The organism is Flavobacterium sp., from assembly GCF_027484705.1.
Classification (GTDB): Bacteria; Bacteroidota; Bacteroidia; order Flavobacteriales; family Flavobacteriaceae; genus Flavobacterium.
The window spans coordinates 1-57,671 of the sequence record NZ_JAIXSL010000011.1; the positions used below are offsets into that span (position 1 = coordinate 1).

General features: G+C 42.3%; 46 protein-coding genes (1 of these 46 running past the window's edge). 16 read left to right on the forward strand and 30 right to left on the reverse strand.

Annotation, left to right across the window (positions count from 1 at the left end; translation table 11 throughout):
* Window positions 1–326, forward strand: a 326-nt coding sequence (locus Q0058_RS05910) for a hypothetical protein (protein ID WP_298221870.1), incomplete at its 5' end; no start/stop codon positions are given.
* Window positions 327–387: 61 nt separating this feature from the next.
* Here the strand turns inward: Q0058_RS05910 and Q0058_RS05915 are convergent.
* Window positions 388–1,386: a GntR family transcriptional regulator gene (locus Q0058_RS05915; RefSeq protein WP_298221872.1), complete on the reverse strand. Its 999-nt coding sequence runs from the start codon at window positions 1,384–1,386 to the stop codon at window positions 388–390.
* A 97-nt stretch (window positions 1,387–1,483) separates the two neighbouring features.
* Between Q0058_RS05915 and Q0058_RS05920 the strand changes: the two genes are divergently transcribed.
* Genes Q0058_RS05920 through Q0058_RS05950 form a run of 7 tightly spaced genes read left to right on the forward strand, consistent with a single transcriptional unit; the run spans window position 1,484 to window position 10,883 of the window.
* Window positions 1,484–2,536 carry an aldose epimerase family protein gene (locus tag Q0058_RS05920; RefSeq protein ID WP_298221874.1) on the forward strand — a complete coding sequence of 351 codons (1,053 nt, stop codon included), beginning with the start codon at window positions 1,484–1,486 and terminating at the stop codon, window positions 2,534–2,536.
* Window positions 2,533–3,627, forward strand: coding sequence for a glycosyl hydrolase 53 family protein (locus Q0058_RS05925; RefSeq protein WP_298221876.1), 1,095 nt, complete (start codon window positions 2,533–2,535; stop codon window positions 3,625–3,627). The genes Q0058_RS05920 and Q0058_RS05925 overlap by 4 nt, the downstream gene beginning before the upstream one ends.
* Before the next feature lie 8 nt (window positions 3,628–3,635).
* Complete coding sequence (locus Q0058_RS05930; protein WP_298221878.1) at window positions 3,636–4,649, forward strand: glycosyl hydrolase 53 family protein; 1,014 nt, start codon at window positions 3,636–3,638, stop codon at window positions 4,647–4,649.
* A 7-nt stretch (window positions 4,650–4,656) separates the two neighbouring features.
* A complete protein-coding gene (locus tag Q0058_RS05935) occupies window positions 4,657–6,990 on the forward strand; it encodes a glycoside hydrolase family 2 TIM barrel-domain containing protein (RefSeq protein WP_298221880.1) in 2,334 nt (777 codons plus the stop codon).
* On the forward strand, window positions 6,987–8,156 hold the full coding sequence (galK, locus tag Q0058_RS05940) for a galactokinase (protein ID WP_298221882.1): 1,170 nt from the start codon (window positions 6,987–6,989) through the stop codon (window positions 8,154–8,156). Before Q0058_RS05935 ends, galK begins: the two co-directional genes overlap by 4 nt.
* Before the next feature lie 2 nt (window positions 8,157–8,158).
* Window positions 8,159–9,211 carry a UDP-glucose--hexose-1-phosphate uridylyltransferase gene (locus tag Q0058_RS05945; RefSeq protein ID WP_298221884.1) on the forward strand — a complete coding sequence of 351 codons (1,053 nt, stop codon included), beginning with the start codon at window positions 8,159–8,161 and terminating at the stop codon, window positions 9,209–9,211.
* 1 nt (window position 9,212) lies between these two features.
* Complete coding sequence (locus Q0058_RS05950) at window positions 9,213–10,883, forward strand: sodium/sugar symporter (RefSeq protein ID WP_298221886.1); 1,671 nt, start codon at window positions 9,213–9,215, stop codon at window positions 10,881–10,883.
* Window positions 10,884–10,886: 3 nt separating this feature from the next.
* Here Q0058_RS05950 and umuD read toward each other — a convergent pair whose 3' ends face one another.
* Window positions 10,887–11,318, reverse strand: coding sequence for a translesion error-prone DNA polymerase V autoproteolytic subunit (gene umuD / locus Q0058_RS05955; RefSeq protein ID WP_298221888.1), 432 nt, complete (start codon window positions 11,316–11,318; stop codon window positions 10,887–10,889).
* Window positions 11,309–12,577 carry a Y-family DNA polymerase gene (locus Q0058_RS05960; RefSeq protein ID WP_298221890.1) on the reverse strand — a complete coding sequence of 423 codons (1,269 nt, stop codon included), beginning with the start codon at window positions 12,575–12,577 and terminating at the stop codon, window positions 11,309–11,311. The genes umuD and Q0058_RS05960 overlap by 10 nt, the downstream gene beginning before the upstream one ends.
* A 130-nt stretch (window positions 12,578–12,707) precedes the next feature.
* On the opposite strand from Q0058_RS05960, the gene Q0058_RS05965 reads away from it, so the two are divergent.
* Window positions 12,708–13,943 (forward strand): T9SS type A sorting domain-containing protein, encoded by a 1,236-nt coding sequence (locus tag Q0058_RS05965; protein WP_298221892.1) that lies wholly within the window; start codon window positions 12,708–12,710, stop codon window positions 13,941–13,943.
* Window positions 13,944–14,013: 70 nt separating this feature from the next.
* On the opposite strand, the gene Q0058_RS05970 is transcribed toward Q0058_RS05965, so the two are convergent.
* The 19 genes from Q0058_RS05970 to aspS form a co-directional block, all read right to left on the reverse strand.
* Window positions 14,014–14,976: a lipid A deacylase LpxR family protein gene (locus Q0058_RS05970; protein ID WP_298221894.1), complete on the reverse strand. Its 963-nt coding sequence runs from the start codon at window positions 14,974–14,976 to the stop codon at window positions 14,014–14,016.
* Window positions 14,977–15,069: 93 nt separating this feature from the next.
* Window positions 15,070–16,440, reverse strand: a complete 1,371-nt coding sequence (locus tag Q0058_RS05975; RefSeq protein ID WP_298221896.1) for an NADH-quinone oxidoreductase subunit N — start codon at window positions 16,438–16,440, stop codon at window positions 15,070–15,072.
* Between the two features lie 14 nt (window positions 16,441–16,454).
* Window positions 16,455–17,891, reverse strand: a complete 1,437-nt coding sequence (locus tag Q0058_RS05980; protein ID WP_298221898.1) for an NADH-quinone oxidoreductase subunit M — start codon at window positions 17,889–17,891, stop codon at window positions 16,455–16,457.
* A gap of 10 nt (window positions 17,892–17,901) precedes the next feature.
* Entirely contained in the window at window positions 17,902–19,782 is a 1,881-nt protein-coding gene (nuoL, locus tag Q0058_RS05985; protein ID WP_298221900.1) for an NADH-quinone oxidoreductase subunit L, read from the reverse strand.
* A 6-nt stretch (window positions 19,783–19,788) separates the two neighbouring features.
* Window positions 19,789–20,109, reverse strand: a complete 321-nt coding sequence (gene nuoK, locus Q0058_RS05990) for an NADH-quinone oxidoreductase subunit NuoK (RefSeq protein WP_298221902.1) — start codon at window positions 20,107–20,109, stop codon at window positions 19,789–19,791.
* A 1-nt stretch (window position 20,110) separates the two neighbouring features.
* Window positions 20,111–20,623, reverse strand: coding sequence for an NADH-quinone oxidoreductase subunit J (locus Q0058_RS05995; protein WP_298221904.1), 513 nt, complete (start codon window positions 20,621–20,623; stop codon window positions 20,111–20,113).
* On the reverse strand, window positions 20,623–21,168 hold the full coding sequence (locus Q0058_RS06000; RefSeq protein WP_298221906.1) for an NADH-quinone oxidoreductase subunit I: 546 nt from the start codon (window positions 21,166–21,168) through the stop codon (window positions 20,623–20,625). Before Q0058_RS06000 ends, Q0058_RS05995 begins: the two co-directional genes overlap by 1 nt.
* Before the next feature lie 120 nt (window positions 21,169–21,288).
* Window positions 21,289–21,807, reverse strand: a complete 519-nt coding sequence (locus Q0058_RS06005; protein WP_298221908.1) for an ORF6N domain-containing protein — start codon at window positions 21,805–21,807, stop codon at window positions 21,289–21,291.
* A 70-nt stretch (window positions 21,808–21,877) separates the two neighbouring features.
* Window positions 21,878–22,930 carry an NADH-quinone oxidoreductase subunit NuoH gene (nuoH, locus tag Q0058_RS06010; protein WP_298221910.1) on the reverse strand — a complete coding sequence of 351 codons (1,053 nt, stop codon included), beginning with the start codon at window positions 22,928–22,930 and terminating at the stop codon, window positions 21,878–21,880.
* Complete coding sequence (locus Q0058_RS06015; RefSeq protein WP_298221912.1) at window positions 22,923–23,972, reverse strand: 2Fe-2S iron-sulfur cluster-binding protein; 1,050 nt, start codon at window positions 23,970–23,972, stop codon at window positions 22,923–22,925. Before Q0058_RS06015 ends, nuoH begins: the two co-directional genes overlap by 8 nt.
* Window positions 23,973–23,985: 13 nt before the next feature.
* The gene (gene nuoF / locus Q0058_RS06020; RefSeq protein ID WP_298221914.1) at window positions 23,986–25,353 is read right to left on the reverse strand and encodes an NADH-quinone oxidoreductase subunit NuoF; all 1,368 of its coding nucleotides are present in this window, start codon (window positions 25,351–25,353) and stop codon (window positions 23,986–23,988) included.
* Window position 25,354: 1 nt separating this feature from the next.
* Window positions 25,355–25,885 (reverse strand): NAD(P)H-dependent oxidoreductase subunit E, encoded by a 531-nt coding sequence (locus tag Q0058_RS06025; RefSeq protein WP_298221916.1) that lies wholly within the window; start codon window positions 25,883–25,885, stop codon window positions 25,355–25,357.
* 85 nt (window positions 25,886–25,970) lie between these two features.
* Window positions 25,971–27,206 (reverse strand): NADH-quinone oxidoreductase subunit D, encoded by a 1,236-nt coding sequence (locus Q0058_RS06030; RefSeq protein WP_298221918.1) that lies wholly within the window; start codon window positions 27,204–27,206, stop codon window positions 25,971–25,973.
* A 15-nt stretch (window positions 27,207–27,221) separates the two neighbouring features.
* A complete protein-coding gene (locus Q0058_RS06035) occupies window positions 27,222–27,746 on the reverse strand; it encodes an NADH-quinone oxidoreductase subunit C (RefSeq protein WP_298221920.1) in 525 nt (174 codons plus the stop codon).
* 4 nt (window positions 27,747–27,750) lie between these two features.
* Window positions 27,751–28,299, reverse strand: coding sequence for an NADH-quinone oxidoreductase subunit B (locus Q0058_RS06040; protein ID WP_298221922.1), 549 nt, complete (start codon window positions 28,297–28,299; stop codon window positions 27,751–27,753).
* 88 nt (window positions 28,300–28,387) lie between these two features.
* The gene (locus Q0058_RS06045; RefSeq protein WP_298221924.1) at window positions 28,388–28,753 is read right to left on the reverse strand and encodes an NADH-quinone oxidoreductase subunit A; all 366 of its coding nucleotides are present in this window, start codon (window positions 28,751–28,753) and stop codon (window positions 28,388–28,390) included.
* A gap of 248 nt (window positions 28,754–29,001) precedes the next feature.
* Window positions 29,002–29,202 (reverse strand): cold-shock protein, encoded by a 201-nt coding sequence (locus tag Q0058_RS06050; protein ID WP_298221926.1) that lies wholly within the window; start codon window positions 29,200–29,202, stop codon window positions 29,002–29,004.
* A gap of 158 nt (window positions 29,203–29,360) precedes the next feature.
* A complete protein-coding gene (locus tag Q0058_RS06055; protein ID WP_298221929.1) occupies window positions 29,361–31,055 on the reverse strand; it encodes an SBBP repeat-containing protein in 1,695 nt (564 codons plus the stop codon).
* Between the two features lies 1 nt (window position 31,056).
* Window positions 31,057–32,808 carry an aspartate--tRNA ligase gene (gene aspS / locus Q0058_RS06060; RefSeq protein ID WP_298221930.1) on the reverse strand — a complete coding sequence of 584 codons (1,752 nt, stop codon included), beginning with the start codon at window positions 32,806–32,808 and terminating at the stop codon, window positions 31,057–31,059.
* Window positions 32,809–33,118: 310 nt separating this feature from the next.
* On the opposite strand from aspS, the gene Q0058_RS06065 reads away from it, so the two are divergent.
* Window positions 33,119–33,436 (forward strand): membrane-binding protein, encoded by a 318-nt coding sequence (locus tag Q0058_RS06065; protein ID WP_298221932.1) that lies wholly within the window; start codon window positions 33,119–33,121, stop codon window positions 33,434–33,436.
* A gap of 104 nt (window positions 33,437–33,540) precedes the next feature.
* On the opposite strand, the gene Q0058_RS06070 is transcribed toward Q0058_RS06065, so the two are convergent.
* The 4 genes from Q0058_RS06070 to Q0058_RS06085 are packed head-to-tail and all read right to left on the reverse strand — an operon-like array spanning window position 33,541 to window position 40,141.
* Window positions 33,541–37,011 carry an efflux RND transporter permease subunit gene (locus Q0058_RS06070; protein WP_298221934.1) on the reverse strand — a complete coding sequence of 1,157 codons (3,471 nt, stop codon included), beginning with the start codon at window positions 37,009–37,011 and terminating at the stop codon, window positions 33,541–33,543.
* Between the two features lie 48 nt (window positions 37,012–37,059).
* Window positions 37,060–38,199 carry an efflux RND transporter periplasmic adaptor subunit gene (locus tag Q0058_RS06075; RefSeq protein ID WP_298221936.1) on the reverse strand — a complete coding sequence of 380 codons (1,140 nt, stop codon included), beginning with the start codon at window positions 38,197–38,199 and terminating at the stop codon, window positions 37,060–37,062.
* Between the two features lie 24 nt (window positions 38,200–38,223).
* The gene (locus Q0058_RS06080; protein WP_298221937.1) at window positions 38,224–39,534 is read right to left on the reverse strand and encodes a TolC family protein; all 1,311 of its coding nucleotides are present in this window, start codon (window positions 39,532–39,534) and stop codon (window positions 38,224–38,226) included.
* A 10-nt stretch (window positions 39,535–39,544) separates the two neighbouring features.
* The gene (locus Q0058_RS06085) at window positions 39,545–40,141 is read right to left on the reverse strand and encodes a TetR/AcrR family transcriptional regulator (protein WP_298221939.1); all 597 of its coding nucleotides are present in this window, start codon (window positions 40,139–40,141) and stop codon (window positions 39,545–39,547) included.
* Window positions 40,142–40,322: 181 nt separating this feature from the next.
* Between Q0058_RS06085 and Q0058_RS06090 the strand changes: the two genes are divergently transcribed.
* From Q0058_RS06090 to Q0058_RS06100, 3 genes are read left to right on the forward strand one after another with little or no spacing between them, the layout of a single operon-like run.
* Window positions 40,323–41,297 carry a polyprenyl synthetase family protein gene (locus tag Q0058_RS06090; RefSeq protein ID WP_298221941.1) on the forward strand — a complete coding sequence of 325 codons (975 nt, stop codon included), beginning with the start codon at window positions 40,323–40,325 and terminating at the stop codon, window positions 41,295–41,297.
* A 10-nt stretch (window positions 41,298–41,307) separates the two neighbouring features.
* Complete coding sequence (locus tag Q0058_RS06095) at window positions 41,308–42,042, forward strand: hypothetical protein (protein ID WP_298221944.1); 735 nt, start codon at window positions 41,308–41,310, stop codon at window positions 42,040–42,042.
* Window positions 42,043–42,046: 4 nt separating this feature from the next.
* Window positions 42,047–42,400: a hypothetical protein gene (locus tag Q0058_RS06100; protein WP_298221946.1), complete on the forward strand. Its 354-nt coding sequence runs from the start codon at window positions 42,047–42,049 to the stop codon at window positions 42,398–42,400.
* Here the strand turns inward: Q0058_RS06100 and Q0058_RS06105 are convergent.
* The gene (locus tag Q0058_RS06105; protein ID WP_298221948.1) at window positions 42,384–42,935 is read right to left on the reverse strand and encodes a hypothetical protein; all 552 of its coding nucleotides are present in this window, start codon (window positions 42,933–42,935) and stop codon (window positions 42,384–42,386) included. The two genes, Q0058_RS06100 and Q0058_RS06105, sit on opposite strands and share 17 nt — an antisense overlap.
* A gap of 112 nt (window positions 42,936–43,047) precedes the next feature.
* On the opposite strand from Q0058_RS06105, the gene Q0058_RS06110 reads away from it, so the two are divergent.
* The 3 genes from Q0058_RS06110 (at window position 43,048) to Q0058_RS06120 (ending at window position 48,744) form a co-directional block, all read left to right on the forward strand.
* The gene (locus Q0058_RS06110) at window positions 43,048–45,819 is read left to right on the forward strand and encodes a 2-oxoglutarate dehydrogenase E1 component (RefSeq protein ID WP_298221950.1); all 2,772 of its coding nucleotides are present in this window, start codon (window positions 43,048–43,050) and stop codon (window positions 45,817–45,819) included.
* Between the two features lie 281 nt (window positions 45,820–46,100).
* Entirely contained in the window at window positions 46,101–47,339 is a 1,239-nt protein-coding gene (gene odhB, locus Q0058_RS06115) for a 2-oxoglutarate dehydrogenase complex dihydrolipoyllysine-residue succinyltransferase (RefSeq protein WP_298221952.1), read from the forward strand.
* A 196-nt stretch (window positions 47,340–47,535) separates the two neighbouring features.
* A complete protein-coding gene (locus Q0058_RS06120) occupies window positions 47,536–48,744 on the forward strand; it encodes a TCR/Tet family MFS transporter (RefSeq protein ID WP_298221954.1) in 1,209 nt (402 codons plus the stop codon).
* Between the two features lie 60 nt (window positions 48,745–48,804).
* Here Q0058_RS06120 and Q0058_RS06125 read toward each other — a convergent pair whose 3' ends face one another.
* The 3 genes in view from Q0058_RS06125 to Q0058_RS06135 are tightly spaced (at most 17 nt apart) and all read right to left on the reverse strand, a layout consistent with a single transcriptional unit that may run on beyond the window.
* Window positions 48,805–51,414 carry a T9SS type A sorting domain-containing protein gene (locus tag Q0058_RS06125; protein ID WP_298221956.1) on the reverse strand — a complete coding sequence of 870 codons (2,610 nt, stop codon included), beginning with the start codon at window positions 51,412–51,414 and terminating at the stop codon, window positions 48,805–48,807.
* 17 nt (window positions 51,415–51,431) lie between these two features.
* Window positions 51,432–54,824, reverse strand: a complete 3,393-nt coding sequence (locus tag Q0058_RS06130) for a Calx-beta domain-containing protein (protein ID WP_298221958.1) — start codon at window positions 54,822–54,824, stop codon at window positions 51,432–51,434.
* Window positions 54,825–54,839: 15 nt separating this feature from the next.
* Window positions 54,840–57,671, reverse strand: the 3' portion of a protein-coding gene (locus tag Q0058_RS06135; RefSeq protein WP_298221960.1) for a Calx-beta domain-containing protein. Its footprint extends 579 nt past the window's final position; the window shows 2,832 of its 3,411 coding nt (coding positions 580–3,411); its start codon lies off the right edge, out of view; the stop codon is at window positions 54,840–54,842.

Here is a 57,671-nt window from a genome sequence, read left to right on the forward strand (position 1 = left end):
ATATGAACACAACAGCAAACACTACTACTTCAAACAACTTCAAAATGATGGTTGTGTTGGTAATGATGTTGGTTTCATGTGTTGGGTTTGCACAAAACACGATTGAAGTTCCTGCTTCAATAGCTACAACAACTACTACTGTTGAATCAAACGCTTCGATCAACATGGTTTCTTGGTTTATGGGAACAAAACAAACTACCAACGAAAACATCACTAAAGAAACATCTTCAAAAAAACAAATGATGACTTCTGGGATTGCTCCAAACAGATTGTTGATCAAAACGTTTTTGAAAAAAGCGTCACAATACGCTTCTAACATCGCATAGTTTTATTTTACATAGTTAGGTTAACTCAAGAAAGAAACCTCCTTCGTCAAGGGAGGTTTTTTTATAGGGAGTTTCTAAGAATCAGCGAGCATTCGTTTTCAATCTGTTCATTTTTTCCCTGAAGAATCATCTTGGCCATGATTTCGCCCATGCTTTCAAATTGTGTCGATATGGTCGTGATGCCGTTTTCAACTACTTTTTTCAGCGGTGTATCGTTGTAAGATATGATTCCGAAATCGGTTCCTAAGGTTAGTTTTTGCAATTTCGATTGCTCAATCACACTCACCAAATCCCGGTCATTTGGAATAATATAGACTTCTTGGGCGGCAATCTCACGCTGGTCGAATTCGGTAATGATTTCATGTTTAAAATTAAAATCTTCACAAAAACGCAAAAAACCTTCTTTCATGCCTACTGGTTCGCGAAATCCGGGAAAAATCAACACTAATTTTTTGTAATGTTGGAGTCTGAATGTAGCTTGCGTTAGCGCATCATACATATCTTTGACAAAATTCTGGAACACAGCCGGGTAAGATTTTAACTCAGCATTGGTTTGGTCAAGAATAAAAACTTCATGAACTGGTAGGGTTTTGACGATGGCGGGCGCTTCAACAAGATTCGTTGGCATAATGATGTAGCGCGTATAATTCCCATGGCTTTCTTCAATCAGTTTTTTGAACATTGTTGCGTTGAAATGATGGAAGAAAATATCCACCTGAACGTTGCTTCCCAAATGTTTAAGAATCGAATTATACAGATCTTCTTTAAAAATATTAAGTTCGTCAAACAATAAAAACACGCGATGTTTCTGCGTAACTTCAAGGCTTTTTACATAATAGCCTTTACCCAGAATCGCATAAATAATCCCTCTTTTTTTGAGTTCTTCATAAGCTAAAAGTACCGTGTCGCGCGACAATGAAAACTCCAGACAGACTTTGTTTATCGAAGGCAACTTCTCATCTTTACTTAATTGATCTTCAGCAATGGCCTTTTCAACCGACTGAATAATCTGCTTATATTTAGGAATTCCGAGATTGTTTTGAATTGAAATGATCTTCACGAAAAGTTTTTTTACAAAGATATACAAACTGGTAGGTACCGGTATGTTTTAGCAGATATAAATTTTACATTTGAATTTCTGATTTGATAAAAAACCCATGGAAATAAAACAGATTGCTCAATATAAAGGCGACATTATTAAGAAATTATTTGGTGTCATTCCCAACAAGGCAGAAATTTTTTCGCATCAATTGAAGAATAAAAACGGGATGGAATTGCACATCATCGATTATGGCGCCACTATAACAGCTATAAAAGTGCCTTCCAAAAACGGAAAACGCATCGATGTGGTTTTAGGATTTGATTCCCTCGACCATTACATCCGTTCTTTCAGTTTGCCTGCTGCACCTTATTTTGGGGCTATTGTGGGAAGGTATGCAGGAAGGATTCATCGCGGTATTTTTACACTCAACGAAACGACTTACCTGCTTAATAAAAACAGTAACGGACATTCGCTGCATGGCGGAGCAAAAGGTTTTAGCCGTGCGATTTGGAAAGCGGAAGAAAACATCATTGCCGAAGGCGCATCGGTTACCTTCAGTTATAAAAGCCCTGAAAACGAAGAGTTTTTCCCCGGAAATCTTGAAGTCAAGGTTACTTATACTTTAACGGAATCGAATGAGATTAAAATAAAGTACCAAGCCGTTTCCGATCAGGATACGCCGATTAACCTGACACATCATAGTTATTTTAATCTTGACGGACACGAGTCGGATATCAAAAATCAGGAATTGTTCGTCAATGCCAAACGTATATTGGAAACGACTGAGAACATCCCAACCGGTAGGTTTCTGGATTTAAAAAACCACCCGTTCGATTTTCAAGCGCCAAAAAAATGCCCGCAGGCTATTGATGCCACTTTCGTTTTACCGCAGGATGTGCAGCCGGTAGCCTCTTTATTTAGTGAGAAGAACCAGATCAAGATGAAGGTTTTTACCGATCAGCCCGCGGTTCATATTTATGTTGGCGGCAATTGCTTTAATATTTTGGAAGGCAAAGAAAAAGCGAATTACCATCTGTGGAGCGGCATCTGTTTCGAAACCCAGAATTTTCCCGACGCACCAAACCATGCCCATTTTCCCTCCGCGATTTTAAAAAAAGGGGAAACTTACACCCAGCGTACTATTTATAAATTTGAAATGATGTCATGATGAAAAATGTATTGAAAACAGTCCTTTTTTTAGTGGCAGTATTGCTGGTTTCATGCTCTGAAAGCGTTGATTCAACCCCAACTGCAATGTCAAGAGCCACCAAACCGTTGACGGCAAAAAGTTTGATAAAGGCCGCGGATGTATCGTATCTTCCATTGATTGAAAGCGAAGGGACAATTTACAAACACAACAACCAACCCGAAGATGCCCTACTCACGCTCAAAAACGCGGGCTGCAATACCGTCAGAATCCGTCTTTGGAAAAATCCGTCCGATGGCCATTGCGGATTGACAGAAGTCAGCAATTTAGCTAATAGGGCACGACAAATGGGGATGAAAGTCTGGCTGTCGGTGCATTATTCCGATATCTGGGCCGATCCGGCAAGCCAAACCAAACCTGCGGAATGGTCTAATTTGAACTTTACGGATTTAAAATTGGCTGTTGCCGCTTATACATCGACGGTCGTGAATGAAATCCATCCGGATATCTACCAAGTTGGCAATGAAACCAACGATGGATTTTTATTCCCTCAAGGAAAACTATCTGCGAGTGAATCCCAGTATCTGCAATTGGTGCAGGCCGCTACTACAGTAATCAGAGCCCAATCGCCAAGTACTAAAATCATGTTACATTATGCGGGTATTTCTGGCGCCGAATGGTTTTACAATAAAGTGCACAACCTTGATTACGATTATATAGGTTTGTCGTATTATCCGGTTTGGCACGGACAGAATATGAGTTTACTCAAAACCACCATGAATACCTTGAGCCAAGTTCACCATAAAAAAGTGCTGATTGCAGAAACGGCCTATCCGTTTACTTTAGGTTGGAACGACTGGACTAATAATATTGTGGGACTCAGCAATCAATTGATTCCGACCTATCCTGCAACGAATGCCGGGCAGAAAAGCTTTTTATTGGCGATCAGAGCAATGATAGAAAATTCACCTCACGGGATTGGATTTTCGTATTGGGGCGGTGAATGGGTGGCTTTCCGAGGCACGCAATCTCCCAATGGTTCTTCGTTCGAAAATCAGGCTTTATGGGATTTTAACCTCAATGCCTTACCCGTAATGGACGCTTTTAATTAGAATTGATTATGAAAAAAATAATATACTTTTCACTGTTATTGCTCTTTTCAATATGTAACCACGCACAAAATCCAAAACCTGACTTTGCCAAAGGCGCCGACGTTGGTTGGTTGCCCCAAATGGAAGCTACGGGTTACAAATTCTTCGACACCGATGGCAGTCAGAAAGATTGTCTGCAATTGCTCAAAGACCGGGGCATGAATACCATTCGTTTGCGGGTTTTTGTGAATCCATCCGAGGATAAAGCCAGCGGACATTGCAGCAAAGACGAAACTGTTGTGATGGCAGTCCGCGCTCAGAAAATGGGCATGCGTATGATGATCGATTTACACTACAGCGATTCATGGGCCGATCCGGCCAAACAATTCAAACCCGCAGCTTGGGCAAAACACACTTTTCCGGAATTGCTAAATGATGTTTACGCCCATACTTTTGATGTTTTAAATGCGTTGAAAAAAGCAGGTGTAACTCCCGAATGGGTGCAAATCGGCAATGAAATTCCCGGTGGCATGTTATGGCCTGACGGAAGCACCGACAACTGGAAACAACTTGGTCAGCTTTTAAACAAAGGCTACGAAGCCACCAAAGCAGTTAACCCGAAAATCAAAGTCATCGTGCATGTTGATGAAGGCAACAACAACGCCAAATTCAGAACGTTCTTCGATAATGCCACGGCGCAAAAAGTAAAGTACGACGTCATCGGCTTGTCGTATTATCCTTTCTGGATCAAGAAAGATTATAAAGAAACCATTGCCGATTTACAGTTCAATCTCAACGACATGGTAAAACGCTATCACAAAGAAGTTATGGTCGTCGAAGTCGGCGGCGAAGATGATAAAATTCAAAACACTTACAAGCTTTTGACGGAAACGATCAAGGCCGTGAAAGCCGTTCCCAACCAAAAAGGCTTAGGCGTGATTTACTGGGAACCTGAAGGCGCAAGAAGCTGGAGCCAATACAACCTGAGCGCATGGCAAGCGGACGGCAAACCTTCACCGGCTTTGGATGCGTTTAAAAACTAACCTCAAAATGAAACAGCTTTACACCTTTTTATTAATAATTATTTCGCTTTTTTCTTTTGAAAACGGTAGTGCGCAATCGCGGACGAAAATCAACTTCGGCGCCGATTGGGAATTCCACAAAGAAGGTGATTCCAACTGGGAAAAAGTCACGATCCCGCACACGGCCAATATTGAAAACCTCGTCGTGGTCAAGCAATTTCAGGGCGTTTCGTATTATCAGAAGAAGTTCAAAGCCAGCATTTCCAAAGACCAAAAGATGTTCCTTTATTTTGAAGGCGTGATGTCGGAAGCTGAAGTGTTCATCAACAATAAAAAAGCGGCAACCCACAAAGGCGGTTATTTGCCTTTTACCGTCGATGTTTCACCTTATCTCAACAAAGATGCAGACAATCTGGTGATACTCAAAGTCACGAATGTGGACAATCCTGAAATCCCGCCGGGCAAAGCGATCAAGGATTTGGATTTCAATTATTATGGCGGAATCTATAGGAATGTTTATCTGATCACGACCAATAAATTATTCATCACCGATGCCGTTCATGTCAATAAAAAAGCGAGCGGCGGTGTTTTTGTGAATTTCGAATCGGTTTCGAAAAATAAGGCAGAAGGCATGATTAAAGTTCATCTGAAAAATGAATACTCAAGCGGACAAAGGGTTTATTTAAAATATACGCTGACTTCAAAATCAGGAAAAAAGTTTGCTTTGGAATCTAAAAAATTTCCCATCGAAGCCAACGCTTACATCGAAATCACGCAACACACAAGCATCGGAAATCCGCAATTGTGGTCCATCGATGAACCTAATTTATACCAACTCGACATCGAAGTCATTTCAAAAGACAAAACCATCGACGCTTATTCCCAAAAAATCGGCATCCGGAAATCGGAAATCAGGGTCAACGGTTATTTCCTCAATGATGAAAGAATCTACATCAACGGCACCAACCGCCATCAGGAGTATCCTTATTTGGGTTACGCGATTTCGGACGAAGCGCAATACCGCGACGCCGTAAAGATCAAAAACGCCGGTTTCGATTTCGTGCGTTTGTCGCATTATCCGCAGGCTGAAGCGTTTTTGAATGCCTGTGACGAACTCGGGATTTTGGTCATGAATAGTCTTCCGGGCTGGCAATTTTTCGGCAACGCGGCTTTTGAGGAAAATTCGTTGCAGAACCTGCGTGATATGATCCGCCGCGACCGCAACCATCCGAGCATCATCTTTTGGGAGAATTCGCTCAATGAAACGGCGATGTCCGAAAGTTTCATGAAGCAGGCCAATGTGATTTTGAACGAAGAAATTCCATTTTCGAATAAAATCAGCGCGAGCTGGATCGACAATGACAGTTACGATATCTACATTCCCGCAAGGCAACATGCCAAAGCGCCCGATTATTGGACGAACTATGAACGCAACCACCGCAAAATTTTCATTGCTGAATATGGCGATTGGGAATATTATGCGCAAAATGCCGGTTTCAATCAAAAGGATTTTGCGAATCTCAAAGAAGAAGAAAGAACTTCGCGCCAGCTTCGCGCTTTTGGTGAAAAAAGGTTGTTGCAGCAGGCGTTCAATTTTCAGGAAGCCTCAAATTCGAACCGCAAAGGAAGCAATACTTTGGGCGAAGCCAATTGGCTGATGTTCGATTACAACCGCGGCTACAGCCCAGATATCGAAAGCTCAGGCATCAGCGACATTTTCAGAATTCCGAAATTTGCACATTATTTTTACCAAAGCCAACGCAATCCGAATGTCGTTTTAGACCGCAGATTATTCTCAGGTCCGATGGTGCATATCGCCAACAACTGGACCGAGAATTCGCCGCTTGAAGTGCGCGTCTACAGCAATTGTGAGGAAGTCGCTTTATACCTGAACGATATTTTAGTGGCCAAACAAGCGCCAACAATGAATCAAAACAGCAACCGGTTGAAACACGCGCCGTTTTTATTCAACATCGGAAAATATCAGGCGGGAACTTTGCGTGCCGAAGGTTTTATCGATGGGAAAAAAGTAACAGAGAATATTGTGAAATCGCCACTCAAAGCCACTCAAATAAAACTTTCCTATGATTTGTCCGGCATTTCAATCAATCCCGAAACTTCAGATGTGGTTTTTGTTTATGCCTCGATTACAGATGAAAACGGAACGATTATTCCCGATGCGGCCGATGAAGTGACGTTCACGTTAGAAGGCGAAAACGCAATATTGATAGGGCAAAATCCAATGAAAGCCGAAGCAGGAATTGCGACTATTTTATTGAAAACCGAGTCTTTCAAAAAGCCAATAATCCTTAAAGCGAACGCCGGAAATTTACAAACCGCCACACTCGAAATCAAGCCATGAAGAAAAAACTGATACAGATGACCAAGCAAAGTTTCGTGCAATCGTTTGACAACGAGCCTGAATACATTTTCCTTGCTCCGGGCAGGATCAACATCATTGGCGAGCACGTCGATTATAATGATGGGTTTGTATTGCCGGCCGCGATCAACAAATACATCTGTTTCGCCATTTCCAAAAATGAGGGTTCTGACTGTACGGTTGTAGCGCATGATTTGAATGAATTTTACAAATTCGATTTGAATGACGCGCTAAAACCCATCGATAAAATGTGGGCGAATTACATTCTCGGCGTGTTGCATCAATTGAAAGAAAAAGGTTTTCAAATGCAGGGATTCAATATGGTGTTCAGCAGTACCATTCCAATGGGTGCGGGGCTTTCGTCGTCAGCAGCGCTCGAATGTGGCATTGGCTATGCGATGAATTCAATGTTCGGTTTAGGATTGAACAAAGAAGAAATTGCGCTCATCGGACAAAAATCTGAACATACTTTTGCAGGCGTCAATTGCGGTATCATGGATCAGTTTGCTTCTGTTTTCGGAAAGAAAAACCACGTAATCAAACTCGATTGCAATACTTTGGAATATGAATACCACAAAGCAGATTTCAAAAAATACTCGCTACTTTTATTAGACAGCAAGGTCAAACACACGCATTTAACTTCTGGTTACAACACAAGAAGAGAAGAAGTGGAACAAGGGTTGTCAATCATTCAACAGCATTTCCCAGAAGTCAAAACCTTTCGGAATTGTACGGAAAATATGGTTTTGGAATTGAAGGAACGACTCGGCGAAACGATTTTCAAACGCTGTCATTTCGTAGTCAAAGAAATTCAGCGCGTTCAGGATGCCGTCGATGCTTTGGAGCGATCCGATTTTAAAACTTTAGGAAGATTGATGTCGGAAACGCATCAAGGTTTGTCTCAAGAATACGAAGTGAGTTGTGATGAAATTGATTTCTTAGTCGATACCGCACAAAAACTGCCTTCGGTTCTGGGAACGCGAATGATGGGCGGCGGTTTCGGCGGCTGTTCGATCAATCTCGTAGAAAAAGGAAAAGAAGACGAGATTATCGACCAGGTTTCAAAAGCGTATCAAAACCATTTCGGGATTGCGCTCCAACCCTACAAAGTAAAGATTTCAAAAGGATCCACCTTATATCAAAATTAATCATGCAGAGCTTTCACGCCAACGAACATCCACACCGACGCTACAATCCGCTCTTAGACGAATGGATTCTGGTTTCGCCGCACCGTTCGCAAAGACCGTGGCAAGGGCAAAACGAAACCGTAGTGGAAGACACGCGTCCTGAGCATGATCCGTCGTGTTATTTGTGTGCCGGAAACGTTCGGGCGAATGGCATTCAGAACGATAATTACACCGATTGCTTTGTGTTTGAAAATGACTTTTCAGCGTTGTTGAAAGAGGAAGTTTCGTATCAGAATGACAAAACCGAATTGTTCCAACTCAAACCCGAACGCGGTATCAATAAAGTGGTTTGTTTTTCTCCAAAGCACAACCTCACGTTACCCGAAATGGAAATTTCCGCGATAGAGAAAGTCGTCAAAACCTGGCAGGAACAATACATCGAGCTCGGCAGCCACGACTACATCAATTACGTGCAGATTTTCGAAAACAAAGGCAGCATCATGGGTTGCAGCAATCCGCATCCGCACGGGCAAATCTGGGCCCAATCGTCGTTGCCGACACAAGTAGCGAAAACGCAACAAAGCCTCGAAGACTATTACAAAAAACACAAAACGAGCTTGCTTCACGATTATCTCAAAGAAGAATTGAAACTCCAGCAGCGCATCGTTATCGAGAACCAACATTTCGTGGTGCTCGTTCCTTTTTGGGCGATTTGGCCCTACGAAACGATGATTGTCAGCAAAAGACATTTCGGCAATATCATCGCGATGACCAATGAAGAAAGTACTGCCTTCGCGGAAATCCTAAAAGCGATTACGGTCAAATATGACAATCTTTTTGAGACATCTTTTCCTTATTCTTCAGGAATCCATCAGGCGCCGACCGACAGGACCGCGCATCCCGAATGGCATTTTCACATGCACTTTTATCCGCCTTTATTGCGAAGCGCGAATGTCAAGAAATTCATGGTAGGCTACGAAATGCTCGGCGAAGCCCAACGCGACTTATCGCCCGAACAAAGCGCTGCCATTTTACGCGACTTACCGACCACTCATTATAAAACCAAAACCATTTAATATGCAATCACTCGCTACTCCGGATTATATAGTTTTTCTACTTTATTTCGTCATTATCGTAGGCTACGCGCTTTGGATTTACAAACGGAAAAAGAAAGCGCAGACCACGAGCAACGATTATTTTCTCGCTGAAGGTTCGCTGACTTGGTGGGCGATTGGAGCGTCGTTGATTGCGAGTAACATCAGCGCTGAACAATTCATCGGGATGAGCGGCAGCGGTTTCAAGATGGGATTGGCGATTGCTACTTACGAATGGATGGCGGCTGCAACGCTGATTATTGTTGCCGTTTTCTTCATGCCCGTTTATCTGAAGAACAAGATTTTCACGATGCCGCAATACCTGAACAAACGTTACAACAGCAATGTCGCGATGATTATGGCGGTATTTTGGTTGCTGCTTTATTTGTTGGTGAATCTGACTTCGATTCTGTATTTGGGTGCGTTGGCGATTAGCAGTATTTCAGGTTTGAATATTACGTTATGTATGGTTTTCCTCGCTTTTTTCGCTGTGATGATTACGCTTGGCGGCATGAAAGTAATCGGATATACCGATGTCATTCAAGTGTTCTTTTTGATTTTGGGCGGATTGGTCACGACGTATCTCGCGCTGAATTTAGTGGCTACGGAATTTGGTTCAACGGGCGTCATGAATGGCTTTCATCTGATGACCCAACATGCCGGCGACCATTTCCATATGATTTTTGAAAAGTCGAATCCGAATTACATGGATTTGCCGGGACTTTCCGTGCTCATCGGTGGAATGCTAATTATCAATTTAAATTATTGGGGCTGCAACCAATACATCACGCAACGTGCGCTTGGAGCCGATTTAAAAACAGCACGTGGTGGTATTCTATTCGCCGCTTTCCTAAAACTATTAATGCCCGCAATTGTAGTATTGCCAGGAATCGCGGCTTATGTGTTATACCAAAACGGCCATTTCCAAACAGAAATGCTTCAAGATGGAAGCGTCAATCCCGACCGTGCCTATCCGATTTTATTGAACTTACTTCCTGTAGGTTTGAAAGGACTTTCGTTTGCGGCGTTGACTGCGGCGATTGTGGCGTCACTAGCTGGGAAAGCGAATAGCATTGCGACGATTTTCACGTTGGATATTTACAAAACCAAACTCAACATCGAAGCCGATGAGAAAAAATTAGTCAACATCGGAAAGCTTACGATTGTCTGTGCGATGCTCGTAGCCGTTATGGTCGCACCCTTTTTAGGCATCGATAAAAAAGGCGGCTTCCAATACATTCAGGAATATACCGGTTTTGTAAGTCCGGGCGTTTTCGCGATGTTCATCTTAGGATTCTTCTGGAAGAAAACCACTTCAAATGCGGCTTTGTTTGCGACGATTGGCGGGTTCTTGTTTTCGATTATTTTCAAATTCATGCCAGCTTTTGTCGACTTGGCCTTTTTAAATCCTTACGGTTTTTCAGTGCCGAACGCGAGTGGCATCTACGAAATTCCGTTCATCGACAGAATGGGATTTGTATTCCTGATTTGCGTCATCGGCATGTATTTCATCAGCATGTATGAAAACAGAAACGGCGTCAAAACACACGGTTTGGAAATCGACAAAACAATGTTCAAAATGTCGCCTTCGTTCACGGTCGGCATGTTGATTATCCTATCGATTTTGGCCGCTTTGTATACGATTTTCTGGTAGGAATCAGACTTTCTTAATGACATAGGTTACGATGCCCCAAACAACGAACTGGTTTTCGTCGGTTACTTTTATGGGTTCGTATTTCGGATTCTCGGGCATCAGCCAAAGACCGGTTTTATCAAGTTTAAGGCGTTTCACGGTAAAACTGCCGTCGATAAAACAGATCGCAATTTTGTTGTTTTGCGGTTCGATGCTGCGATCCACTACAAGCACATCTTTGTCATCGATTCCTGCATTCACCATCGAATTGCCTTCAACCTTAATATAAAAAGTAGCCACCTGATTGTCGGACAACGCTTTGTTGAGGTCGATTGCCGTTTCCATAAAATCCAAAGCCGGTGAAGGGAAACCCGCCGAAACACCATAATCGATGTACGGGATTTTAAGCTCGCTATCAAAATCAGGTTTTAGAAAAGTAAGTTTGCTTATTGGCATTTTATGGTCAATATTTGGTCGAAGCGCGTTGTGTATTTCGGAGAAAGTCTTTCTTGTTTCATGTTCCAGGTTTTGGTTCCTTGCGTGCCGATCTTCACTTTGCGGTCGCCGATTTTTTGGTTGATCGCGTCCATCGCTTTCATCAGTTGCAAATGTTTTGGATTTTCATCGACGAACAGATCGATTTGTTTTTCATTTTCGTTGACGAGTTGCGTGACAATCACACCGGCATTTTTGAAAAGCAACCCTTTGTTCTGATCGTATAATTGTTCCAAGATTTTGATTGCGGTATTCACAATCGTTAAAGTCGAATGCGTCGAAAAAGGCAAAGTAACAGCTTGACTGTAATGTTTTCTAGAGCGTGCATTTCCCACATCCATCGTGCCGAGCATGACGATGATCGTCTGACAACACGAATGCTGCGCCCGCAACTTCTCCGCGCAAACCGAAGCAAACGTAGAAATCCGTTCGCGCAATGCGTCGTAATCCGTCAGTTTTTTAGGGAAACTTCTTGTGATCGCAATACTGCGTTTGTTCGCAATGTCTTCGAGCTTTAAAACCGATTCGCCTTCGAGTTCTTTTTTAAGCCGCAAACCCACGACACCCATTTGGCTTTTGATCCAAGCAGTGTGCATCGGATCGGTAAAATCGTAGGCGGTTTTGATGTTTCGGGCTACCATTTTTTTCTTCATGCGGTGGCCGATGCCCCAAACGTCTTCCACCTTCGTCCATTTGAGGGCTTTGATGCGCTTCTCTTCGGTATCGATTACATAAACGCCTTTGGTTTTGTTAGGAAATTTTCGTGCAATCTTATTGGCTACTTTCGATAAGGCTTTGGTCGGAGCGATGCCCACACAAACCGGAATGCTGAGCCATTTGCGGATGCGGTTTTTCATCTGCAACCCGTAATCGTGATAATCTGAAATGGTCATGCCGTCAAAATTCACAAAAGCTTCGTCGATGCTGTATTCCTCAACATTCGGCGTAAACTGTCGCAGGATCGCGAAAACACGTTGGCTCAGATCGCCATACAAAGCATAATTCGAAGAAAAAACCTGAACGTTGTGCTCGCGCAATTGATCCCGAACCTGAAATTCCGGAGCGCCCATCGGAACCCCTAACGCCCGCGCTTCGTCACTTCTCGAGATGATGCAGCCGTCATTGTTCGACAAAATAGCCACGGGCTTCCCGACCAAATGAGGTTGGAAAAGGCGTTCACACGAAGCGTAGAAATTGTTACAATCGACTAATGCGTACATCTTGTAAAGTTATAACTTCAGAGCTGATGAAATGAATTATGCAATTACAATTTTTAAACAACAATAAATTTTTAACAGATGTTCAGTTTCTAATTTGCTATAAATTAATAACTTAGTAAAAAAAACTACTATGAAAGCAAAAATTATATTGGTAATGACTTTAATCACAAGTCTCTTTACCGTGATGACGTCAAAAGCTCAAGAAGATCAAATTAATTTAATTGCCTTTAAATACAATCAACAATCGCAGACCAGTGACATTATCAAATGGAATGTTGATGCACCAGAATTGTTTACCGCAACTTCCAGCAACGTAACGGGCATTCTTGTCGGGACTTCAATTTTTAATGCTTCAACAGGCGACTATGTTTCGAGAGTAACTCAAAACGATAATACCTCGGGCGTTTTTAAGTACAACGCCAATACGCAACAGATAAATTTTAACGAAGCAACAAGTTTTTTCAACGGTTCTGCGGAATGTGATATGCAAACCGGATTCATTTATACCTATGATGGGAACAATCTGAATGAAGTGCAGTTAAACAAATACAATCCTCAAACCAACGAACTTGTGGTTGTTGGCACTTTCGATTTTTTACCCAACACCTCTTTTTTCCCCGATGGTTCATGCTTTGATTCCAACACCGGAACTTACTATTTCGTAATGCAAGACGCCGAAGGAAAGAAATTAGTAACGGTTCCCGTAAATGCGACTGCATTTACTTATACCGAAACGTTACTCACAGGTTTGCCAATAACAGGCAATATAGGATTAGAATATAGCAACGAAACCAATAGTATTTATTGTATCTATTCCTCTTTCAATGCCCAAACCGAGTCAAATACTTTTGTCGTAGGAAATCTTGATGCCAACAGTGGTGCAATTTCTGTTTTGAATACACTTGAAACTATTGGAGGTTATCAATTCTATAATAGAACTTTTGATCAGAATACGAAGAAACTACTTTTCGTCGCTTATAATTTAGATTTTACACAGCAGCGCTTATATCTGTATGATATTGATTCGAATACTTATGAAACCAGATTGCTGCCAGCAGAACTCGTAGTGGAAATTGAATGTAATAATTTTGCGTACTCAGAACGAAAATACGGACAATTGAGTACGCCAACATTCGATGGGAATGATCTGGTAATCTACCAAGATATTGCCGCAAAATCTATCCTGTTTTCAAAAAATATAGCGAAGTCGAAATTCCAAGTAGTCAACATGCAAGGTGCAATCGTAATCTCTGGTCAAGTAAGCAGCACAAATGCTATTGACGCGTCGACATTGCAAAGTGGGATTTATATTGTTTCTGTGGAAGTGAATTCGAAAAAAGTCGATAAGAAATTAATTTTGAAATAGTTTTTTAGGAGCTGTTTCCCGCTATACGCAGTGCACGGCACTTTGCTACTATCGGGGCTAGGGCTTTCGTTTAAAATTGAAAACCGACTTTAATGCCGCCCGATTTACTGCTGCTACCCGATTCGAATTCTCGTGTAATCATGACGCGGGAGCATTCTAAAAACAAAGTGCGCGTTTGCAGCACCATACCATAATTGACTTGCCCGGTCAAACGTTCGATCTCACGGTCAGCAATCGTGTATGGGCTTTTGGTATTCAACAATCCGCCTTGCAAAGTTGCAACATAACCAATAATATTGAGCAGCGGTTGCGTATAGCCATACAACGCAAATTTCTTTTTCGTTTTTAAGGAAGTAAAAGGCGCGTTGATGATCCCAAAAGTAGTATTGAATCCGATGGATGCATTCGTGAATAAAGTTCCCAATCGTAAAGTTGTATTGGTCTGTAACGATAACAAATTACGGTAGCGAAACACCTGTTTTTCATAGCTGACTTCATAATTCAAAACCAAATCATTCCGAATTTGATGCTGCCAGCCTTGCGGAATGGTGTTTCCCGTAGCTTTGTGAATTCCTACTTGCATTTCTTTTCCAAAAGCGCCGGGGCCAATTAATCCAAGATTCAATGACGAAACCAACCTCGATTGATGAACTGTATCAGTTGCTATTGCAAAACTTTTGAGCATAATCGCAGCGGCAAAAGGGCGATCACCATACTGGATTTGTGCGCTGCCAATATTGAAAGGCGTAAACCCTATGTGTTCGATCGAAATCCCATATTGCGTTTCGCTGTGTTTGGGTTGAAGTAATAATCGGTTGATTGGATTGAGGCGCATTGCAGGCGAAACCAATTCAAAATTATAACCTTGCGTATAATCCTGATCGCGCGATGCGAAATAGTCATTGTCGTAATTAAATCTGAAATAACGTTCCGTTTTTAAATCCCGAAACGAAGCCGTATTATCGATTTTCTGGGCGATTAGATAAATCGGGGTTGTGATTAAAATCAAAAGGTACCATGCGTGTTTTTTCATACTTCCATCTACGGAAATACAGGAGCGCAGGTTTCATGAAACAAAAAAACCACCGGAATTCCGATGGCTTGTTCTATAAATTTTTTGATTTGTTTATCCGAGTAAATCCATGACTAACGATGGAAACAATCCGATAGCGATATTCAAAAGAATGGCTACGATTGCGACACCATAAATCAATACTGGAGTTCCGGTTCTGTTTTCGTTAGGTTCTTTGGTATACATCGCCAAAATCAGTTTGAAATAATAACCGACACTGATGATTGAATTGATTACCGCTACAATCACTAACACTAAATAACCCGCCTGAATCGTCTGGCTGAATAATGTCAACTTAGCGAAGAATCCCGCAAAGATTGGAATTCCGGCCATCGACAACAACGAACCTGTAAGAATCGCTGCCAACAACGGATTGGTTTTCCCAAGCCCGTGGAAGTTGACAATGTCTTCGTTGTCGAGGTTTTTACATACATATAAAATCACCGCAAACGCTGCAATTCCAGAAAGCGCGTAAGCCGAAGCATAATACAACAAACTCCCAGCAGAAGTGCTCACGCTTAATAAAGTCATCAACATGAATCCTGCGTGGGAAATACCAGAGAACGCAAGCATACGCTTCACATTCGCCTGTTTCAACGCCATGATATTTCCAACGGTCATCGAAGCCATCGAAATGACCACAACGATAATCTGATATTGATACGATATTTCAGCATTCATAGCCGTGAGCAATTTAAACAAAGTGGCCATTGCGGTTACTTTTGCAAGCGTGCTCATCGTTGCCGTAGTCAATGCCGGTGAACCTTCATAAACATCAGGCGCCCAAAAATGGAACGGCACGGCTGCAATCTTGAACAACATCCCAATAGTTACCAATGCAATCCCAATCGGAAACCAGATTGGCAATTCAGCAGAGCGTGACAATTCGCTGATTTCAACGGTGTCGAAAGTGCCCATTGCGCCGTAGATCATACAGATTCCGAACAAAATAATTCCTGAAGCAAACGAACCCATAAGGAAATATTTCATTCCGGCCTCGTTGCTTTTGAGGCTCAATCGGCTGCTTGCCGCAAGAATGTATAACGAAATCGACAAGACTTCAATGCCTAAAAAGAACATCGCTAAATTCCCAAATGAAACCATTGCTACTGCTCCTGACAACAGGAATACTTTGATGGCGATGAAATCGGAAAGTTTGGTCGGGTGGCTTTCATAGAAATTATGGCTCAACGCGACTAAGAAAATCGTGAGGACAATAAACAGGCTTGAAAAACAAACCGAGAAATTGTTTACCGCAATCATGTTGCCGTAGAAACTTGCCGGTGTGTTGTATTCGGAAACCGTCAAGGCTAAAACGCCGATCAATCCCAAAATGGTGACCGGAACGAGCAATTTCCTAAGATTGATAATCTCAAATAAAAGGCATAAAACACCTAATCCTACTATAGCTATTAATGTATTCATTTTTTATTTGACAGTTATCGGTTGATGTGAATTAATATATTTTCGATACTTGGCGTGATCAGATCGGTAATCGGTTTGGAGTACAATCCGAAGAAGAACAAAACCGCAATGATGATGACCAATAGTAAGCCTTCATTGAAAGAAACATCGGCAAATGGTTTGGCATTGGTTTCACCGAGCATCGCATGCTGGAACATTTTGAGCATGTAATATGCGCCAAGGATAATCGTCGTTCCACCTAAAATGGCAAACCCTAAATTAACTTGGAACAAACTGTATAACACCGTGAATTCCCCAACAAAGTTGAACGTTGAAGGCAAAGCCACAGAAGCCAAAACCAACAAGATAAACATCGAAGTGAATTTAGGCGTTTGGGAACGTATGCCGCCCATTTCTGCGATGAGTCTCGTTTCATAACGTCTGAAAATGATTTCTGCGATGAAGAACAAACCAACTACCGTGAAACCGTGCGCAATCATTTGTAAAACAGCACCGCGTAATCCGTCTAGCGTTAAAGTGTATGCTCCAGCAGCAATTAAACCAACGTGAGCCAGTGAAGAATAAGCCAATAATTTTTTAAGGTCTTTTTGGCGCAACGCTACAATAGAACCGTAAATCACACCGGCAATGCTCAATCCGATGAGCACGTACTGATGCCCTTTCGCTGCTAAAGGTGCAATCGGCAATTGCCAACGCAAGACGCTGTACAATCCCATTTTGAGCATGATTCCAGACAATAACATTGTTCCAACGGTTGGTGCTTTTTGATAGACTTTCGCCTGCCAGGTGTGGAATGGAATCAACGGGATTTTAATCGCATACGCTAAAAAGAATGCCATGAATATCCAGAATTGTTGTCCGCACGATAACCGTAATTGGTATAAATCAGTCAGTAGAAAACTTCCGGCTTGCAAGTATAAATACACAAAGCCGGTCAGCATAAATAACGAACCGCCTAAAGTGTAGATGAAGAATTTCACCACGGCTTTCTTGCGCTCATCGGCATCACCATTACCCCAAAGCAGTGCGATGAAGTATATCGGGATCAACGACAATTCCCAGAAAATGTAGTATAACAATCCGTCTGCAGCGAGGAATGTCCCGACCATCGCAAACGACATAAATAGTATTAATGAATAGATGGCTTTCGCGTTTTTGAAATCATTCCCAAAACCTGAGAAGATGATCAGCGGCGTTAGTGCTGTCGTCAATAAAACCATCGCTAGGGCCAGTCCGTCTGCTTTCAATGCGAAAGCGATGTTGGGTTTGGTAATCCAGACGGTGGTGAAATCGAGGTCGATTCCCGCATAGAACAGATTCAACAAATACATCGAATAACCGAAAGCGCCCAATCCGAACAGCAAAGCTACTTTTGAAGCCAGCTTGTCGCCTGAAAGATACGTGGCCAATGCGCCAGCTAAGAGTAGAACTAATAAGTAAATTACATCCATTAGGTATAAATTATTGAGCTAAGAATAAATAGGAAATGATCGCGATGACGCCCAAAACAAATGAAAACAGATACAAACCGATATTTCCGTTCTGCACTTTTCTTCCTTGTGCGCCTAAAACCATGGCTGCTTTCCCCAATCCGAAAATGAATCCTGAAACCGCAGTTTCTATATAATCTCTGAAGAAACGCGACAAGGCATTGATCGGTTTTACAAAGAGGGCTTCGTAAATTTCATCGACATAATATTTGTTGTATAGTACTTTTGAAAACCCGGTAATCGCGTTGTCTTCTTCAGGCAGTTGGCCTTGTTTGTTGTATTTCATGTAAGCAATTCCGATTCCGATAACCGCACCGGCTAAAGCGATTCCCATCAGCATGTATTCCTGGCTTCCCAAAGCGTGTTCTTCGTGAGCGACTGAGAATAACGGCGCTAAATAATGGTTGAGCCAAGTACTTCCAGGAAAATTAATGGCGCCTCCGAAAAACGCTAATACCGCAAGAATAATCAATGGAATCGTAATCAAGCTTGGGCTTTCATGCAAATGGTGTTTTTGCTCTTCGGTGCCTCTGAAATCTTTCAAGAAAGTCAGATACATCAAGCGGAACATATAAAAAGCAGTCATGATAGATGCGATGGAACCTACAATCCAAAGGAATTTATTGTGCTCAAAAGCGACCATCAAGATTTCGTCTTTCGACCAGAATCCGGCCAATGGGAAAATTCCTGAAATGGCCAGACTTGAAATCAACATTGTGATAAACGTGATTGGCATGACTTTTTTGAGCCCGCCCATGCGTCTCATATCTTGCTCGCCATGCAACGCGTGAATCACCGAACCTGAGCCTAAGAACAGACAAGCTTTAAAGAACGCGTGTGTGATTACATGGAAAACCGCGACTTGATATGCCCCACAGCCTAAAGCCAAAAACATCAAACCTAATTGTGAAACAGTCGAATAAGCCAATACTTTTTTAATGTCATTCTGAACCAAAGCAATCGTGGCAGCCACCAAAGCAGTCGCCGCGCCAATCACCGCAATAATCATTTGAACTTGCGGTGTCAATGAAAATAAGAAATTCATTCTCGTCACCATGAAAATACCCGCTGTTACCATCGTCGCCGCGTGGATCAAAGCCGAAACCGGAGTCGGTCCCGCCATCGCATCAGGCAACCAAGTATATAATGGAATTTGTGCGGATTTTCCACAAGCGCCAATAAACAAAGCCAAAGCGGCTAGCACAATCCAGTTTGGATTGACGTTGGAAGAAGTTTCCAAAGCGGTTTTCAATGTCGCGAAATCCAAAGTTGAGAAAGCCGCGCCAAGGATGAAGATTCCGACGAGTAAACCCAAATCTCCAATTCTGTTCATGATAAAAGCTTTCTTTGCCGCGTCATTGTATTCCTGATTTTTATACCAGAATCCGATGAGTAAGTAGGAGCAGAGCCCGACGCCTTCCCATCCGATGAACATGATTAGTAAGTTGCTTCCGACTACGAGCGTGATCATGAAGAACACAAACAGATTCAGATACGCAAAAAACGTATGCATTTTCTCATCGTCGTGCATGTAGCTGATCGAATACAGGTGAATCAGCGAACCGATTCCCGTAACGAACATCAACCATAATAACGACAACTGATCGAGTAAAAATCCGAAATCGACTTTGAAATTTCCTAATTGGATCCAATCAAATAAAGCGATTTGTATCGGTTGTTTCGTTTCGTTGATTTGGATGAAAAACATCAAGGTCACCACGAAAGAAACCACAACGGATAATGTTCCGATAGTTCCTGAGAGGGTTTTGCCCAAAGCTTTCCCGAAGAAAACGTTGATCAAAAATCCCGCAAAAGGAGCCAACACTAAGACTAAAGCTAAAGTAGTATCCATAGAATATTATCCTTTTAATTTTTTGAGGTTATCAATATCAATCGAACCTAAATTTCTGAAAATCGAAACCAGAATCGCAAGCCCGACCGCCACTTCCGCAGCCGCTACGGCCATCGAGAAAAACACGAACACTTGTCCTTGCGCATCCTGATGGTAAGTCGAAAAGGCCACGAACAACAAATTGACCGCGTTGAGCATGATCTCAATCGACATGAATACGATGATCGCATTTCTTCTGTACAAAACCCCAAACACGCCAATGCAGAACAAAATGACGCTCAGGAAAATGTAGTTTTCGATACCAATATGGTTTAAAACGTTATTCATTTTATTTCTCTGATTTTTCTTTTTTAGACAATAACACGGTTCCGATCATCGCAACCAAAAGCAGGATCGACGCATATTCAAACGGCACCATATATTCGTTGAGCAATACTTTTCCGAGTACTTTGATCGATTGGTAATCTTCGCCAGTTGATATGTATTCGCCGACAATCGGTTTCGAATTCACGAAAATGGCAAGCAACACCAAACACATCAAGCAGAAGAAAATCACTGCGGCCCATCGCGTGACGCGCGGTTTGTGTACTTCGTCTTCTTTATTGAGGTTCATCAACATGATTGTAAACAGGAACAGGATCATAATCGCGCCCGAATACACAATGATATGAACAATCGCTAAAAACTGTGAATTTAATAATAGATAATGACCTGCAATCGAGAAGAAACAAATCACGAGATAAATCGCCGAATGGATCGGGTTTTTAGTAAAAATAGTCAGAAACGCCGTGGCCAAAGTAACCGCAGACAAGACACAAAAAAGAATAGTTACTACAGACATTAGTTTGCGTTTTTAAGTTGGGCATTCTTCATCGCCATTTCGAGCGGCATCACCAGTTTGTCTTTTCCGAAAATGAAATCCTCGCGTTTGTAGCTCGAAGGCACGAGCACTTTCGATTCCGTAAGGTAAATGGCATCTTTCGGACACGCTTCCTCACACAAACCACAGAAAATACAACGCAACATATTAATCTCATAGATCGAAGCATATTTCTCTTCGCGGTACAAATGTTTTTCGTCCGCTTTTCTTTCCGAAGCGACCATCGTAATGGCTTCCGCCGGGCAAGACAACGCGCACAATCCGCAGGCGGTACAGTTTTCACGGCCTTGCTCGTCGCGTTTCAACATATGTTGTCCACGATACACAGGGCTCATGCTGCGAACCTGTTCCGGATACTGAATCGTCACTTTGCGCGTGAATAAGTGCTTGATCGTGATGATCAGACCTTTGATAATCGCCACAAGATATAATCGTTCGAGAAAAGTCATTTCCTTATTGGAAACCTGTTTTTTTCTGCCCGATAATGATATAGATGCTATACTCATTTTTTTGTTTTTATTTTATCAGAAGCCAATCCCGCTATCATTCCAATCTTTTATGCCGAACACCGGCACAAAAGGATTTTCCCTTCTATCGGGGCTAGGGCCCACAGTATCTAATTTACTTTATCGTTTATAACCAATTTTTGTTTGTTCTTTATTGACTTGTTGCTTGTCCATCAGTTCATCGAGATAGGAAAACACCAACTCAATGTTCTTGTCATGATTGACGAGTTTCTTTTTTATGGCTTCGAGCTCCAGTCTTAAATTCAGGTTCGTCAGCAGATAATCTCTAAGGCTGACAAAAACTTCAATAATCTTAATGCTCATTTGGGTTGCCCTATCGCTTTTTAAAACATTCGCCAATTGCAAAATACCATGTTCGGTAAACGCGTAAGGCAATCTTCTTGAGCCGCCCCAACTTGAAGTCACAATTTGTGATGTCAAGATTTCATACTCCTTTTCATCAAGCTGAAACATGAAGTTTTCAGGAAACCTATTAATATTTCTTTTAACTTGTTGATTGATTGCTCTTGTTTCAACTCCATAAAGCAATGCTAAATCGCGATCCAACATTACTTTCTGATTTCTGATAAAATAAATCTTATCAGAAATCACCTCATTCGGGATGATTACTTCTTGCATAAAAAAAATCTGTTTGGCTTATATAGTGGAAACTTTTTTATGGTGCTGTTTCCATTCGCACCATTATATCTTACATGCCCAAATAAGCAGCGATGTCATGTCTCAAAATCACAATTCCCGTCACGATAATATTCGCAATCGACAATGGAATCAGAATTCTCCAACCCAAATGCATTAACTGGTCATAACGGAATCTCGGAATCGTCCAGCGCACCCACATATAGAAAAATATGAATCCGCAAATCTTGATAAACAACACAAAAATTCCAAGCACATTCGCAAGGTTGACGCCCCAATGTTCTACCGCCCAAGCCATTCCCGGATAATTGTATCCGCCGAAAAACAACACCGCCAAAATCGTTGAGGAGATAAACATGTTCGCATATTCCGCAAACAGATAGAATCCCATTTTCATCGAAGAGAATTCGGTGTGGTAACCACCAATCAGCTCCGATTCACATTCCGCCAAATCGAAAGGTGTTCGGTTGGTTTCCGCAAAGGCGCAGATTAAAAAGATTAAAAAGGATAATGGTTGGTAAAATACATTCCAGTGCATTCCGTATTGTTGCGCTGAGATTTCTCTCAAACTCAAAGTTCCGGTCATCATCAATAATGCGATTACCGACAATCCCATCGCGACTTCATACGAAACCATTTGCGAGGCTGCACGAACCGCGCCCATCAAGGAGAACTTGTTGTTCGAAGCCCAGCCTCCGATCATGATGCCATAAACACCTACTGAAATCACAGCAAAAACATACAACAAAGCCACGTTAATGTCGGTAGCCTGCAACAAAATATCACGTCCAAATAAGTGGAATTTATCGCCCCAAGGAATCACGGCACTCGTCATCAAAGCAGTGCTCATTGCAATCGCCGGCCCTACAAAAAACAAAAATCTATTGGGCGTATTTGGTTCAAATTCTTCTTTGGCGAACAATTTCAATCCATCGGCAAGTGGTTGGAACAAACCAAGCGGACCTGCTCTGTTCGGACCGATTCGATCCTGCAACCAGGCGGCTACTTTACGTTCCGCCCAAGTTGAATACATGGCCATGAGCATCGTCACAGCAAAAACCACAAGGATGATGACGCTTTTATCTATGATCAGTGTACTATTCATTGTTGCCCAGTTGTTTTTGGTTGGTGATGTCTTCTTCAGTTAATGGCGTTGTTGTCATACTGATTTTTTTACGATCGATGTCACGTCCCATTAATATATTTTTCTCGGTAGCAATTTCTACTTTGTCTAATTTTCTCGTGTAATTGTTCTGGTTGATCACCGAATCTTTCTCGAATTTACGCGGCCCCTCAATCACCCAATCTTTCGGGTCTTTGTGGTCGAAACGGCATTCGTTGCAGATGAATTCTTCTACTTCGTGGTATTCGTCTTTGCGTCCGGTGACTCTTTGAATTTCATCGCCGAACATCCAAACGGTGGTTTTTCCGCAACATTTGGTGCAGTTTCTATGCGCGTTGTAAGGTTTGTTGAACCAAACTCTCGATTTGAATCGGAATGTTTTATCGGTCAAAGCACCTACAGGACAAACATCAATCATGTTTCCTGAGAACTCGTTGTCAATCGCTTTGGAAATGCAAGTCGAAATGTTCGAATGATCGCCGCGATCCATCACGCCATGAACACGATTGTCCGTGAGTTGATCGGCTACCATCACGCAACGGTAACACAAAATGCAACGGTTCATATGCAATTGAATGTTCGGTCCGATATCTTCAGGCTCAAACGTTCGTTTTTCTTCGATAAATCTGGTTTTTGATTTTCCGTGCTCGAAGCTTAAATTCTGCAAATCACATTCGCCGGCTTGATCGCAAATCGGGCAATCGAGCGGGTGGTTGATTAACAAGAATTCTGTTACTGATTTTCTGGCTTCTTGTACTCTTTCCGAAGATTTGCTGTTCACTTCCATGCCATCCATGCAACCTGTTACGCAAGACGCCATCAATTTAGGCATCGGTCTTGGGTCGGCTTCACTTCCTTTAGAAACTTCAACCAAGCAACAACGGCATTTTCCGCCGCTTCCCTTAAGTTTGGAATAATAGCACATCGCCGGTGGCACACTTTCGCCTCCGATCATACGCGCTGCCTGAAGGATGGTCGTTCCCGGTGCTACTTCAATTTCTTGACCGTCTATAGTTACTTTCATGTAAATCTTGACTTTATACTGTTACTTTAGAAACCAGGTGTCGGACCTTTTCAAAAGGCTCGGCAACAAAGTGGTCTCTGTTTTTTATTTTTTCTGGGAACCGGATGTGGTATTCGAATTCGTCTTTGAAATGGCGAATCGCAGCTGCCACAGGCCATGCCGCAGCATCACCTAAAGGACAAATCGTGTTGCCTTCAATTTTGCTTTGGATGCTCCACAACAATTCTATATCTTCCTCACGGCCATGACCGTTTTCAATTCTGTGTAATACTTTCTCCAACCAACCGGTTCCTTCTCGGCAAGGCGAACATTGTCCGCAGCTTTCGTGGTGGTAGAATCTGGAGAAATTCCAAGTGTTTCTGACAATACAAGCGGTGTCATTGTAAACGATAAATCCGCCTGAGCCCAACATCGATCCGGTTGCAAAACCACCGTCGCTTAAGGATTCGTAAGTCATCAATCGGTCTTCACCGGCTGCTGTTTTATAAATTAAATCTGCTGGCAAAACCGGTACGGAACTTCCTCCGGGAACGAACGCTTTCAACGGACGGTCTGAACTCATACCGCCTAAATATTCGTCCGAATTCATGAAATCATAAACGCTCAAACCGAGTTCGATTTCGTAAACGCCTTGATTTTTGATGTGTCCCGAAGCAGAAATTAATTTGGTTCCTGTCGATCTTCCGATTCCGATTTTGGCATAATCTGCACCTGAATTGTTGACAATCCATGGCACAGCTGCAATCGTTTCAACGTTATTGACTACCGTTGGATTCGCCCAAAGTCCGGAAACTGCCGGGAATGGCGGTTTGATTCTTGGGTTGCCGCGTTTGCCTTCGAGTGATTCGATGAGTGCGGTTTCTTCACCACAGATATAGGCACCGCCACCAATTTGAACGTATAATTCCAAATCGTAACCCGAACCTAATATGTTTTTACCTAACCAACCGGCCGCTTTCGCTTCGGCGATGGCTCTTTCTAAAATTTTGTAGACCCACATATATTCCCCGCGGATGTAGATGTAGGAAAGGTTGGCGCCCAACGCATAACTCGAGGTGATCATTCCTTCAATCAAAAGGTGCGGAATGTATTCCATCAGGAAACGGTCTTTGAAAGTGCCCGGTTCTGATTCATCGGCGTTGCAAACTAAATGTCTCGGTTTTCCTGATTTCTTGTCAATGAAACTCCACTTCATTCCTGTTGGGAAACCGGCGCCACCGCGACCACGCAATCCCGAAGTTTTCACTTCTTCGACCACTTCGTCAGGCGTGAGTTTTTTCAAGGCTTTTTCCACCGAAGCATAACCGCCTTCTTTGCGATACACTTCATAGGTTTTGATGCCCGGAACGTTAATTTTTTCTAATAATATTTTTTGTGACATATTATTTATCGTGTAACGTGATTTTGTTTTCTTTACAATCGGCAATCAGCTGATCGATTTTTTCTTCGTTGAGGTGTTCCTTGTAGAAATCACCCAACTGCATCATCGGTGCGTAACCGCAAGCGCCTAAACATTCAACGCCTCGGACTTCAAACATACCGTCTGAAGTGGGTTCGCCGACTTTCACGCCTAATTTATTACAAGTGTAATCCATCAGGTTTTCAACGCCGTTGAGACAGCAAGGAGAGGTTTGGCAAAATTCGAACATATATTTTCCAATCGGACGTTGGTTGAACATCGTGTAAAAAGTCACGACTTCATAGACTTCAATCGGTTTGATGCGTAAAATTTCGGCAACCTTGTCCTGCAATTCGATGCTGAGCCAGTTGTCGTGCGCATCCTGCACTTCATGCAAAACCGGCAACAAAGCGGATTTTATTTTATCTTCAGGATAGTGGCTAATCAATTCGTTGATGCGCGTCATTAGTGCTTCGGTGATATTGATGTCCTGTTTATAATGCGTATGTTCCATTTTTTATATTTTAAATTTTGAATTATAAATTTTGAAGGGTTAAGTGTCATTCAAAATTCAAAATTCATCATTTATAATTTTTTCATTAAGCGTCTAATTCTCCGGCAATCACATTCAAACTTGATAAAATCACAATAGCATCTGAAAGCATTGCGCCTTTAATCATATCTGAATAAGCCTGATAATAAATAAAACAAGGACGGCGGAAATGCAAACGGTAAGGCGTTCTACTTCCGTCGGTAATTAAATAAAAACCTAATTCCCCATTGCCGCCTTCCACCGAATGATAGACTTCAGCCACCGGAACCGGCACTTCGCCCATCACGATTTTGAAATGGTAAATCAAAGATTCCATCGTAGTGTATACATCTTCTTTTGGAGGTAAGTAGTAGTCAGGAACGTCCGCATGATAAGGGCCTTCGGGCATTTTTGCTAGTGCTTGTCTGATGATGCTCAAACTTTCCCAAACTTCGGCATTACGCACGCAGAAACGGTCGTAAGTGTCGCCTGATTTTCCTACAGGAACGACGAAATCGAAATCTTCATACGAAGAATACGGGTGCGCCACACGAACGTCATAATCGATTCCGGCAGCACGCAGGTTTGGGCCTGTAAATCCGTAAGCCATGGCTTGTTCCGGAGTAATGGCACCCACATTTACGGTTCTGTCGATAAAGATTCTGTTTCTTTCAAATAGGTTTTCGAATTCTTTCCAGGCCACCGGAAATTCTTCTAAGAAGGTGTTTAACAATTCGAAGGCTTTAGGCGTCCAGTCTCTTTCGAAACCGCCCATTCTTCCCATATTGGTTGTGAGTCTAGCGCCACAAATTTCTTCGTAGATTTCGTAAACTTTTTCACGGAATTGGAACACATATAGGAAACCTGTATAGGCTCCGGTATCAACACCGAGAATCGAATTACAAATCAAGTGGTCGGTGATTCTGGCAAGCTCCATCACGATGACACGTAAATATTGCGCGCGTTTCGGAACTTCTATGCCTAAGGTTTTCTCTACAGTCATCCACCAGCCCATATTGTTGATTGGTGACGAACAATAGTTCATACGATCCGTCAGTGGCGTGATTTGGTAGAATGGACGGTTCTCAGCGATTTTTTCAAACGCACGGTGAATGTAACCGATGGTAGGCTCAGCTTCAAGAATGCGCTCGCCATCCATCAATAATATATTTTGGAAAATACCGTGGGTAGCAGGGTGTGTGGGGCCAAGGTTCAGGATCGAAAGCTCGCTTCCGTCTTCGTTGTGGCGCTCTTTTATGATTTTAGCATAACGATGCTCCGGTGGTAATAGTAGTTCTGACATTTATAGCTTAAAAAATTATAAATTAATCGTTGTTCTTCCGAAGAATCGGTCGTCTTTGTCGGTTCTTCCGCTGTCTTCCATCGGGAATTCCTTGCGCATTGGGTGTGAAATCATCTCATCCATATTCAAAATGCGTTTGAGTTGTGGATGGCCTTTGAAATCGATGCCGTAAAAATCGTAAGATTCGCGTTCCATCCAGTTGGCGCAAAGGAAAATGTTCGAAACGGTTTTGATTTCAGGTTTTTCACCATTGATGAAGGCTTTGATTCTGATGCGTTTGTTTTCGTACCAGTTGTGCATTAAATATACGATGGCAAATTGTCTGTCGGCATTTGAATCATCTGGATAATGCACCGTGAAAAGCGAAGTCAGAAACTGGAATTTTAAATCTTCGTTGTTTTTGAGGAATAAAATTACAGCGGTGTTTTTGTCGGCGTCCATTTCAAATGAAAAAAGGTCTTTTTCCTGTTGAAAATTACGCACGCTTTCGCCAAAAGTTTCGGTCAGTCTGTTTTGAATGTCTGTATTTTCTAAAGCCATCGTGCTATTTGATATTATATGAGGCCAATAATTCCTGATATTCCGGGGAACTTCTTCTGCGAACAGATTCCGATTTTACCAATTCCTGCAGTTTCATCACACCATCGACGATTTGTTCCGGTCTTGGCGGGCAACCCGGAACGTAAACATCCACCGGAATGACTTTGTCGATGCCTTGAAGTACGGAGTAAGTATCGAAAATACCTCCTGAACAAGCGCAAGCTCCAACGGAAATCACCCATCTTGGTTCTGACATTTGCTCGTAAACCTGACGCAGGATTGGAGCCATTTTTTTGGAAATTGTTCCCATCACCATCAGCATGTCGGCCTGACGCGGAGAGAAACTCACACGTTCTGAACCGAATCGCGCTAAGTCGTAATGCGAGGCCATCGTCGCCATGAATTCAATACCGCAGCAAGAAGTGGCAAACGGTAAAGGCCATAACGAATTGGCGCGGGCCAAACCTACAACATCATTGAGTTTGGTAGCGAAGAAACCTTCACCAACCACACCTTCTGGTGGTTCAACCATATTTATTTTTGAATCGCTCATTTTTTGTTATTTTGAATGATGAATTTTGAATTTTGAATTAAAAATGGATGTCATTTAAAATTTATGATTCAAAATTCAAAATAGTTTTTTATTCCCACTCGAGGGCTTTCTTTTTGATAATGTAGAAAAATCCGACCAAAAGCAGCATCATAAAAATGACCATTTTGACCATGCCTTCAATGCCTAAACCTTTGAAATTGATGGCCCAAGGATAAAGGAAAATCACTTCAACATCAAAAAGGACGAATAAAATGGCTACGAGGAAATATTTTACGGAAAACGGAATACGGGCATTTCCTACAGATTCAATCCCGCACTCGAAATTTTCATCTTTTACCTGTGACGATCGTTTAGGGCCCAATTTGCCGGAAATGATGATGGTTCCTACCACAAATCCAACGGCTAAAAGCATTTGCATCAGTATCGGGAAGTAGTCTAATTGATTGGATTGCATGTCGTTTGAATTACTTTAAAATTTTCAACCACAAAGATAACTTTCAATAATTAAATAGCAACCAAAAAATAAAAAATCGTCCTAAAATCATTCGGACAAATTCCTAATTTTTATTGATTATAAATAAGGATTTGAAAATTGGAATTTACAACTGTGAAAAGGGCATCCCTGTTGAGATTGTATAAAAAAACGCCCCAAAATTAATTGGAGCGTTAAACCATTCAGGCAACAAAAATAATCTATATATTTTAGTCTTCAAGAGTTACCACCTGAGCAGCAACTTTACCTTTTCTTCCTTCTTCTTCTTCGTAGCTTACTCTGTCACCTTCGCGAAGTTCTTCCGCTTTGATTCCTGAAGCATGTACGAAGATGTCTTTTCCTGTTTCTTCGTCTGTAATGAATCCATAACCTTTAGATTCATTGAAAAATTTTACTGTACCTGTACGCATTGTAATTGTAATAATAATTTATAATGTTGCAAATGTATGCTTAAATATAATACGAAAGTTAGGCAAGTGTTAAATTTTTAGAAAAATTATTGATTTACAGTATTTTGTGTCTTTGGAAAGCAGATTTTAAGATTTAAGATTTCAAAAATGGAAATATTTTAAAATTTAATCACTTTCCTGATGGCTTTGAAACGGTCGGTTTTAATTTCTATAAAATAAAGACCAGCATCGCCAGTTAAATCGATAGTATCTGCCTTGATATTGGTAAATTTTTTATTACCAATTTGTTGCCCCAAGCTATTGTAGGTATTGACTTCAACATCGGAATAATCATTTCCTAAATCGATGTTGAGCATTCCGGTCGTGGGATTCGGAACGATACTAATGCGATCGGCTGCATTGTCAAAACCGGTATTGGCAAGAACATAAGGCAGTGTCAGTTTTGCGGTAAATATGTTGGCACCGCTTTGCAAGGAATGACTCACATCATCAAACAAAGTATTGGCACTAGTAAAATACAAACCGGTTTCATCAACAGCAATATTATTGGCCCTATCTGGCCAGATTCCATATTGAGAATTATCGGCAAAAGTTTCAAATTGATCGACCCATAAATTATCGCCATTGCCATTGAAACTTGCCAGTAATTGTGTTTTATATCGATTAGGATTGGTACCCACCAACGAATTGAAGGTTTGGTTTTCGAAAGCAACAGTGCTATTGAATCCCAATTGGCATTTAAAGAAAAGGTTCGAGAACTTATCGATGGCCAATTGAGGGATTGCCTCATGATGTAATGTAGTGTTGATGTCATAATGCTTAAACCAAATGAGGTTTCCTTCTGAATCGTGTTTTTCCAAATAAATAGCATATTTATCTGTTGGGGCATTATAGGTAGTATTGTTTATACTAACTTGTCCGAAATAATTCCCTGCGGTATAGATGTTATTGAACTGATCTAAAACGATGCTCGTACCTTCGGTTTTTCCGGTTGAAAACTTGGTCCATAGAATCGTTCCTGTTGGGCTCATTTTCATGAGGTAGGCGTTGGTGTCGGAACCCGAGTTGGAAGAAATTATATTTTGGCTTCCAAAGCGTCCGTGGCCGATGAAACATCCGGTGAGAAAGATATTGCCAAGGGTATCCACTATAAAATTTGAAGTGGTGATGTTGTTGGATACTGGAGTTCCGTTGAAACTTGAGCCTGCCCCAAATTGTGTTACCCAAATCACATTGCCGCTGGCGGTGTTCAGCTTGCAAACAAACCCGTAACCATTGTCTGAATCTATAGTAAAGGCTCCAAAGTTTCTAGTGCCACCAGAAACACCGGTTAGGAAAAGATTGTCATTGTTGTCTACGGTTAGTTTTGGTTTGTGGGCGCTGTAACCAGGAATCGTTTTTCTCCATAAAATATCTCCGTTCGGGGCTATTTTGATTACAAAAAAATTACTATTGGAAATCGGAGAGTTTAAGGAATTTGTACCGAAATAAACAGTGCCAAGAAAAGTACCCGACACATAAATATTTCCCAAGCTATCACAAGCCAAACCAAATGCATTATCAGAATTTCCATTTCCGAATTGCTGGGTCCAGAGAACCGTTCCGGTAGGCGATGTTTTTTGTACAAAAATGTCATTTAGTCCTGAACTGAACAGTCCAAAACTGCCTCCGTAACAAATGTCCTGGAAACTGCCTGTGGTAATTACGTTGTGGTTGGCATCCAAACAGATGGCATTGCCATATTCTTCTTGTTGTCCTGCAAGCACATTATACCATACAATGCTTTGTGATTCAACTTTCAGCGAAAATAGCATCACGACCAAAATTACCAAAAGATTCAAACCTTTTTTCATTTTAGAGACTGTTTAATCTTATGTGTAATTCTTCCAATTGTTTTTCATCAATCACTGACGGTGCGTCGATCATCACATCACGCCCTGAATTGTTTTTAGGGAATGCAATAAAATCACGGATGGTTTCCTGTCCGCCCAAAATCGCAACCAATCTGTCCAATCCGAACGCTAATCCGCCGTGTGGTGGTGCTCCGAACTGAAACGCGTCCATCAAAAATCCGAACTGGTTTCTGGCTTCTTCTTCAGTAAATCCTAAATATTTGAACATCAATTCTTGCGTGGCTTTGTCGTGAATACGAATTGAACCGCCGCCAATTTCGTTGCCATTGAGCACCATATCATAAGCGTTCGCGCGTACTTTTCCGGGATCAGTCGCAAGCAAATGCATGTCTTCAGGTTTTGGTGAAGTAAACGGATGGTGCATCGCGTGCCATCTGTTACTTTCTTCATCTTTTTCAAGCAATGGAAAATCAACGACCCAAAGTGGTGCGAATTCAGCTGGATTTCTCAAACCTAATCTTGTCGCCAATTCCATACGAAGCGCGGAAAGTTGTGTTCTGGTTTTATCGGCCGGGCCTGAAAGCACGAAAATCATATCGCCTGCTTTGGCTCCGGTAACTTTGGCCCATTGCGCCAAATCGTCCTGATCGTAAAATTTATCAACGGATGATTTGTAGGTTCCGTCTTCGTTACATTTCGCATAAACCATTCCTGAAGCGCCAATTTGCGGGCGTTTCACCCAATCAATCAAGGCGTCGATTTCTTTTCGGGTCATCTCGCCAGAATTCGGAGCGGCAATACCTACAACAAGTTCAGCAGCATTGAAAACGCCGAAATCTTTGTGTTGTGCCACAGCGTTGAGTTCGCCGAATTCCATTCCGAATCGGATGTCCGGTTTGTCGTTTCCGTAGGTTTTCATCGCGTGGTCGTAGGTCATTCTTGGGAATTTCTCGACTTCGATGCCTTTAAGTTCTTTGAGCAAATGACGCGTCAATCCTTCGAAAACGTTCAATATATCTTCCTGCTCGACAAACGCCATTTCACAATCAATTTGCGTAAATTCAGGTTGTCTGTCGGCACGTAAATCTTCATCTCGGAAGCATTTCACGATCTGGAAATATTTGTCCATGCCGCCAACCATCAGCAATTGTTTAAACGTTTGAGGCGATTGTGGTAACGCGTAAAATTGCCCTTCATTCATTCTACTAGGCACGACGAAATCACGTGCGCCTTCAGGAGTAGACTTAATTAAATAAGGTGTTTCGACTTCACAAAAATCCTGATCTGAAAGGTATTTACGCACTTCCATTGCGACTTTGTGACGGAACAACAAACTGTTTTTTACCGGATTTCTACGGATATCGAGGTAGCGGTATTTCATGCGGATGTCTTCACCGCCGTCGGTTTCGTCTTCAATCGTGAACGGTGGCGTCAATGCTGCGTTCAAAATATTAAGTTCAGTAACCAAAATCTCGATGTCACCCGTCGCCATGTTTTTGTTTTTGGCTTCGCGCTCGATGACTTTGCCTTTCACCTGAATGACAAACTCACGACCCAAAGTTTTCGCCAATTCAAAAACCGATTTCTCAGTACGGCTTTCGTCAAAAACCAATTGCGTGATGCCATAACGGTCGCGCAAATCGACCCAATTCATAAATCCTTTATCCCTTGATTTTTGTACCCAACCCGCAAGCGTTACTTCGGTATTGATATGTGTCGCGTTGAGTTCTCCGCAATGATGACTTCTATACATGTTCGAAATTTTAGATGGCAAATTTAAGCATAATTGTGAATTAACATCATGAAATCTGAATTATAAGATGGTTTTGAATTTCATGCCATTTTCTTGGTTGGTAACGGCTGCGTTAGCGATGGAAACGGCATCCTGTGCGGATTTCCGCGCAGATATAGCGGACAGCGCGACCCGTAGGGAAACGCCCTGAATCATATTCCAATGTTAAGTTTTTATTCAATGTTATCAAATTGTTAAGCGAAAGTTTGTTTAGTGTAAATAAATTTATACATTTGTTTTGTAATTGTTAAACAATCAAAAACCTACATCTATGAAAAAGTATATGATTCTCGGAGCCGTGTTGATTTCAGGAATGATGTTCGCACAAAAAGAACCCAAATTGGAAGTGGTTGGAAACTTAGTAAAAGCAACTTATTATTACGATAACGGACAAATCCAGCAAGAAGGTTTTTTCAAAGACGGAAAACTTGAAGGGAAATGGGTCGCTTACGATACCAACGGAAATAAAAAATCAGCCGGAGAATACACCAACGGTCAAAAAACCGGAAAATGGTTTTTCTGGAACGAAGCTAAAACAAGTCAAGTAGATTACTCAAACAATCAGATTGCATTGGTTAGTAATAATTAAGATTTATAAAGTAAATAAAAAACCCGTCTTGAGAAAGACGGGTTTTTTTATGGATGAAAGTGAAACACGAATGACACTATTAAAGTATCATTCGTGTTTTTTATTTATTCATTATTCAAGGCGGCTCTTCTTAATTTTCTGTCGCGCAACGCATATTTAGTGCGTTTTACCAAGTAGAACATTACCGGAACCATTACCAAAGTCAATACTGTGGCGTAAGTCAATCCGAAGATGATCGTCCAGGCCAATGGTCCCCAGAAAATTACGTTGTCGCCACCCATAAAAATATGCGGGTTCAAATCGGTAACCAAAGAGAAGAAGTCGAAGTTCAAACCAATCGCAAGTGGAATCAAACCTAAGACCGCCGTCAAAGCCGTCAACAATACCGGACGCAAACGCGATTTTCCGGATTCGATGATGACTTCTTTAATCTCTTCGAGTGATAAATCGTCGTGGCTTTCGAGTTGTTTCACCGCTACTTTATGGTCGAGCAATAAAACGAAGAAGTCCATTAATACGATTCCGTTCTTCACTACGATTCCCGCGAGCGAGATGATTCCCATCATCGTCATCAGGATTACGAAATCCATGTTCGCGATGACATAACCGTAGAATACACCGGAGAAACTCAGGATTACGGTGAACAGAATCACAATCGTTTTCGAGATCGAGTTAAACTGCAATACGATGATCAAAGTGATTCCCGCCATCGCCAAGAACAAAGCATACATTAAGAAACTTTGGTTTTTGCCTTGCTCTTCCTGAACGCCGGAAAACGAATAAGTAACGGTTTTCGGCAATTCATACCCTTTTAAATCCGCTGCAATCTGTTTGGTGATCTCATCGCCATTGTAACCGGTCAGCACATTCGAATAAATCGTCATGATGCGTTTGTGGTTCTTTCTTTTGATCATGTTGTACGTATTCGCTTTCTCGGTTTGAGAGACGGCTGAAATCGGCACCTGCATCATCTGTCCGTTGGCTTGGTTGCGGAAAGTCAACGATTGGTTGAACAAAATGTCTTCGTTTTTGCGCTGGTCAGCCTGCATGCGCATTACGATATTGTAGTCGTCATCACCTTCTTTATAAGTGGAGATTTCCTGACCGTAAACCGAACGGCGCAAGTTGAAACCCAGTTGTCCGGTAGAAACACCGATACTTCCGGCATTCACGCGATCTACTTTCACTTCAAGTTCTGGACTCTCTTTATTGATGTCGACACTCAAGCGCTCAATTCCGGGAATGTTTTTGGAATCGATGAACGCAATCATCTTATCGGCCTCTTTGAGCATCTCGTCATAATCGGTTCCCGTAAGCTGAATACTAATCGGATAACCTGCCGGCGGCCCATTGGAGTCTTTTTCAACAGTCACTACAGCACCCGGAATCGCTTTGACGCGTTTGCGGATTTCCTCCAAAATGTCGGAAGTGTTTATGCCTCTTCTGAATTTGAATTCGGAGAAATTGACGGTCACTTTTCCTTTAAACGGTGTTTCCGAGGAATTTCCTGCATCGACATTCGGATTTCCTGCGCCGATACCGACTTGCGAAACGATACTTTCCGCGAGGTAATTTTCTTTCGTAGCCGGATCAACGTATTTCTTCATGATGTCGATGATCTGTTTCTCTACATACAAAGTCGCTTTGTTGGTTTTTTCAATCGAGGTTCCCTGTGGATATTCGATGTAAGCAATCGTTTGGTTCGGAATATTGTCCGGGAAGAACAATACTTTTCTTGGGAAAATGCCGAGCAATACAAAGGAGAAAATCAACATTCCGATAATTCCCGCCAAAGCTAACCAAGCATTTCGTCCAGTTAAGATTTTAGCCAGGAAACGTTTGTATTTGTCTTCCATTTTCGGGAAGAAACTGTGTTGGAAATCCTGCGTCCATTGGTATAATTTGAAATGGTACAACCAAAGCATTACCAAAGATAAAATAGCCATGTGTCCGACCGCTTTCAAAAATGTGCTGTTCGTCAGATGTCCTGGAACTGCAAATAACAATGCAATCGCTCCTAATAAAATAGTATAGAATTTCAATGATTTTTTAGTGATGTTTCTATCTTCAATATCCATCGAACCACCAGTCATTGCGGCATTCACAACCATCGCCACGAATAGCGAAGCGCCCAGTGTTACCGACAAAGTCATCGGGAAATAGATCATAAATTTACCCATTGTTCCCGGCCACAAAGCAAACGGCAAGAATGCCATCAAGGTTGTCGCGGTAGATGAAATTACCGGCCACGCGATTTCCCCGATACCGATTTTGGAAGCCTGGATTCTCGACAGTCCTTTTTTCATATTCGCAAAGACGTTGTCGACGACCACAATTCCGTCATCCACGAGCATTCCGAGTCCCATGACCAGACCGAAAAGTACCATCGTGTTGAGGGTCAGACCGAATGCGGAAAGAATCGTAAAGGCCATCAGCATCGATAGCGGAATCGCCGCACCTACGAACAAGGAGTTTCGCAATCCCATCGTAAACATCAACACAATCATCACCAGAATGATCCCGAAAATGATGTGGTTCGACAATTCATCAACCTGATGCTCCACGCGCGACGATTGGTCGTTGGTCATCTTCAGGTCGAGATTTTTCGGCAGGTAACTTTCCTGAGCGGTTTTGATTTTTTCCTTGACTTGTTCAATCGCCGAAATCATGTTTTGTCCCGAACGTTTCTTGACGCTGAGCATCACGACTTCGGTTCCTTTTTCACGCGCGTAAGTCGTTTTTTCTTTTTCCTTGAAAGAAACCGTAGCGATATCTTTTAAGTAAACTGTTCCGCCGTTGTGCTTGACAATTACGTTTTCGAGTTCCTTCGGATCTTTGATTTCTCCGATGATTCGGATGTTATTTCTGGAACCTTGTGAAATTAAATTTCCGCCCGACAATGTCATGTTCTCATATTTGACGGCGTTTTGAATGTCATCGAACGAAACCTGCGCACCGGTCATTTTAAACACATCGACGGCGATTTCTACTTCTTTGTCATCAACACCGAGAATATCGACTTTTTTGACTTCGGGAATTTCCTCAATATCGTCTTGTAATTTTTCACCATACGCTTTAAGTTGTTGCGTCGTGTAATTTCCTTTGAGGTTGATGTTCAGAATCGGCACTTCCTCAGAAATATTGAGCTCGAAAACGTTCGGCTCGACTTTGCTTCCGTTGTCAAGGTTCGGCCAATCAGTGTCGGCTTTGACGTTGTCGACTTTGTCTTTGATTTTGGTTTTGGCTTCCTCAATGGTGACTTTGTCGTTAAATTCCACAACGATCATTCCGTAATCCTGAAACGAACTTGAGGTTACTTTCTCCACGCCGCTGATATTTTTGATTTCCTTTTCAAGCGGTTTGGTGATCAATTTTTCGACGTCTTCGGCTGAATTTCCTGGGAACACAGAAGAAATATATACTTTGTTCTCGATGATTTCCGGGAAATCCTCACGCGGCATGGTCACATAGGCGATCAGTCCGGTGACGACAATCAGGAACGTGACGATATACACCGTGACGCGGTTGTCGACGGCCCAGCTTGATATACTGAATTCTTTACTTTGATGGCTCATTTAGTTTGATTTTAGAATTTTTTTGATCTCAGATTGAAACCAATTCGATTAAAAATTAAGTTGCATTCCTTCAGAAATCGTATTGACACCTTCGGTTACGATCGTATCGTCTTCAGACAAACCGCTAAGGATTTCAGTAACGTTGTTGGCAGATTTTCCGGTTTCGACAATGACTTTTTTGGCGATGCCAGTTTTGCCTTTATTTTCAGTTACGGTATATACATAATGGTTTCCTTTGCCGTCTTCCTGTACTACATTCGTTGGAACGACTACTGCTTTAGGGTTCACATAATCCACAATTTTAAGTTTGGCCACTTGGTTCGGGCGCAGCAAATTGTCCGGATTCGGAACCGCCACTTCGATGTTGAAGCTTCGGTTGTTCGGATTGATGCTACTTGCAATCTGGCGAATTTTCCCTTTGTAGGTTTTTCCTAAAGAATTTAAGGTAACATCTACTACAGTTCCGACTTTCAATTTGCCGATGTAAGTTTCAGGAACCAAAGTCGATACATACATATTGCTGAGGTTTACGATACGCATCAAACCTGTTGGGCCAGCTGCAACGACTTCGCCTCTTTCTACGAAAACTTCATCGATTACACCGGTAAATGGTGCTCTGATAATGGTTTTGGACAATTGTGCTTTGGCTTGTGCCACGGCTTTCTGTGCGCTGATCATTTGCGTTTGGGCGTTCAGGAACTGAATTTCAGAACCGATTTTCTGATCCCAAAGATTTTTCTGTCTTTCAAAAGTGGTTTTGGCTAAGTTGTATTGGTTTTCTAAGCTGCCCAACTGCTGGCTCGCACCGCCGTCATCCACACGGCCTAAGATTTGTCCTTTAGTGACGCGTTGTCCGGCTACAGCATTCAGAGAAACTAAAGTTCCGGGAATTTCTGGTTGTACGAGAATGTTTTCCTTAGTATCAACATTGCCCTGAATTTCAAGAAAATGGTTGAACACGGTGTCTTTCAGAGTTTGTATGGAAACCAAAGCTTCTACTTTTGCGGTATCTAAAGTGGCAATCGCTTCGTCGAGTTTGGTCAGCTGGGCTTGCAATTCGACTCTTTTGGCCTGGATTTTAGTCAGGTCTTTCGACTCGATGATCTTGTCAATGCTGGCGCCGCTTTCTTTCTGCGAACATGCCACGAACAATAGGGTCAATGCGGAGAGTAATAAGATTTTTTTCATATGATTGTTTTGTTAGTTCTGGATTTATTTTTTGTTGATGAGTTTTTCTAAGGCTGCTTTTTTGTTGATGATGTTCACCATCGATTGCAGGTAATTCTGTTGCGCGGTATACAACTGGCGTTGCGCTTCGCTGAAATCAAAACTCGAAGACAAACCTTCGGTAAATTTGATCTGTTGTTTTTTCTCGATGCGTTCGGCAAGGTTCAGATTGCTTTTGGAAGTAGCGTATTCCTCAATGCTGAACTCGTATTCGCTTTTGGCATTTTGGTATTGCAGTTTGAGTTTTTGCTCGGTTTCTGTAAGCTGCGTTTTGGCTTGGTCGAGTGCGATTTTGGCTTGCTGCGTTTTGGCGCTTCTTCCTAAACTGCTGAAAATAGGCACGTTTAAACTCACGCCCAGATTCGAATAATTGAACCATTTTTGATTTTGCGTAAAAAAGGCAAACTGGTCATTGAAAGCACTGTATCCGAAGTTAACATTTGCAGCCAGTGTTGGCAATGCTTTGCTTCTGGCGAGTTTCAATTCGAGACTTCTTTGCTCTTCAAAATTTTTGGCTATTTGATAATAAACGCTGTTGTCCGTACTAAATTCGTTTTGAGAAAAAGCGGCGCCCACGTTTGCAGTGGTCAAAGCATCAAGCTTATCGGTTAGTTTCAAATCAGCATCGATATTCATTCCTAAAGTTACCTTCAGCATTTTGTAGGCGATGTCGACCAAACGTTTGGTATTGCTAAGATTGCTGTTAACGGAAGCCAACGTAATTTGAAGTTGTTCGACATTTTCCTCCTCAATCAAACCGTTTTTAAAAGTTTGCTGCGTATCGGATAAAGTTTTTGATAAAATGGTTTTGTTGCGTTCCAGGATGGCGATGCTTTCCTCAGCAAGTAATACATTGCCATAAGCATTGATGACCATTTCTTTGACTTCAACATTGCTTTTTTCTTTGGCGTTTTGATAGTATTTCAGATAGGTTTTTGAAGCTTGGAGCGCTACAATATAGGAACCGTCAAAAATCAGCTGCGATAAAGTAGAGCGCGCCGTCATACTGTGTTTGCTTCCCAATTCGATTTCTTGATCGCCAAAAACAACTTTTTGGATTTCAAAATTGTTTTGGTAATCCAAACCGGCATTGATTTGCGGCAAACCGGCGGCAGTCGTTTCCCATTTTTTTTGCTTGGCAGCATCGATGTCGCGACCCGCATTGATCGATTGGTAATTGTTCGTCAAAGCGTGACTGATGGCCTGCTCCAGACTGAACGAATAGCTTTGTTTAGCATTCTGCGATTTTGCTCCGACGGCAAAAACGAGCAGTGTAATGATTAGTAATTTTTTCATGGATTGATGATTATATAATTGGTTTGCGTAAGTGTTTTTCAAGTTCAATAAGACCTTCAGCGGTGGCAATGGCTCTGGAATGGTATTCTAAAGCTTTGGCTTCAAGTTCGTAAGCTTCTTTTTCTAATAGAGTGTTTTCATTGATGGAAAAAATCAGCGTGTAATAGAATTTAACCGCCGCCTCTACATCGGTTTCCGCGCGATACAATCCTTGCGCAATGCCTTTTTCAATATTCTGACGGAATACATTCGAGCAGTCTTCAATTTCGTTGGCCATCATTTTCTGATAGATTTCCGGGTAATGCTTTTTGAGTTGATAAGCTGGCGAATGGTCAAACGATTGAAACATTTCTTTAAACATTTCGCGCATCTGGAAATTTTCGGCAATCGCATTGTGGTTTTGTGCAATCACTTCGTTCATCAGTGTATGGATTTTTTGATGCACGACTTCAGTGCCTTCTTCAATGAGCATTTCTTTGTTGCTGAAATATTTGTAAATCGTTTTTTTAGAAATACACATTTCGCAGGCGATATCATCCATGGTGACGCTCTTGAACCCAAGTTTCAGGAACATATCCGTTGCTTTTTTGATGATTTTATCTCTCATTTTTTTGGATTTATTTTGAAAATCTCACGATAAGGTTTCTGAAATTTTCTGGGGCAAATGTAATGCGGAAACTTTTAACACTAAAATAGTTTCCAAAGTATTCACAATTATTTAACATTAGCTTTTCTCGTGGCTTTTGTCAGACTGACGGAATACTGTAAATTAGCCGAAAATTAAATCCATGCATTCGATACAGCAGTACCAACAGTTCATCGCCAATTATCTTCAGGCCGAGCAGCACACCAAAGAGCCGAAGAACTTATATGAGCCCATTCATTATATTCTAGGACTCGGCGGCAAGCGAATCCGTCCGGTGCTGACATTAATGGCTGCTGAAATTTTCGATGCCGATTATAAAAAAGCACTACCCGCGGCTTTGGCAGTTGAGGTTTTTCACAACTTTTCGCTGATCCACGATGATATTATGGATGACGCGCCTTTGCGTCGGGGCAACGAAACGGTTCATGAAAAATGGGATGTGAACACCGGAATTCTTTCGGGAGATGCGATGCTGATTTTGGCCTACCAATATTTCGAAAGGTACGAACCGAACATTTTTAAGGAACTCGCCAAACTGTTCAGCAAAACCGCGCTCGAAGTCTGTGAAGGCCAACAATGGGACGTCGATTTCGAACACCGCGACGATGTGACGATTGCCGAATATCTAAAAATGATCGAATATAAAACCGCCGTTTTGGTGGCGGCTGCGATGAAAATGGGTGCCATCATCGCCGAAACTTCTGAAGAAAACGCAAAATTAATTTATGAATTCGGGCTAAACTTAGGACTCGCGTTCCAGCTTCAGGACGATTATCTCGACGCCTTCGGGAATCCCGAAACTTTCGGAAAGCAAGTCGGCGGCGATATCATCGAGAATAAAAAAACGTATTTATACCTTAAAGCCGTTGAGTTCGCTTCAACAGAAGACAACGAACAACTGATGCATTTGTATTCGATCCAACCGCAGGAAAATGCCGATAAGATCGAATCGGTAAAAGCCATTTTCAATAAAACCGGCGCTTCAGCCACAACCCAAAAAGCGATCGAGGAATATACAATGAAGGCCTTTTCGACTTTGGAAAAAATCAACATTAGTGACGACAAGAAATCGATGTTACGCGCTTTCGGCGAAAACCTCATGGGAAGAAAAGTCTAACGTGCTTTCAATGAACAAGATCATTTCCATTTTTTTTAGTAAGGTGAATCCGCAACCTAAAGCGCAGTTGTTTCTCGCGTTTTTCTTTACGGCTTTTACGGTGGTTGCCTTGGGAATTGATTCGGTGTTTTTCACCAAACATTATTTCGACGCAAGGACGATGGTCAATATTGCGGCTATCATTTACTTTTCATTACTTTTTTTTACAGCCGATGTCACTTTGAGGAAACTCATGGTCGTGATGGTTTTTCTGTCCTACATCGGCGAATTGATTTTCTGTAAATTGTTGGGAATGTATGAATACCGCACGCCATTAATTCCGTTGTACGTTCCGTTCGGACATGCGATTGTTTATGCTTCTGGTTATATTTTCGCCCATACCGCTTGGGTTATCAATCATGAAAAACAGTTCCAGCGATTTTTCGCCGTATTTTACATCGTATTGTTCCTGGCCGTTGGCATTTTCCTGAATGATGTATTTTCGCTATTTTTCGGAAGTTTGTTCTTCGTATTATTAAAAAGAAAACATTGGCAAAACCTTTATTATTGTATCGCACTTTGTGTTATCTTTATAGAGTTGGTCGGCACTTATTTCCAATGCTGGACCTGGGTGCCGAAAACTTACGGAATCATTCCGGCCGCCAATCCGCCGATGGGAGCCGTGTTTTTTTATGCTGGTGGCGATGTGTTGCTGGTGAAAATCATTTCCGTTTGGGACCAAAGAAAAATAAAAACAATTGCATAAACACATGAATTTCGTCGCGCCACAATCTACCGATGTTTTGCTTACTGAAGCCGAAAACGAAAACCTTTACCTCAAACTCATTGAGCAGATCAACAAAGATTTCAACCTTGCCAACGAAGGCATCGATTTTCCGTTGAGCACCAAACCCCATGAACTTAAAGTGCAATTGCATGAGAAAATTTACCGGCTGATCCAATACAAATTCGCCGAATACCTCAATCTATTGTACATCATCGATGTGCCTGAAGACCAGATCAAAAAGCTTGACGGCTCCGATATCGTGGAATTATCAGAACAGGTTTCTTTTTTAATCTTAAAAAGGGAATGGATGAAAGTCTGGTTTAGAAATAAATTCTAACGAACGGCATAAACGCTTCGCTGTATACTAAATCCTTTTCATCGTAAAGTACGTTATAGCGTATCCCGACGGTCACATTATCGGAATGGTAACCCAAGCCAAAATATAAAGCGGTATTCCAGAAATTCCGGCTGTAGTCAATTTCGGAGAATTCCTGATTGACGCGCAATTGCTCGAGTTCGGCAGAAAGCTGAATCTGTTCAAAAGGCGTAAACAAACCAATCAGACTGCCACCGTAGAGATAAGATTTGTAACCGTTGTAGTAGGGCTCTCGGGTTCTCACTTTTATAAAACTGCCTTGCAAACCGACGCCTGCCGCAAAATAGTCGTTGAAATTATAAATCGCACTGGGTGCCAAACTCACATCAGTATAATCTGAACCGACGCTGACGCCGATACCGCCACCAAACTGCACATCGTTCCAAAAATCACTTTTACTATTTTTTTGCTGTGCGAAAATCAACGGTGAAAAAAGCATGAAAATAGGCAACAAAACACTTTTGAAATCGATGCGAAAAGGAGTATTTTTTATCATGATCCGGGGTTTATTTTTTAAAACATAAAAGTATCCAAAATAATTAAAATTTTATGGCAATTATTGTACTTTTGCGTAACATTTTTACAAATCAGGACATTCAACAAGTACTATGGATAGGTTTTCCTTTTTAAACGCAGCACACACCGAATTTTTTGCAGATTTATACGATCAATATTTAGAGAACCCGGACAGCGTCGAGCCGAGCTGGAGAAGTTTCTTTCAAGGTTTCGATTTTGGAATGACCACCTACAACGAAGAACAAGCAGTGGCTCAAATGGGCAACATCGCTTCAGACAACATTCAAAACGGTCAAGTTTCGGATAAAATTCTAAAAGAATTTAACGTGCTGAAACTCATCGATGGCTACAGAACCCGCGGGCATCTTTTCACCAAAACCAATCCGGTTCGAGATCGTAGAATTTTCTCGCCAAACCTTCAGTTGGAAAACTACGGATTGTCGAACGATGATTTGAATACTGTTTTTGATGCTGCAAAAATTTTAGGGCATCAACCTTCCACTTTGCAGGATATTCTGACGCATTTGAGAAATGTTTATTGCCAGCATATCGGTATCGAATACATGTACATGAGAAACCCGGAATGGATCCAATGGATTCAGGATCGCATCAACATCAACGACAACCTTCCGAATTTCAATAACGAACAAAAGAAACACATCTTAAGCAAACTCAACGAAGCGGTTTCTTTCGAGAATTTCTTACACACCAAATATGTAGGTCAAAAACGATTTTCACTCGAAGGGGGCGAATCCATCATTCCCGCTTTAGATGCTTTGATTGAAGCAGCAGCCGAAAAAGGTGTTGAGCAATTCGTCATGGGAATGGCGCACCGTGGGCGTCTCAACGTTTTGGCCAATATTTTCAGAAAATCAACCCAGGACATCTTCTCCGAATTTGACGGAAAAGATTACGATCAGGAATATTTCGACGGTGATGTGAAATACCACTTAGGATTAACATCCGACAGAACCACAAGCACAGGAAAGCACATCAACATCAATCTCGCGCCGAATCCATCGCACTTGGAAACGGTTGGAGCCGTAATTGAAGGCATCACAAGAGCCAAACAAGACCACTATTTCCCCGATGATTTTTCTAAAGTGTTGCCAATTGCCGTTCACGGTGATGCCGCGATTGCCGGACAAGGAATTCTCTACGAAATAATACAAATGGCGCAACTCGACGGTTATAAAACCGGCGGAACAATCCACATTGTCATCAACAACCAAGTGGGTTTCACCACCAATTATCTCGATGCACGTTCGTCAACGTATTGTACCGATGTCGCGAAAGTCACGCTTTCTCCCGTATTACACGTAAATGCTGACGATGCGGAAGCTGTCGTGCACGCGATGTTGTTTGCGCTCGATTTCAGAATGCAGTTCGGCCGCGACGTATTCATCGATTTGTTAGGCTACAGAAAATACGGGCACAACGAAGGCGACGAACCGCGTTTCACCCAACCTTTACTTTATAAAATCATTGCCAAACACAAAAACCCAAGAGATCTTTATGCCGAGAAATTACTCGCGCAAGGCGTCATCGACGGGAATTTTGTAAAAGATTTGGAAACCTCATACAAATTAGATTTAGATCAAAACTTAGAAGCATCACGTAAAAAAGATTTAACCATCATCACGCCGTTCATGCAAAACGAATGGCAAGGCATGAAGCAGGTTTCCGATGATGTGATGCTCCAAAAAGTAGATACGACTTTCCCGAAAAAAGGACTCACCGAAATCGCCGAAGTGATCTGCAATTTGCCAAAAGACAAAAAGTTCATCAGCAAGATTGAAAAACTGATCAACGACAGAAAAACCATGTTCTTCGAAACCGACAAACTCGATTGGGCGATGGCGGAATTCCTAGCTTACGGTTCGTTAATGACCGAAGGCTACAGCGTTCGTATTTCCGGACAAGACGTAGAAAGAGGAACATTCTCACACCGTCACGCCGTAGTAAAAGTCGAAGACAGCGAAGAAGAAGTCATCTTGCTCAACAACCTCAAAGCGCAAGGCAAATTCTACATTTATAACTCATTCCTTTCCGAATATGGCGTATTAGGTTTCGATTACGGTTACGCACTTGCGAGCCCGAAAACGCTCACGATTTGGGAAGCCCAATTCGGTGATTTCAGCAACGGTGCGCAAATCATGATCGACCAATACATCTCCTGTGGCGAAGACAAATGGAACAACCAAAACGGACTCGTCATGTTATTGCCTCACGGTTACGAAGGGCAAGGTGCCGAGCATTCTTCAGCCAGAATGGAGCGTTACCTGCAATTGTGCGCGCGTCACAACATGTTCGTCGCCGATTGTACAACACCCGCGAATTTCTACCACTTGTTGCGCCGCCAGATGAAAACCGAATACCGCAAACCTCTGATCGTGTTCACCCCGAAAAGTTTGTTACGCGATCCGAGAGTCGTTTCGTCTGTTGATGAATTCGCCACCGGAAGTTTTCAGGAAACTATAGACGATGTTACGGTAAACAAAAAAGACGTCAAAACCTTGGTATTCTGCACCGGAAAATTCTATTACGACCTCGATGCCGAAAGACAAAACCTAGGCAGAAAAGACGTCGCGATTGTCAGAATCGAACAGTTGTTCCCATTGCCGGTCGAGCAATTGAAAGCCATCATCAAATCTTACCCGAAAGCCGACGATTTCGTTTGGGCGCAGGAAGAACCGAAAAACATGGGCGCCTACAGTTTCATGCTGATGAATTTCGATTTGGTCAAATGGAGACTGGCCTCACTAAAAGCCTACGCAGCACCGGCCGCCGGAAGTTACACGAGAGCCAAACGCCGCCACGCCGATGCGATCCGAATGGTTTTTGATAAAAATTTATTTCAATAATGAGAAGCTATTTCCTGCTGTACGCTAAATTTTTTGCGCCGAACACCGGCACAAAAAGATACCGCTGCCATCAGGGCTAGGGCTTTAGGAACATAACAACGCACATTCAAAATTTAACATTATCTAACGATCCGTTCGCTAACGCTCGGGTCATCATTTAAAATAAGTCACAATGATTTTAGAAATATTTGAAATTAAAAGGAGGACAGCCAGTGGCTGTCAGGTATAAAATCAGTATTCTAAGTCAAGAACCAAAATAAACCAAACTAAAATATAAAATTATGATTTTAGAAATGAAGGTTCCCTCTCCTGGGGAGTCAATCAAAGAAGTTGAAATCGCAACCTGGCTCGTGAAAGACGGCGATTATGTAGAAAAAGACCAAGCCATCGCAGAAGTCGATTCAGACAAAGCCACGCTGGAATTGCCAGCAGAAGCCAGTGGCATCATTACGCTCAAAGCCGAAGAAGGCGACGCGGTTGCCGTTGGTGCCGTAGTTTGCTTAATCGATACCGACGCTGCGAAACCATCAGGAAGCGCTCCGGCAGCAGAAGCTAAACCAGCGGCTGAAGCTCCAAAAGCTGAGGCGAAACCTGAACCAAAAGTAGAAGCTCCAAAGGCCGCACCGGCTCCAACTTCTTATGCAGCCAATACGCCATCACCGGCCGCGAGAAAAATATTAGACGAGAAAAACATACAACCTACAGACATCGTAGGAACAGGAAAAGGTGGCAGAATCACCAAAGACGATGCTGTCAATGCCGTACCATCGATGGGAACACCGACGGGCGGAAACCGAGGCTCGAACCGTACCAAATTGTCGATGTTGCGTCGTAAAGTAGCCGAAAGATTGGTCGCTGCGAAAAACGAAACTGCGATGCTGACGACGTTCAACGAAGTCAATATGACGCCGATTAATATGATTAGAAATGAGTATAAAGATGCGTTCAAAGCCAAACATGGCGGCTTAGGTTTGGGCTATATGTCGTTCTTCACCAAAGCGGTGACCAGAGCGCTGCAATTGTATCCGGACGTCAACTCGATGATTGACGGAACCGACAAAATCTCTTATGATTTCTGCGACATTTCAGTAGCCGTTTCCGGACCGAAAGGTTTGATGGTTCCTGTAGTCAGAAGTGCTGAGAACTTAACATTCCGCGGCGTGGAAGCTGAAATCAAACGTTTGGCAATCCGTGCAAGAGACGGACAAATTACCGTTGACGATATGACCGGGGGAACTTTCACGATTTCAAACGGCGGTGTTTTCGGAAGCATGTTGAGCACGCCAATTATCAATCCGCCACAATCAGGGATTTTAGGAATGCACAACATTATCGAACGTCCGATTGCCGTAAACGGTAAAGTGGAGATTCACCCGATGATGTACGTGGCTTTATCGTACGACCACAGAATCATCGACGGTCGCGAATCAGTTGGATTCTTGGTGGCTGTGAAAGAAGCTTTAGAAAATCCGCTGGAATTGTTGATGAACGGCGATGCTAAAAAAGCACTAGAATTGTAACACACAAATTTTCATAAATATAAATCCCGCTTCCGAAACGAAGCGGGATTTTTTGTTTATTTGTGATTCTGGCGCGCGCCGGACGTTTCGACTGTAGCCAAGTGTGATGTGGAACGTTTGCGTGAGGGATGGGAGCAAGTACCGCGTACTTCGGACAGCCCGACCCGCAGGGGCACGCCCAAAAAAACAACTAAACATGAGAGCAAACAAGAAACAAGCCGCCATCGGATTCATCTTCATCACGATGCTGATTGACATTACGGGTTGGGGGATCATTATTCCGGTAATCCCGAAACTGATCGAGGAACTGATTCACGGAGATCTTAGTGAAGCAGCAAAAATCGGAGGCTGGTTGACGTTCGCTTATGCGATTACGCAATTTTTATGCGCGCCGATTATTGGTAATTTGAGCGATCAATACGGACGCCGCCCGGTGATTCTGATTTCGCTTTTTGGTTTCTCCATCGATTATTTGTTTCTGTCGATGGCACCGACCATTGGTTGGTTGTTTGTCGGTCGGATTATAGCTGGTGTGACCGGAGCGAGCATTACGACGGCTTCGGCTTATATTGCTGATGTGAGTACACCGGAAAATCGTGCTAAAAACTTTGGAATGATTGGCGCCGCTTTCGGATTGGGCTTTATCATTGGCCCTGTGATTGGCGGTTTGCTTGGGCAATATGGCGCGCGCGTCCCGTTTTACGCGGCGGCGGTTTTGTGTATGCTCAACTTTATTTATGGGTTGTTTATTTTACCTGAATCTTTGGATGAATCGAATCGCCGTCCGTTTGAATGGAAACGTGCGAATCCTATCGGCGCCTTTGTGAATCTGAAGAAATACCCGCAAATTATAGGTCTGATCATATCGATGTTTATTTTGTATGTGGCTTCGCATGCGGTGCAGAGCAATTGGAGTTATTTTACGATGTACCAACTGCATTGGGATGAGAAAATGGTTGGGATTTCTTTAGGTGTTATTGGTGTTTTGGTCGCAGTGGTTCAGGGCGGGCTCATCCGTTGGATCAATCCGAAACTTGGAAACCAGAAAAGCATTTATATAGGTTTTGCTTTGTATGCTATTGGAATGTTTCTGTTTGCTTTTGCCACACAAAGTTGGATGATGTTTGCGTTTTTGGTGCCTTACTGTTTGGGTGGAATCGCGGGTCCGGCTTTACAATCTGTAATTTCGGGCGATGTACCCAAAACAGAGCAAGGTGAAATTCAGGGAACACTGACGAGTCTGATGAGTGCTTCGGCGATTGTCGGGCCGCCTTTGATGTCTACGTTATTCTATTATTTTACGCACGATGAGGCGCCGGTTCAGTTTGCAGGCGCGCCTTTTGTGCTCGGCGGATTGATGATGCTCGCCAGTGCAGTGATTGCGTATTTTTCGTTTAAGAAATAAAAAAATCCCAACTTCAAAGGTACACTCGAAGTTGGGATTTTGGTTTTGATTTTATGGAGGTTACTCTTTGATGATCTTTATGGTTTTCTCTTGACCCGAAGCAGTTACTTTCACGAAATAAACGCCGTTAGCCAGCAATCTTAAATCTATTTCTGTTTGCAATTCATTCACTTTCTTTGAGATCATGATTTGCCCTAGGATCGAAGTGATTTCTATGGCATCAATGGATGCAGTGTTAGAAACAGACAAAGTGTTTTTGACAGGATTTGGGAAGCACTTCAAATCGTTGAAAGTAAAATCAGCAACTCCTAAATTGCTTATGATGGTAGTGCTGGCAACGTTGGTGGCAATCGGCGCATTGAAATCAAAATAGATATTGGCGCTGTTTGGGATCACATCACCTACTGCAATTCCGGCAACCGGTTTTACTTTAAATGAAATATAACCATGACTCAAAACCTCGTTCGAAGTTCCTGGTAAATTGATGTTTTCAAACAAAAACTCATTGTGGTTGTTGGTGTTTTTCACCCTGCAATTGTGGCTTGTGCTGATGAGTTTGAAAGTGCTCCAGTCGAGTTTTGCATCGAGATCATTGAGCACCTTGATGTTTATGGCATCCGAAGTTCCGACATTCTGGAAACGAATCGTGTAGTGTAAATAGTCTTGCTGCGCTTGCGCTAATCTTATGGAAGCGCCTTCATGGACTATAATGTCGTTCGGATCTTGTGAATTCACAACGGTTTGACTCACCGAACAACTGTTGTTCGCTGGCGTGTAATCGGCTGCAATCGGCGTAATGTTTCCTGAAAACGGAATTAACTGACCCGAGTCTACAGTCGGAGGCGTGGCCACTTGGAATTTTACATTTTGGATTAATCTGCTTTCAAAAGGAGCGATATTCGTGTAATTGAAAACCAAAGAATTCGTGTTGATCGTATTGGGCGACGGATTGCTGTTCAGAAACGACATTTTTGTATTGTCGAACTGAAAGCTTATCTGACCGCTCAGGGTGGTGCTTCCGTTGTTTTTGAACCAGATATTGTAAAAGGCAGGAAGCCCCGGAACAACATTAAATAAAGGGATAAGCACAATCTCCAAATCATCAACATTGCTGTTGGCCGCGACACAAAAATCAGGAGCCATCGTGGTATTAGGGGTGTTAAAATTAAAGGTTTGAGAAGCCGGTGTCACCGTAAAATAACTTGGCAATCCTGTTACAGAAACCGTATTGGTTCCGGTTTCGCCTACGAGGTAATATTCGCCACCGGCATAAGCCCTTGTTCCAGAGCTATAAGTCGTAGATCCGTTGACATTTTGTACGCTAATTTCATTGAGGTAAGCATCGCCGGAATCACAGCCGTTGGCATTCGCATCGTATCTGATTTTCCCTAAAATCCTGTTTTTCAGAACCACGACATAAGCGTAGTTTACGAAACAATCTGACGGATTACTAACAAGGCAAATTTGATAAGGAACGGCATAAGTTCCCTCGGCAACACCTGCGCCAATATTAATGATACCATTGGAATTTATAGAAAATCCGGAAGGCGTATTCAAAGGAGTCAGCATTACGACTAATGGTGAAAACGGACTGCCGTTGGCGGTGTCATTATCCAATACGCTTGTAGCTATAGTAGAGTTGGGATAATGAGGTGCGCTAAAATCATCATAGTTGGCCACTATATTGGACAGGCCGGTTACGGTAACATAAGCGGTTGCACTCGGGCACATTCCGGAGCCAATTTCACAAACCGTATAATTGAACACATAGCTTCCGGGCGTTGTTCCGGGCGCTACATAAATGGTTCCATCAAAGTCTAACATAAGTCCTGGCGGAATGTCTTGAGCCTCAACAGTAGCATTATTGGGATTTAGAGGTCCGATACAGTCTGCAAAATCATTATTTAACACATTGCCAGCTGGGCCTCCAAAGGTGTTGTCAATAGGGTTCGATGTGAAATCGTCATTATTAGCAAAAATAAAAGGAGGATTAACAAAAATATTGATATAACCAATGCTGCAATTGTCCGGATGTGCAATCTCGCACAACTGATAGGTCAAAACATATCCGCCTACATTCACAAACGGATTTAAAAGAAAAATGTCTCCATTGCTATTGATCGTAAGTTCAGGATAAATGGATAAATTGGTGACCACCACATCAGCAGGATGGACGACATCTCCGGGTTGTGTAATATAGGTTTCCAATATAGCAGGAACGCCATTAAGGGTGTCCACAGGGGAACCTGAATTAGCACCTAAAACATTGCCCACAAAATTATTCCAGCAATACGCAGTAAAGCCCTTAGGATTGGTAATCAGCTTCGTATTGATCGTCACAGTTCCTGTAGCACAAAGCGTACTATTGGCTATCGAACAGATCTTATAAGTCAAAGTATAAGTGCCTCTTGGGGTGCCTCCAGCGACAACAACATTGGTTCCCGAAATGGAAACGCCGGCATTGGTCGTTGTGAGTTGCGTAATGGTAACGGTACTTAATGTTGCTGCTTGACCATTTAAAATGTCGTTGAGCAATACATTTCCGGCAGTGACATCAGACGCGCCATAAACAACACCAAAAGTATCATCAGCTGCATTAATTTGAGCGAAAGAAAACTGGCCACAAAACAATCCGAAAAATAGCAATAAAAGGGAGTAATTTTTTTTCATAAATAATGTATTAGCGATTATTTTTTAGTGATCTTGACTGTTTTTGTTTGCCCGTTGGCTTTCACTTTTACCAAATACATGCCTTTGGAAAGCGATGACATATCAAGGGTTGCATTATTATAGCTTACTGTTTTTGAAATTAGTGTTTTCCCTAAAAGATCCATTACTTCTATAGTATCAATATTGGAAGCGTTTCTCAAAGCAAATGTTACCATGCCGGAAGTCGGGTTAGGATAATATTCAAAAACACCGTTATCAAAAACATTCACACCCAAGAAAGGAACAAATTCCGTAGTGCAGGTATTGGTTACTATCGCCGGATTGAAATCGAAGATAATGTCCGCTGTATTGGGGATGATGTCGCCTAAAGCAAATCCTGATTTTGGTTTGACTTGAAAAGTAAGATATCCTTTTCCGGTAGTACTATCATCGGTTGATGGCGGCAAATCGATTCCCGGAAAGGTCCAAGCCAGATGCGTTCCTATTCTTTCTAAGAAATAATCAGCACTGGCATCCACCATTTTAACCGAAGACGGTTCGAGTTTCGCATCCAAAATATCGGTTACTTTGATGTTGATGGCGCTTGCTGTTCCGGTATTTTCGAAATGAATAGTATAGGTAAGATAATCCTCGGATGTGAACCCTGAATGGACAATCTTTCCGCCATGACTTTCGATTTTGTCGTTCGGATCCCACGAACCTATAATCTCTTGGGTGATTTCGGCGGTATTATTGGCCGGATTAATATCATTGTCAGTAATGGTTATTGAAGCGGAATTGGTGACCAATTGCCCCAATGCTACCGTTGGAATGGTTGGGGTTTGCAACAAGATGCTAATGCGTCTTGATTCGAAAGGCAATAAATCGGTAAAAGTATAGGTATGAACCGTACCTGGCTCACCAATCACGGAAACAGCACTGTCATTGGTGAAAGTAATAGTTCCTGAAGCGATGGTTTGGGTCGAGTTGTTGGTGTAAACAATATCGTTGGTAAATTCAAAACCGGGTCTTGGAGTCGGGTTGGTTCCCACCAAGCTTATTGACAAATCTTCCCCAGGAATCGTACCGACTACCGGAAAAAGGTATGTTGTCATCCCGGTGCCTGCTGCTACGGTAACCGACGGATAAGAGGAAACGCAACTATAATTGGCGGCATATTGCGGTTCTATTTCATAGGATAGGTCGTAAGTAGTAGTCGGGTTGGATTCATAAAGAAAATAGGGCGTAGTGTAGGCATTGTGTGTTACGCCATCATTGTTGATTTCATATTTAAAATGTCCTAATGGAAAATTGATCTCGGTCTCGTCCTGAATCCCGTTGGCATTGCTGTCGAGAAAAGCGATGAGTTTGATGCCATCGGAAAAAGTTGTAGGTGTAGTTTCTATATATTCCGTGGTGTCAAGAATCGTATACCCATAATAGGTTCCCTTGAAAATCATATACAATCCAATCGGAACATAGCTGCCCAAATTAATATCTTCCTGAGTCAGAATATCAGTCGAATAAAACGTAGTGTTGTTGGTTTCCCCCGCATTCAAATTGGCAATCGGACCTCCTAAAAGACTAAAACCAGTAAGGGAATCGCTGAAGAGCGAATCTAAAAAAATGTTGCTGATCGGGGCGCTCCCAATATTTTCAACCGAAAAGACATAAGTCATCACATCCCCTACACTCGTATAACCGTCACCATTCGTGTCGGCGTAGGCTATGGAATAAGTTGTTTTCAGGGGCGATTGCACCCTAATATTAATATTTACGGTAGAACAAACACCCGGGTTGGCCACTTCACACAAAGTATAATTTAATTCATAGGTGCCAATCGGTGCGCCTGCAGGAATAGTAAGAATGCCCTGGGAATCAACGGTGATTCCAGCGTTGTTATCATCCAAAAAAATGACCACATCAGAAGCATTTACCGGAAGGCCATGCAAGGTGTCATTGGTAAGCAATGCTAACGTAGCTTCAGTTTCTGCAACCGTAACAATCTGATCATAATGGGCATGAACATTATAATCGTCTAAAAGGGTTACCGTTATCGAATCATTCGAATTAAAAGTATTCCCCGAAAGCACGGTGGCTGTTATTGTAAAGGTTTCGTTGGTTTCCAACACACCATCAAAAATTGTTGGAACAATTCCAGCATCGAAAGTAGAGGTAAGCCCAGCCGGAATCGTAAAGGTTGCGGTAATAGGGGTATAATCCAAATGGCCTGCGGTGCCGTCAGTAGTAGTGACCTGAATGACGGTATCTGTATCACTTGGTGCGGATAATGAAAGGTAGAAGACAACCTCTGAACCTTCTTCTAAAGTTCCGCCAAAAGGTTCTGGTTGGGTGATTTCAAAATCGGGCAAACCATCATTGTCTTTAATGGTGATTGTTCCTTCAACACTAGCATTGACGGTATTCCCGGAAGTTACGGTTCCGTTGATTGTTAAGTTTTCATAAGGTTCATCCAACGTGTCATCCGTTGTGGTAATCTGAATCACTTCGCAGCCACTTTGTCCGGCAAAAAAAGTTCGGTCGGTTGTGAATGAGGTGTAATCGTCAGTTCCGGCCGTGCCTGTTGTGGTTACAAAATGGACTACAACATCAGCGTTGTAAATCCGGTCTAAATAGGCATAAGCGTATACCTGATCTCCTTCCGTGGTCGTATAATTTTCTATACTTACCGTTGGAAACGTATCATTATCAACAACATGAAACGGTACGGAAATTAACGGATTCGCAGCACTTCCTGAGACCACCGTAGCGGTCAAAGTAAAAGACTCGTCGGGCTCGGTAATCGCATCATCAATAACATAAATATTAAAATAGCCCCAGGTTTGTCCCGGTGAAATGATCATCGATGCAGGAATGGTGCTTTCATAATAATCCGCCGTAGTCGCCGTTCCCGGCGTTGCGGTAAAATGAATTTCAATCGGCGCGTTATAAGGATTGCTCAGATTCACGATAGTTCTGGCGATGTTGTTGCCTTCTACCCCGTTTTCCGGACTGATGGTAATTGTAGGAGGTAAGTCGTTGTCAAGGATGGATGCAGGTACTCCGAGCGTTATATTTGAAGTGTTTCCGGAGGTCACCGTCGCGCTTATTATAAATTTTTCCACGGGTTCGATTAGGGCATCATTGGTTGTTGGGATGAATAAAACCTCACTCGAAAGTGCTCCCGCCGGAATCGTTACTGTCGTTGTCAATGGCGTATAATCCGAGGTGTCTGCGTTATTGGCTATGGTTGTGATATCTACGGTTACCGCCGAGGGAGCTGTGCTGAGGAGCTTTATTGTAAATTCGTATGGATTACCTTCTAATGTAGTGCCGAGATGGTCGATAGTCATCAGCGGATTCTGTGCCAAAGCAAAGGTAGAGAACAGTCCAAAAATTAGAATTATAACGGCAGAGTAATGATTTTTCATAGACTATTCAAGGTATCAGTTTTTAGTAATCTTAACGGTTTTTGATTGCCCGTTGGCTTGCAACCTAATCAAATATAAACCTTTTTCCAAAGAAGACAAATCAACCGCGGCATTATTGTAATGGATTGTTTTTGAAATTAATGTTTTCCCCAAGACATCCGTGACTTCTACATTGTCGATATTGGTTTTTTTCAAATCAAATGTGATGATGCCCGAAGTCGGATTCGGATGGTATTCCAAAGCGTCGTTTTCAAATACATTCACACCTAAGAAAGGAACAAATTCCGTAGTGCACGTATTGGTTACAATCGCCGGATTGAAATCAAAGTAAATCTCAGCCGTATTCGGGATGATGTCGCCTAAAGCAAATCCGGATTTTGGTTTCACCTGAAAGGTTAAATAGCCTTTTCCGGTGGTCGTGTCTGCAATCGATGGCGGCAAATCAATGGCGCTGAAATTCCAAATCAGATGGTTTTCAATTCTTTCTAAAGAATAGGCGGCACTCGCGTCGACCATCTTAATAGAACTAGAGTCTAATTTTGAATCCAGAAAATCTTCTACCCTAATATTGATCGCATTGGCAGTTCCGGTGTTTTCAAACTGAATCGTATAGGTTAAATAATCAGCAGCGGTAAAATTGGAATGCACAATTTGTCCGCCATGCGCTTCGGTTTTGTCATTAGGATCGTAAGAACCCACAATGGTTTGAGTGACGCTCGAAGTATTATTTAGAGGGAATATATCGTTAACAGGAAGATTGACGCTTGCGGTATTGGTTACCAATTGTCCAATAGAAACCGTCGGTATGTTAGGCACTTGAAGCCTCACGTAGATATATCGGGTTTGGTAAGGCAGTAAATTAGTAAAATTATAAGTAAATCCGGTGGCGGTAAGTGTGGCGGTAGATTCCGATATATTGGTGATATTTACTGCGCTGTCTTTGGTAAACGTGACTGTTCCCGAAGCTACGGTCTCATTGGAATTATTGGTATATTTTAGGTATTGATAGTAATTAAACCCTGGTCGTGGAGGCGGGTTAGGACCGATTAAATTGATGGACAACTCCTGATATGGGGTCACAGTAATAGGGAAATTATAAGTGGTGATTCCGGAGCCTGGAGCTACAGTAATATTGGGATAGGAAACCGGGCAGCTATTGTTTGCGGCATAATCCGGATTGACCACATAACTTAGGCTGTAGGTGGTCGTAGGATTTGATTCGTAGATGTAAAATGGCGTGGAATATAAATTGTGAACCACACCGTCTTGGTTGATCTCATACTTAAATTGCCCTAGCGGGAAATTAACTTCTGAGTTGTCTTGAACGCCATTAGCATTGGTATCCACAAAGGCTTTGACACGAATACCATCGGAGCTATTTAAGGTAAAAGTATTTTGCTGACGCGCCATACCAGTCACTTGATAACCGTAATAGGTTCCTTTAAAAAACAATTCAAACCCTTGAGGCGGAGTACCATTAAAACGGCCATAATTAATATCATCCTGCGTTAAAATATGAATGGCAGAAAAAGTAGTGGTGTCGGACTGACCCGCATTCAAGTTTGCAATAGCACTGCCTGTAATAGTCAGTTGACTGTAATTTTGATATACTTGAATAGACGTTAGCGGCGCGTTGCCAATATTTGCAACCGTAAATTGGTAATGAATAAGATCCCCCACGCTCGTGAAGCCATCACCATTATAATCGGAGTAACTCAGATCATAAGTTACCTTCAACGGAGATACTACATTGACATTAAAAGTAGTGGTGTCGCAACTCCCCGGATTCGCTGTTTCACAAATCCTGTAACTTAACTGATAATAACTACCGATAGGTGCGCTGGCAGGAATGGTTAAATTCCCTTGGGCGTCTAAGGTGGCTCCAATAGTATTGCTGCCTAGTAAAGTTACCGAAGCGTCAGCAGCATTGAGTGGCGCGCCATGCAAAGTATCGTTGGCCAGCAAGGAATACGTAGTGCCGACTTCGGCTACTGAAGTTATCGTATCTGTTTGTGCATTAATGTTATAATTGTCTGAAATAGTCACGGTTAAAGAGGCATTTGTGTTGTACGTATTCCCCGAAGTAACTACTCCATTAACTATAAAAGTTTCGCTTCCTTCCTGCAATTGGTCTAACAGGGTAGGCACTATTAATCCGGTTTCAGAATAAGTTTGCCCTGCAGGAATCGTGACCGTGGTGGTGAGCGGGGTATAATCTAAACTTCCTGCTGTGCCATTAGCCGTTGTAATCTGAACCGTAGTGGGTGTAGCACTTGGATTCGTCAAACCGATGCCGATATATGCGTCATCACCTTCTACAGGTTCAACGTCGTAGCCGTAATAAATTTCAAAATCAGGCAATCCATCATTGTCTATGACCGTCATGGTTGCCGTTGCAGACGGATTGGTCGTATTGGCAGAAGTTACTGTTCCGGTTACCGTAAAAGATTCGTTGGGCTCGTCGAGCAAATCTTCAGTGACATTAATTTGAAAAGAGACATAGACACTACCCGCTACAATGGTTTTAGTGGTGTTGATGGCCGTGAAATCAGTACTTCCGGCAGTTCCTGTTGTGGTGGTCAGCTGAATGACTACATCGGAATTGAAAGGACGGTCTAGAACAGCTGAAGTATAAATCGTTTGCCCTTCGATGGTGTAAGGATCGTCAGAAAGGGTTAAAGTGGGCGTAGTATCATTGTCGCGTATGGTAATGGTGGATAGCGTCGAAGCATTTTCAGTATTGGCAGAAGTTGCGGTAATATTGATCGTAAAGTTCTCATCAGGCTCTGTAATCGCATCACTGGTAGTAAATACATTAAAAGAGGAAGTGGTTTGTCCTGCCGCAAT

Bases quoted from the DNA above. Each gene is read 5' to 3' on its own strand.
- Q0058_RS05950 (WP_298221886.1), top strand. From the start codon at position 9,213: ATGCAATCACTCGCTACTCCGGATTATATAGTTTTTCTACTTTATTTC.
- Q0058_RS06125 (WP_298221956.1), bottom strand. From the start codon at position 51,414: ATGAAAAAAAATTACTCCCTTTTATTGCTATTTTTCGGATTGTTTTGT.
- odhB (WP_298221952.1), top strand. From the start codon at position 46,101: ATGATTTTAGAAATGAAGGTTCCCTCTCCTGGGGAGTCAATCAAAGAA.
- Q0058_RS06075 (WP_298221936.1), bottom strand. From the start codon at position 38,199: ATGAAAAAAATCTTATTACTCTCCGCATTGACCCTATTGTTCGTGGCA.
- nuoH (WP_298221910.1), bottom strand. From the start codon at position 22,930: ATGAATAGTACACTGATCATAGATAAAAGCGTCATCATCCTTGTGGTT.
- Q0058_RS06090 (WP_298221941.1), top strand. From the start codon at position 40,323: ATGCATTCGATACAGCAGTACCAACAGTTCATCGCCAATTATCTTCAG.
- Q0058_RS05920 (WP_298221874.1), top strand. From the start codon at position 1,484: ATGGAAATAAAACAGATTGCTCAATATAAAGGCGACATTATTAAGAAA.
- Q0058_RS06005 (WP_298221908.1), bottom strand. From the start codon at position 21,807: ATGCAAGAAGTAATCATCCCGAATGAGGTGATTTCTGATAAGATTTAT.
- galK (WP_298221882.1), top strand. From the start codon at position 6,987: ATGAAGAAAAAACTGATACAGATGACCAAGCAAAGTTTCGTGCAATCG.
- nuoK (WP_298221902.1), bottom strand. From the start codon at position 20,109: ATGAATAACGTTTTAAACCATATTGGTATCGAAAACTACATTTTCCTG.
- Q0058_RS05960 (WP_298221890.1), bottom strand. From the start codon at position 12,577: ATGTACGCATTAGTCGATTGTAACAATTTCTACGCTTCGTGTGAACGC.
- Q0058_RS06065 (WP_298221932.1), top strand. From the start codon at position 33,119: ATGAAAAAGTATATGATTCTCGGAGCCGTGTTGATTTCAGGAATGATG.
- Q0058_RS05925 (WP_298221876.1), top strand. From the start codon at position 2,533: ATGATGAAAAATGTATTGAAAACAGTCCTTTTTTTAGTGGCAGTATTG.
- Q0058_RS05930 (WP_298221878.1), top strand. From the start codon at position 3,636: ATGAAAAAAATAATATACTTTTCACTGTTATTGCTCTTTTCAATATGT.
- Q0058_RS06025 (WP_298221916.1), bottom strand. From the start codon at position 25,885: ATGGAACATACGCATTATAAACAGGACATCAATATCACCGAAGCACTA.
- Q0058_RS06120 (WP_298221954.1), top strand. From the start codon at position 47,536: ATGAGAGCAAACAAGAAACAAGCCGCCATCGGATTCATCTTCATCACG.
- Q0058_RS06080 (WP_298221937.1), bottom strand. From the start codon at position 39,534: ATGAAAAAATTACTAATCATTACACTGCTCGTTTTTGCCGTCGGAGCA.
- Q0058_RS06000 (WP_298221906.1), bottom strand. From the start codon at position 21,168: ATGAGTATAGCATCTATATCATTATCGGGCAGAAAAAAACAGGTTTCC.
- Q0058_RS05975 (WP_298221896.1), bottom strand. From the start codon at position 16,440: ATGAATACATTAATAGCTATAGTAGGATTAGGTGTTTTATGCCTTTTA.
- Q0058_RS05970 (WP_298221894.1), bottom strand. From the start codon at position 14,976: ATGAAAAAACACGCATGGTACCTTTTGATTTTAATCACAACCCCGATT.
- umuD (WP_298221888.1), bottom strand. From the start codon at position 11,318: ATGCCAATAAGCAAACTTACTTTTCTAAAACCTGATTTTGATAGCGAG.
- nuoL (WP_298221900.1), bottom strand. From the start codon at position 19,782: ATGGATACTACTTTAGCTTTAGTCTTAGTGTTGGCTCCTTTTGCGGGA.
- nuoF (WP_298221914.1), bottom strand. From the start codon at position 25,353: ATGTCACAAAAAATATTATTAGAAAAAATTAACGTTCCGGGCATCAAA.
- Q0058_RS06110 (WP_298221950.1), top strand. From the start codon at position 43,048: ATGGATAGGTTTTCCTTTTTAAACGCAGCACACACCGAATTTTTTGCA.
- aspS (WP_298221930.1), bottom strand. From the start codon at position 32,808: ATGTATAGAAGTCATCATTGCGGAGAACTCAACGCGACACATATCAAT.
- Q0058_RS06015 (WP_298221912.1), bottom strand. From the start codon at position 23,972: ATGAAAGTAACTATAGACGGTCAAGAAATTGAAGTAGCACCGGGAACG.
- Q0058_RS06055 (WP_298221929.1), bottom strand. From the start codon at position 31,055: ATGAAAAAAGGTTTGAATCTTTTGGTAATTTTGGTCGTGATGCTATTT.
- Q0058_RS06035 (WP_298221920.1), bottom strand. From the start codon at position 27,746: ATGGCTTTAGAAAATACAGACATTCAAAACAGACTGACCGAAACTTTT.
- Q0058_RS06130 (WP_298221958.1), bottom strand. From the start codon at position 54,824: ATGAAAAATCATTACTCTGCCGTTATAATTCTAATTTTTGGACTGTTC.
- Q0058_RS06070 (WP_298221934.1), bottom strand. From the start codon at position 37,011: ATGAGCCATCAAAGTAAAGAATTCAGTATATCAAGCTGGGCCGTCGAC.
- Q0058_RS06085 (WP_298221939.1), bottom strand. From the start codon at position 40,141: ATGAGAGATAAAATCATCAAAAAAGCAACGGATATGTTCCTGAAACTT.
- Q0058_RS06040 (WP_298221922.1), bottom strand. From the start codon at position 28,299: ATGAGCGATTCAAAAATAAATATGGTTGAACCACCAGAAGGTGTGGTT.
- Q0058_RS06095 (WP_298221944.1), top strand. From the start codon at position 41,308: ATGAACAAGATCATTTCCATTTTTTTTAGTAAGGTGAATCCGCAACCT.
- Q0058_RS06100 (WP_298221946.1), top strand. From the start codon at position 42,047: ATGAATTTCGTCGCGCCACAATCTACCGATGTTTTGCTTACTGAAGCC.
- Q0058_RS06030 (WP_298221918.1), bottom strand. From the start codon at position 27,206: ATGTCAGAACTACTATTACCACCGGAGCATCGTTATGCTAAAATCATA.
- Q0058_RS05995 (WP_298221904.1), bottom strand. From the start codon at position 20,623: ATGTCTGTAGTAACTATTCTTTTTTGTGTCTTGTCTGCGGTTACTTTG.
- Q0058_RS05965 (WP_298221892.1), top strand. From the start codon at position 12,708: ATGAAAGCAAAAATTATATTGGTAATGACTTTAATCACAAGTCTCTTT.
- Q0058_RS06105 (WP_298221948.1), bottom strand. From the start codon at position 42,935: ATGATAAAAAATACTCCTTTTCGCATCGATTTCAAAAGTGTTTTGTTG.
- Q0058_RS05980 (WP_298221898.1), bottom strand. From the start codon at position 17,891: ATGGATGTAATTTACTTATTAGTTCTACTCTTAGCTGGCGCATTGGCC.
- Q0058_RS05935 (WP_298221880.1), top strand. From the start codon at position 4,657: ATGAAACAGCTTTACACCTTTTTATTAATAATTATTTCGCTTTTTTCT.
- Q0058_RS06050 (WP_298221926.1), bottom strand. From the start codon at position 29,202: ATGCGTACAGGTACAGTAAAATTTTTCAATGAATCTAAAGGTTATGGA.
- Q0058_RS05945 (WP_298221884.1), top strand. From the start codon at position 8,159: ATGCAGAGCTTTCACGCCAACGAACATCCACACCGACGCTACAATCCG.
- Q0058_RS06045 (WP_298221924.1), bottom strand. From the start codon at position 28,753: ATGCAATCCAATCAATTAGACTACTTCCCGATACTGATGCAAATGCTT.